Below are 57062 nucleotides of genomic sequence, written 5' to 3'. Positions count from 1 at the left end.
TCGCGCGGGACATCAGCTCGCCGGTCTGCTGGCGGTCGTGGTACGCGAAGCTGAGACGCTGCAGGTGGTCGTAGAGCCGGTTGCGCAGGCGGTAGGAGGCGCCCTGGGCGGCCGCCTCGGTGAAGTAACCCTGGGCAAGCGAGAAGAGGCCCCGCAGCAGGCTCACCACAACCACGGCGCCCGCCAGCGCCGCGATGATCCCCACGTCGCCGCGCGTCACCACCGTGTCAATGGTCGTGCCCAGCAGGCGCGGCACGGCGAGCGCGAAGGCGTTGCCCAGCAGGATGCAGGCCAGGGCTATGGCGGCCTCGCGCCAGTAGGGACGGAGCAGCCCCAGGACGCGGGAAAGAGGACTCGCGCCAGCGCCAGAGCGAGCGTTCATCTTCCCATTATACCTACCGCGGTTACGCCCTTACAAAAGGCCGAGGGCAGCCCACACGGCTGCCCTCGGAAAGGAAGGAGAGTCCGGTCCGCACCACGTCAGGGCGCGGCCGGCACCTGGGAATAGCAGAGTGCTATCGCATGGGAGGCGCGGGCGCGAAGCGGGGTGCGCCCCCGCGCGGGCCGAAGCCGCGCTGGAACTGGCCGCGCGCCTGCGGTTGCCGAGCGCCGCGCAACTGCACCAGGAAGTCCGGCGACATCACGACCATGCGCAGCGCCTCCGACGTTCCCCTGTCGTACACGCCGCTCACGACGATGTCCCCTATCTTCACATCGGCGATCTTGGCCTGCTGGTCGGCGTTGCGGGTCAACTTGGCGCTTTCCGTCACCGTCAACGTAACAGGCAAGCGCGCAAGACGCGCCCGCATGCTGGGCACCCGCTGGTTACGACCCCGCATACCAGGCCCTAGCCGTCCGCGTCCCTGCGGTGCGGCCCGCCGCGCGGAACTCGCCTGCCCCGGCTGGACCGTGATGGCGCCGTTCGCCGCGTCGACGTCCGTCACCGTGCCCCGAATAACGGCCCGCATGGGAGTCGCTATGACGGGCAACTTTTTCAGGGTGTCCTGGACCACGGTCTGGGCCTGCTTCGCCGCGTCCAGCGCCTTCTGCAGGTCGGGCTTGGCCGCGTCCGGCGCCTGGACCAGCTCGCGCTCCAGCGAGCGGACCAGCGCCTGCGCGCTACGCGCGACACTCAGGCGCCGCGCCCGTTCCAACACGTCGCGCCGGGCGGTCTGGACCGGGTTGACCACCAGGCTGATGGCCGTCAGGGCGCTGTCTTTCACCTGCGCGACAACTGACACGCCTGCCCCCACAGCGATGTCGGATAGAGCCGCCTGGGGCTTGCCCGGCGCTCGAATACTCGTATCGCTGGTTATGCCTACCTTGACCTGCTCGCCGGAGCGGGTCGTCAGCGTAACTGTAGTGCCATCAACAGCTTTGACCACGCCCACGACCACGCGGCGCTGCGTATCCGGTGGCGCCTGCAGGGCCGGCGCCGCGTCCGCGGCCCCGCTAGAAACGAATGCTGTAACGACCGCGAGGAACCCCGCCAGAAGTACCTTGACGCGTGTCATGCCAGACCTCCTTGTTGTTTGCGCACCCACCTGATATCTATTAACGACAAGGGGGCGGCGAGGTTAGCACCTCGTCGCCCCCTGTTTTCCCCAGGAGAATCCCTGGTCTATCGGGAGTCGGCTCCGCCCGTCACTTCAATACGGGTAGCCAGGGCGGACCCCTGCGGGGCGGTGCGCCGACAACGCAGTGACGGGCAACTCCATTTGTGCTAGCGTTTTACCTCAATCCTCGCGGCAAGGTAAGCGCGCCGGATACCTGGATACGAAGCGCCGTCAGGCTGCCGTCCGCCTGCGCCCGCGCGTCCACCTCCGCGATAAGCCCGACCTTGCCGTCTCCCGTAACGCGCGTGGTCGAATCCACTTTGACTGTGCGTCCGGCCACTGTCCACGAGTCGGCGGATACGGCCGTAATGAGGCCTCTGATCTGGGTTACGCCCCGCTCGGCATCACGCTTCTCTCCCTTTGCCTGAGACTGTACCTCCAGCTCCGCGGCCAGCAGGGAGGCATCGTAGTAGGCCTTGACTATGCTGTCGCCGGGCTGCACGTCCTTCAGAGTGGCGCTCTGGCCGTCCCGTGTAACGACGGTCTTCGCCGACACCTGCAGGGTGAGGCTGATGCCCGCTCTGGACAGGATGGTAATGGTGCTCTTGGCCGCGTCCACACTCTGCACGTAGCCCTGGAAGCGCTGGGCCACGGGCGCCTTCGCCTGTAGAGTGAGCAAGGTCATGGTTACAACATCGTAGCGGCCCTCCACCCTGTCGTTGACAGTCAGGGCAGCCAGCGTGACCTTGGTATCGTTCCTCTTCAGCTCCGTTTGCGCGGTGACCTTGAGTGTCAGGGTCTCCCACCCCTTGTTCAAGATGGTGACGGTGTTCCCTGCCGCGTCAACGGCGTTGATGTAGCCGCTGAACTCCGCCGGCTTTGGCGAGCGGACGACGATGAGGAAGGCCGCCATCGTCACCGGATTGTAGTGGGCCTCCACCACACGGTCGCCGACGGCTATGTTGGCCAGGCTGTCCTTCTCCTTGTCGTCCCTGTTGACGATGGTGTCCGCAGTGACTTTCAGTGTCACGGCGTTGCCCTCCTCCGGCTTGAGGGTGACGGTGCTCTGCGTGGTGTTAACCGCGGAGACCGTGCCCTTCACTTTCGCAGGGGCGAGGGCCTTCTGCGAGACGCTGAGGGCGTTCATGCTCTGCCGGTCGTAGGTGACGCGGACGCGCTGCCCGGCCTTCAGGTCGGCGATCTTCGCGCCGTCCATATCGGTCGCGCCGGTCACGTTGAGCGTTACCGCGGGGCCGTCGTCCGGCTTGACCGTGACGGTATTCTTGCCCGTATCCACGGCCTGAACAACGCCATTGAGCTGGACACCCACGTGAATCTTGAGCGGATCAAGGCGCTGCTTGAGATCGCCCTCGATACGCTTCAACGCATTCTCCAGACCGCCTTTGGCCTGCTCCGAGGCGCGGTCGCGCGCGCGCTCCAGAAGGGACAGCCCAATGCCGCTGTTGACCTCCACCAGGACACGCAGGCGGGCGGCCTCCTGTTGCTTGTCCTTGTCGCCCTTTTCCTTTGCATCTTTATCCGCCTGCTCCAGCCCCTTGGCCAGGCGTTCCACGACGCGGTCCAGCTTCTCCGCGGCGCGGGCAATTGCCTCGCCGGAAGCGCTGTCCCGGTGGACGATCAGAGTCACTACGTCGCCCTGGGCCAGGGACACGTCCCCGGAAACCGAGACGACCACCGAGTTGCCGTCCTTGTCCGTGATGGTGGCCTTGTCGCCCGCGACGGCGATGACCACGCCGCTGATGTGGACGGTCACGGGCGCGTCCGGCAGGACCATGATGCGCTGGGCGAGCTGAGCGCCCGCCTGCTCCTGGGCCAGGACCGCGATGCGGACCCCCTTCAGGACATCCGTCAGCGCAGCCAAGTCCTTGCCCGGCACCTGCACGACGGTCTTGTCGTCCGTGGTGATTTTGATCGAGCCCTGTGACTTGGTGTCCAGGGTAATAACCTTGCCGTCAACGCTGCTGACCGTGCCGAAGTAGCCATGCAGGGCCGCGGCCTGGGCGGCGGGGGCCGCGTAGGCCGTGCCCACGGAGCCGAGCAGCAGGCTGAGCGCCATTGCCAGGACTGTAAAGATATGGGCTGTTTTCATGGTGAACCCTCCTCTTGCGCGTCGGTGTGTCAAGACACCGTCACGCGAATCTTGTCCTTTGTTCCCGTCTAGCTTGCCATGCGGATGAGATTGATGACCTGTGACTTGCTCTGCCCGTCGAATGTGCTGGCGAGCACCTCAATCCGGTTGGGGCCGGGCTGAAGCGCGACGTCCTGACTGAACGTGCCGTCCGCGGCGATAGTGGCCAGCGCGCCATTGACGCTGACGACCGCGTCAGGGCTGGTGGCGCCCTTGACGGTGACGGTGGGCGCGGACACCACGGACTCGTTCTCCGGCTGGGAAACAACCAGCTTCAGCTCGCTGCGGGCCTCCGCCGCGGACGGCGCTGATGTGGGCGACGCTGTGGGAATAGACGTCGGCGCAGCCGTGGCAGCGGGCAACGGCGTGGCTGCGGGCGCGGGGGGCTGCGTAGCCGCAGCCGTGGGGGCCGGTGGCTGAGTCGCCGGTGGAACTGGTGACGGCGCGGGGGCCGGCTGCGAGCAGGCGGCCGCCAGCACCGTGATTGCGACCAATGCGAAGACCAGGAACACCTTCATGAACATGACCTCCTTCGATAGTTTCTATTGCGATGGTTCGTCTAGTATAACGTCGGCGCGCCGGGAAAGTTGCGCCTCGTGCGCGCTGTCATCCGAGTCCAGCCCCGCCACGCCCGCCAGCAACACTTCCGCGCTCTGTCCACGCGCTCGCGACAGAGGGGACACCAGGGGCAGCCGTCTTCAACCAGGGACTCGCCGAACCTTTGAGACCACAGGCGGCACGGGGTGACAATCATGTGCGTCACGGCTGGGCATTCCCCCCGATTCTGTTCGTGACCCTTTCCGTTAACTTGCATAGACAAGACGCACGGGGGTTAGTAAGCATATCGTAAGACGTCCGCCGCGGCGACTCAAGCCTCGGGCCTCCCGATTCGTGACACAGTGTCCCGCGACATGTGGCACATTCGCAGATCAGAAGGCAGCGAATGGCAAGCAGGAAGTTGGAGAATAGCCCCGCTAATCAGTGGTCGAGGTTGTCCCGCCAGAAAACAGCCCGCGGACCAGGCCGCGTTGAATCGTGCGGCGCCACCGAGTACCGCCCAGCCTACCGACCCTTTTCCTGCGGCCGCTCGCGCTCCCGCTCCCGTTCCCGTTGCTCCATCCGCTCAACGGCCTTGATCGCCTCAGCGTACTTGCGGTTCGCCTTCTCCAGCGCCTTTTCCAGAGCGGGTCTGGCGCTGGGAGGCGCCTCCTGCAGTGCCTTCTCAAGAGTCGCTTTGTGCTGCTCTACGTTGCGCCGGAGAGTAGCCTGCATATCCTGAAGGTTTTGCACAGCGGGGCGCGACGGCGGCCTGACGGGTCGGGCCTGCGGGGGCTTTGCGGCGGGCTGGCGGATGGCCGGCTGCGGCGCTGTGGTCGGGCGCGCCGATGGCGTAGGTGTGGCGGGAGCCGGTATTGGAGTGGGAGACGCCGCGGGCTGCGCGGCCTGGGCTGCGGCGGCGGACGGAACCGCCGTGGGCGTCGCTGCCGGAGCTACCGAAGCGGCAGCCACGGGTGTGGCCGTCGGCGATGGCGTCGGCGTTGCCGCGGGCTGCGTAGCCTGAGCCGCGGCGGCAGTTGGCGTCGAGGTAGCCGTCGGCGAAGGGACGGACTCCGACGAAGGAGCGGGCTCCGGCGAGGCGCGAGACGCCGCGAGGGTAGCGTTGTCCAGGTGCGCCTCCAGTTGAGAGGTAAGCCTGTCCACGTTCTGCACATCCCCCTGGCGGGCCAGGACTGTCATCTCCTCCAGTCGGCGTGCGGCAAGCTCAGTGTAGACCTTGGCCTTCGCGGAACCCTCGGGCGCCAGGGCGATCTGGAATGCCTCGGTCGCCTGCTTGATGGTGTACAGCGGCTGCGTGGGCAGAGACGACTCCGCGGCGGCCACGGTGCCACGGCCAATGACGACGAGCAGCGCGACGCCTGCCGCCACGGCGCTCCACCTTCGCATCCACGACCACGTGAAGAACGACTCTCGCTCACGGGCATGACGGGCCGCCAGGGCATCCAGGAACTGGTGGCGGGCGGCGGTCCGGAACTCCGCTCGCGGGGTAATCTGGACGGTAGCCGCCAGCGTCGCGCGGGCGACGATCAGCAGCGGACGCAGCTCCTGAGCATGCTCCGGATGCCGCGCCAGGCACGCCTCCATCGTCTCGCCCCGGGCCAGCCGGTCGAGGCACTCGTTCAGAATGTCGTCCATGTGTTGCTGTGCGGTCATGGTTCCTTCCGAATGGCCGTGGGCGCCCGAGTCATGTGGCGACGCAGGGCCTGCACGGCGCTGTGCTGGAGGGCCTTGATGGCGCCCTCTTTCTTGCTCATGCTCTGGGCCGTCTCCTCTATGGAGAGGCCGCTGCCGAAGCGCAGGGCCAGGACCTGGCGCTGGGACTCGGTGAGGTGCTGCATGGACGCGAGCATTTGCTCCACGGAAATCTTCAGCTCCACCAAGTCGCTTGGGTTCTGGCGACCGTCCACCAGCGGCATGTCGTCGTCAAGGGCGACTTCCTCATGGCGGCCCTTGCTGCGAAGGCGGTCGGTGAGCAGGTTGTGCGCAATGCGAAAGAGCCAGGCGCTGAAAGGGACGCCGCGCCACTGGAAGGCGCGGACGGAATCCAGCGCCCGCAGGAAAACGTCCTGGGTGATATCCTCCGCCTCGGCGGCGTTGCCCACCCGCACGACCACGTAGCGGAACACCCTGTCGAAGTACGTCTCGTATATCTTGGCGAAGGCGCCAGCGTTACCCTGCTGGGCCTCCCGAACGAGACTCTGTTCGTCTTGCACTGACCAACCCCGCCCGCCGCGCTTGCCGTCCGGCGGGTCTGCGAGAGATATTTCAGTGCACCTATTATAAAGGACATGCGCCACCCTTTACGAGGAGCTTGCCGTGCTTCTCTGGCTCCACCATATATAACGTACGCATGGCCGGAAAGTTAGCTGTTATGAGAATAACGATGACGGGACATTGGCCGTGCTAAAATACACGACGTGGTGTGGTGAAAGGCACAATCGCGATGGCCATCGTCCAGGAGACTGAGGTCCAGCGGGGCAGCCAGATGCCGTTCCTGGTGCGCCCCATGAGCTTCGCCGACATCCCTCAGGTGGAGGAGATTGAACGGGAGGCCTTCCCAACCGTGTGGCCGCCCACGTCCTTCCCGCGCGAGATGGACAACCGGCTGGCCCGCTACCTCGTCGTCTGCGACGCTGTCGAGGCGGCGCCGAACCCCGTGGAGTCCCCACCCCCAGCGCTGGAACGAAAGAACGACGGGCTGCTCCGGCGGCTGTGGCCTTTCGGGCGTCCGCCGGAGGCAGAGGCGGCGCGACCGCATGCGCCGTCCGCCTTTGTCGCGGGCTTCGCGGGCACGTGGTTAATGGTGGACGAAGCCCACCTTGTGGCGATTGCCGTGCGGGAGTCCCACAAACGGCGCGGATTGGGAGAGCTTCTACTCGTCGCCACCATTGAACTGGCGATGCAGCGGGCAGCGCGGGAATTGACCCTTGAGGTGCGGGCGTCCAACAGGCCAGCTCAACTCCTGTACGAGAAGTACGGCTTCCACGTCATGGGCGTCCGCAAGGGGTACTACAGCGACAACCATGAGGACGCCGTCATCATGACCACCGACCCCATCTGGTCGGCGGCATACCAGACGGAGTTTCAGAGGCTCAGGGACGCGTTCATCAGACGTCGGGGAGAAGCGACGCGCGTACTGAGCTAGACCGCACGTATTCGCATCAGTCTCGCCCCAACGGCAATGGCCCTGCTCACAGCTACGCTGGCAGGACCCTTCTTCTTTGCGCTTTGCCCCCCGGGCGTCCGTACCTCTGCGACAGCGCCCAGGACGGCCCCACGCAGTCGCGGCAGGCGCGGAAGCTTCGCCACGGGAGCGGCTGGCCCGCCCAGTGCAGCGTGCCGTGGGGGACGCCCCTGTGCACGAATCGCTGGTGCTGAAGACGGACGCGCGCCAGCACGCCCGAACGGCGAATGGCGTGCTGCGTGATGGGGTGGAACCCGCGCGGCACGGGAAGCTCTATGCGGATCACCTCCGTCATGAAGGGGATGAACGCAGCGATCACGACGACGCGGATGACACCCGACACGGCGAATACACTAAGCAGGTTATTGCCCGCAATGGGTGGCAGGACCTGACTCAGGACTCCGCCCAGGAGCGGTCCCACGAAGGCGCCCAGACTGCCCTGGAACGTGAGCGCATTGAAGTAGGCGATGAAGTGCAGCTTCTTCTCCGGGGGACTGTCTCCGAATACGTGGTTGGAGGCAGTGAGCACGAGGCCCGCCCACGCGGCGCTGGCGAAGGCCTGGATGGCGATGAGATAAACCGGGTTCGTGGAGAGCAGCCACAGGAAGGGGACGATGGTAGTCAGGATGGCGGTGAGGAGGACGACGCGCACGTTGCCGATCTTGTCGGCGAGGCTGCTCCACGAAGGCAGGGAGAAGATGGTCGCCAAGTAGCCCACGCCGATGAAGAACGAGTAGAGAATCGGGCTGAAGTGCAGATCGTCCAGCACGTACACGGCGTAGAAGGGGGCAGCCACGCCCGCGCCCAGGGTCATAAGCGCCCCGAACAGGATGAGCCTTCCCACGGAGCTGGAGCCGACCTCCGAAAGGAAGTGGGTGAAGCCGTAGGAGGGGTCCTCCGGCAGGCGCAGTGCAGGCTCCTTGATTCTAGTCAGGAACCAGAATGAGGTGAGTCGGAAAGTCATGGCCATGAAGAAGATGGCCCCGAACCCGATGAATATCCCGCCGGGAACGGACTCCAGCACATACCCGGCGATGAGCGCGGCGGTCAGCGTCACGGCCCCCTGGAACACACCCCGCATGGAGAAGTAACGGTTGATGCGATTCTTGGGAACGACGTCCGCGAGGATGCTCTCCCAGTTGGCGTCCGCGACGTTGCTTGAGACAGTCAGCAGGACGGCGAAGCCCAGGAGCGCCAGAATCATCTGGTTCGGGAAGAGAAGCGGGATGAGCAGGACCGGCAGCCAGACGATGGCGTGGAGGAACACGACACTCAGCAGCACGGCCTTGCGGCTGCCCAGCTTGCGCACAAGCTGAGGAACCCCCAGCAAGGTGACCGTAGCGGCAAGATTGGGGATGCTGCTGAGCAGACCCACCTGCATGTCCGTGGCGCGCATGGCGACCGCGAACGGCACCAGATACTGGTCCGTGAAGCCGATCGTCGCCGCGCTGGAGCCGCTCTCCAACTTGGACAGGCGAATAGTGGTCTGGGTCTTCACGTACCCCAGGACACGGTGCAGCATCTGCGCCTTCTCCGGACCCCTTCTCTGGATTTGTGCTTCTCCAGGGGACGCCGCCCATCCTACTGCGTTTCTAAACAAATTTCAAGTCCACGTTTGATATCTGGTCTCGAACTTTATTTTATACAGATAGATAAAGCGTCGCAGGGACAGAAGACCAGAAGATGCTACCGGAATAGCGTGCGAACTCCAAGTGGCCGGAGCGGGCCGAGGCGGAGGCGTGGACGCGTCGCGCGGCGCCGACGGGCAGGTCTAGTCCAACATCCTTTCGTCGAATTCCTTGAACGAGGAGAGCACCGCGCTTGCTCGGGAGAGGTCCATGCCGCGGGTGTACGGCGTCAGGATGGCGACGGCGCGCATGCCCGCAGCCTTCGCGGCCTCCAGACCTACCGGCGAGTCCTCAAACACCAGGCACGCGCCGGGCGGGACTCCCAGCTTGCGCGCCGCCAGCAGATAGACGTCCGGCGCGGGCTTTCCGCGCTCCACGTCGCCCGCCGAGACGATGGCGCTGAAGTATTCGCGGACGCGCAGCGTGTCCAGGATGGCGTGCACCCAGGCAAGCTCGGAGGAGGATGCCACGGCCATCTTCAGATCGCGCGCCTTGAGGCGGGGCAGCAGGTCCATCAGCCCGGACGTGGGCGTCACCCGCCCGCGCAGCGTCTCAATGACCGCCACGTCGTAGCGACGGAGCCACTCCGCCACGTCGCCGGGGAGGCGGAAGCGCTCCTTGAGCCAGCGCCACGTCTCTTCCGCCGTCGTGCCGAGAATCTCGCGGTTCTCTTCCTCCGACAGCCGCAGCCCGCGCGTCGTCAGAACGACGTTGATGGCTTCCAGGTACAGGGGCTCGCTGTCGCAGAGCACCCCGTCCATGTCGAAGATAACGGCTTGCAGAAGAGGCCCCCCCCCTTACTTTTTGGCCCGGATGGGGCGCGTGACGGCCCTGGAGTCGCCAAAGGTGCTGAAGAACGCCGTGTGGTAGCCGCCCAGGCCACCCGCCACGAAGATGAGGAACTGCCACGCTTCCCTTGCGTAGCGGATGTAGCCGTTTTCAATCTGCCCCAGGCCCGCGGCCTCCATCATCTTGATGCGCCGGCGGCTCATATAGGTCGAGGGTAGCTTCAGGTGCTCCAGGAAGTATTCCTTGACCTGCTGCTTGGTATATGTCGCGGCGATGAGCTTGGCGTGGCCCGGGCACATCATCAGACCCATCTCGCCGAGTCCGTAGAACGGGAACACGCTGTTGCTCGTAGCGCCGAGCATCCCGCCGGTCATGTTCTCCAGCAATTCGTCCGCGTTCTGGCTCTCCGTATCCAGCAGGTTGAAGGCGGAGGCGGGCGAGAGGAGCGTGACCGTGCTCTCCTCCTTCTTGAATCCGCGCTCCACGTGCAGAGGCTCCCACGGGCTCTCCTCTTCATACTCGCCCGCGCACATGGTAAAGGCGCCCGGCATCTTCCACGTAGCCTTGCAGGTCTGCTCCGGCACGCGGCCCGCCAGGTTGATCATTACAAGGCTGACGGCGCGGCCAATGGTGGCGTTGGCGCGCTTGCGCGGCCCCAGGACACTCCAGGAGCAGTTCACGTCAATCTGATTGCGGACGGGGCCGTTGATGATGACGAAGGGCACCGTGGGATTCGTCGTCGTGTTCATGCCGAAGACCTCGAAGTGCGGGTCGCCCGCGGCCTCCACGGCGGCGACCACCGTGGGGAAGTACTCCGGCTTGCACCCCGCCATCACGGCGCTGACAGCGATCTTCTCGACGGTGGCGTTGGCGCGAAGAGGAGGGAGATGGGTGACCACCTCGTCGGGACGGCGGTCCACCGTGGCCAGCATCCGCTGGACGCGCTCGGGCGTCGGCGGAATGATGGGCAGGCCGTCCGTCCATCCCTTCTCATACGTGTAGTCAAAGATGGCCTCAATATCGTCCTGGACGTCCATGAGCTTGGCGCGACTCGCCATGATGCACCTCTCCGTGTGGATTTCAGTTGAACGCCCCGCAATCGCCCCCGAACGAGCCATCTCCCTATCTGGCGGCGCAGGCCCCTGACACAGGGGTTCCCCCTCCGCACACGCCTGAGAAGGGGGAACCTCTGACACGAAATCTCGAAATGTCTGACGCGAGAGACCCCGTCGTTCGTGTCCCCCGCGCGGCAGCCTAGTGATGGATCGCCTGCTCCTTGGCGTGGCTCACCTTCTGGATGATCTCCTCCACCTTCTCCTCCGCAATCTGGCGAATGCGCTCGCGGGGGAGCGTCTCAAAGGGGTGGGGGACAACGACTATCGGCAGGTCGGGATAGCCCAGGGCCTTGGCGGAGTTCTTCGCGAGGCTGACGAATTGCTCGGTGACGATGGCGACGGTCGGGACGCCGCGCTTCTGCACTTCAACCGTGTCGTGGATACACCACGATGTGCAGGAGCCTCAGGCGGCGAGTCCCAGGATAGCCCAATCGCTCTTCGCCGAGAAGTCATCGAAGACCTTGCCCCAGGTGACGGCGTCCGAGCGGCCGCGAATGGCGCGCTTGCCCGTGGCGCAGCCGTCGCTGCCCGTGTACAGGTAATTCACCTGCTTGACGCCGTACCGCTCCTCCAGCAGCTCCTTGATGCGCTGCATGAAAATGTCGAAGCTGGGCCACTGGACCCGGAAGCCGACGGAGGAGCTCAGGACACTCTGCACCAGCGGGGCCAGGCGCTTCGTTTCCTGGGGGACCTCCCCCGCGGGGTCCAGAATCTGAATCGTATGCAGGCTTGTGGTCATAGGCTCTCCTTCCCGACAGACGCGCTGATGGTGCCCTGTCCAACGGGTGCAGAATACCACGGCGCCTCGCATGCTGGCAAGAGGCGGAGTCCGCGGCGAAGGAAAGCCGTATTCGCGAGGATTTCCACGGTCGGCGCGGGCCATCGTCGAGGGGTGGCGCCAGGACTATAATGGTGTGCGGCCCCACGCGCGTTGGGCAACCTGACCCCCGACCAGTTTGCTCAGCAGACCAACGGCATCATCCGGGTGGAACTCTCATTATGAGTGGACCTAAAACGGGGGGCAGGTCCTTCGTGAGGTGGTATTTATGAGTCATGCCGAATTGCTTGAACAGGGGAAGTTTCATGAACTTAGCGAACTGTTGCTTTTTGAGTACTTAGGAAACAATAAGAGCTTATTCGAAAGAGACGATTTGAATCGGCGGGTGAGAATCCTTGAGACACATATGAGGGATACGTACTCTGATCGGCGTACGAGTGTTGGGGCAAGGAAGGAAGATGCCCAAACTGCCACGCTTACCAGCGCACAAGAATTCCTCTCGACGCTTGTGCCCAACGAGGAAATGCCAGTGGAAGCTGTGCCTTCAGAGGCTGAAGAAGACGTCTCCGTTCCAGTTTTCAAGATACGTGTTTTGAGGTGGACCCCGGATTTCGGACAGGTGGTTAAGCGAGAGTCCTAGCCCTAAACTGAGCAAGCGATTGCAAGGAGGGCAGGACATGGCAGAGCAGCGACGGAAGCACAGCGCAGCGTTCAAGGCGAAGGTGGCCCTGGCAGCAGTGCGGGGTGACGCCACGGTGGCGGAGTTAGCGAGCCGGTTCGGGGTGCACCCCGCGCAAATCCACACGTGGAAGCGGGCCTTGCAGGAGGGGGCAGCCGCCGTCTTCGCGGAGGGCGGAGGGAAGAGGGAGAAGCAGGCGGACGCCCTGGTGGACCGGCTCTACCGGCAGATCGGCCAGCTGAAGGTGGAGCGGGATTTTTTACAGGACAGGTTGGTGCCATGAGCCGGGAGCAGCGGCGGGCGCTGGTGGAACGGTCCCACCGGCGGCTCTCCGTGGTGCGGCAGTGCCGGCTCGTGGGCATCAGCCGCTCCTCGTTCTACTACCAACGCAAGCCCACATCCCCGGGTGACCTGGAGCTGATGGCGGCCATGGACCGGCAGTATCTGGAAACCCTTTATTTCGGCTCGCGTCGGATGTTGGCCTGGTTCCAAGCCCGAGGCCACTGCATCGGCCGCAAGCGGATACGCCGACTGATGCGGGTCATGAGGCTGAAGGCCATCTATCAGCGGCCCCGGACCTCCCCGGGCTCGCCGGCGGCGCAGCGGCACCCCTACCTGCTACGGGGGCTGGCCATCACCCGTCCTGACCAAGTCTGGGCGGCGGACATCACCTACATCCCCATGGCCAAAGGCTTTCTCTACCTGGTGGTGGTCATGGATTGGCACAGCCGGTGCGTCCTGGCCTGGCGGCTCTCCAACACCCTGGACAGCCCCGATAGATCGGGGTGGACGCGTTGGAGGAAGTCCTGAGCAGGGGCACGCCGGAGATATTCAACACGGACCAAGGCGCCCAGTTCACTGGCGAGGCGTTCACGGGGCTTTTGAAGGAGCGGGGGATCCAGATAAGCCACGATGGGAAGGGGCGCTACCTGGACAACATTTTCGTGGAGCGGCTGTGGCGCCGTGCGCGCGCGCTGCGGCGCAGCCTGAAGTACGAGGAGGTTGTACCTGAAGGCTTATACGCAGGTCCCGGAGGCCCGAGTGGACATCGGGCGCTACCTGTGGTTCTATAATGAGCAGCGGCCCCATCAGGCCCTGCGCTACCAGACCCCCGCGGAGGTCTATCGATCAACAGAGGCATCCCAGGAGGCGGGACTCTCGCTTAGCGGAACCCCAAAGTTGTCCAACTAATGGGGTCCCCCTCAGTTTATCCATCTGACCCGACGCTAGAAGTTCTCAACGAACGTTGGAAAAGAGATGAAATCATTGTCACGGAGTTCCAGAGAGGATGGGTATGGAAACTCGCCCAGGCTAGCAGGTTAATCGAATCTTTCCTTAGCGGATTACCGGTGCCTCCCGTTTTCTTCTATAGGGAAGAATCGGGGAAGGAGGTTATCATAGACGGGCAGCAAAGGCTGCGTACGGTAGCCGGGTTCTTCAAGGGCGAACTACCAGACAAGTCCCCGTTCTACTTGAAGGGAGTCAGTAAACAGTGGGAGGACAAAAATTATGAGAAGCTGAATGAGAGCGACAAGAGCCGATTCCGGAATTCGATATTGAGGGTGATTGTTGTGGAACAAATCGACCCTCAGGATACTTCGAGTATGTATGAAGTATTCTCCCGACTGAATACGGGCGGAACAGCACTGTCTCCTCAGGAGGTTCGTAATGCAGCGTGCCACAGTCCTTTCAACGACCTGTTGAAAGACCTCAATAAGCTCGACGCGTGGAGAAGTGTTTTTGGGACTGAGACACCAGAGCCCCGCATGCGGGACATCGAACTGATTGCTCGTTTTCTTGCGCTAGGAGATGCGCAATACGCCAAACCGATGAAGCAGTTCATCACAGACTTCATGTATCGTCGGAAAGGACGGGGTGACAACGACAAATATAGGAAGATTTTCGAGGCTACTGTGAAGTCGGTCTATGACAAGCTAGGCGCAAAGCCATTCCATATATCACGTGGCATAAACGCGGCTGTCTTTGATTCAGTGATGACCGCATTTTCTCGAAATGGTAATCCTCCAGCCGATATAGTGATCAGATTCAATAAGCTCAAAGAAAACAAGGATTATTTGCGGGCTGTCTCAGCTTCGACCACAGACGAGGATACAGTGCGGCAAAGGATTAGCATTGCGGAAGAAGTTCTTTTTAAGTAATGGTCATACGGAATGTGGAGGTCTCAGCAAAGCTGGGTGAGATCAGCTCACTCCTGCAAGATTGCAAGAAGTGGGCGAGTGCTCAACCTAATTCGAGCTTGGGCGCACACTTGGCTACGTACGTCGACGTTTGTTTGCTCGGCGTGCTCGAAGAAAGAATTGAGTTACTGCTGCGCCAACGAGCCTGGAAACCGAACGACAAGTATATAGCAAACTACATTGAGGGTGATCTTAGGCAATCTTTCAAGAATCCAAAACGTGGCAAAATATGTGAAGTACTAGGTAAGTTTGGCCCGGATCTAGCCGATGCTTTTCGTGCGAAATTCTCTCCCACATGTTCCGAGATCAATGCTTTGGAGAGCATAAATAGCATAAAGAACAATCTGGCGCACGTGGGGGCCTATGACTTGAAACTGACGTTGCAAGACGTTGAAGACTACTTCAATCGAGTCGTTCCAATTCTGGAAGTGCTGGAATCAATTTTATCGTAACGTGCTATGGTCTTGTCACTGGCAATTTGTTTTTGCTAACATTTTGCTGGCAGACAGAAACTAATGAGGTAGCGGGTGGCATTGGTGGAGCAGCCGGTCCAGCATGGCGGCGGCCACCACCGCATCGCCATCAGCTTGTGCTATAATCCACGTTTGAACGCACCACGCCGGGAGGCTCTATCTGGTTGTCTCCCTGAACTAGAAGGAGAGCGGCATGAGCTTGCTCCTGTACGTCACATCGCTGGAAGCCCGCGCGGGCAAGACGGCCCTGGGCGCGGCGCTGGGCCGGCGTCTTCTCGAAAACGGCAAGCGGGTCGGCTACTTCAAGCCCGTGCGGGTGGCGCGGGGCGTTAACGAGGGCGAAGACCCTGATGCAGGCTTCATGCGACAGGTATTGGGCCTGCCGGAGCCGGTGAGCGCGCTCGCGCCCGCCATGGCCGCCGATGAGATGGCGGAGGCCCTCTCCGCCCGCAGGGGCGCCGTGGCGAGCCGGGTCAAGGCGGGCCTGGACGCGGTGTCACAGGACAAGGACGTGGTCATCGTCGAGGAGGGCCTTGACGATCAGGGCAGCGGCCTTGCCCTGGCGCAGGCCTCGGGCGCCGCCGCTCAGGCCGTGGGGGCGAAGGCGCTGCTCGTGGTGCGGCCCACCCATCGGATCAAGCCGGAGGTGGTGGTCAGCGCGGCCAGGTCACTGGGGCAGAGCTTCATAGGCGTCGTGCTGAACGCTGTTCCACAGATGCACCAGCGCTGGGTCCGCGACGAGCTGATGCCCGCGCTGTCCAAACAGGGGATAACGGTGCTCGGGGTCATTCCGGAGGAGCGCGCCCTGCTGGCCGTGACGGTGGAGGACATGGTGAAGCGCCTGGAGGCGGACGTGGTGCTGTGCGCGGACCGTCTGGGGCCGCTGGTGGAGCACATCATGGTGGGCTGCCTGACGCTGGACAACGGCGACCTGTACTACCGCCGACACGCCAGCAAGGTGGTCATCAGCCGGGCCGACCGTCCGGACTTCCAGTTCGCCGCGCTGGAGACGCCCACGCACGCCCTCTTTCTCACGGGCAACGCGGACACCAGCTTCTACGTCCTGGAGAAAGCCGAAAATCTGAAGGTGCCCGTCGTCCGCACACGCCGCGACACGCCCGCGACCATCGCCGCGCTGGAGCCGTTGCTGGCCGCGCCTACTTTCTACTATCCGCAAAAGCTGGAGCGCATGGCGCGGTTGGTGGCGCAACACGTGGACGCGGCGGGTATTTTCAAAGCGCTGGGCCTAAACATCGCGCTTCAGGGTGCGTAATACCCGCGGCCTTCAAATGCGTCGGGGCGTCAATCCAGGGCGCAGGGATATACCCCCCTGACAGCCTATTGAACTCCCGTGGGGGAAAGGGTATAATTGGCGATTGTTGAATTTTTTTACAGGAGGGCAGGTGATTGAATGCGTTAGGGACTCACATCCTGATGGAAATGCGGGATTGTAACAGCAAGCTGCTGGACGATCTGCCTTTTGTCCAAGAGTCGCTGCTGACGGCGGCGCGGACCGCGGGCGCGACCATTATCGGGCAGACCTTCCACAAGTTCAGTCCCCAGGGTGTCACCGGCGTGGTGGCCATCGCCGAGTCCCACCTCTGCATCCATACCTGGCCTGAGCACGGGTATGCAGCGGTGGACATCTTCACGTGCGGTGAGGCGTTCCGGCCCGAGATGGCTGCGGACTATCTGGCCCGCGCTTTTCAGTGCCAAAGTCCGGTGAAGACGGTGATCAAGCGGGGTATCCTGGCCGATGGCCGTCCCGTGGTTGCCCCCTCCGAGGCAGCCAAAAAGGGAAACGGGCAGAAGGTCAGGCTGGGCGCCACCGCAACTGTATGAGTACAGACTCCGAAGCCTGCTTAGGAACCAGGCCCTCCGTGGAATGCTCGGCGGAAAGCTAGACCGGCGGGAATAGTCTTCTTTTGTCTTTTTCAGCGCCCTGGGGAGGGCGCTTTTTCTTTTAACGCGGGGTGGCGCGATCCGGAGGGAACACGTATCACGCGGCGGGCTTCTCGGCGGACCGGGCGGGACGCGGCGCCAGGGCGAGCAGGGCGCCGCTCGCCAGCCAGCACGCGGCGAAGAGCAACCACATGCCGTTATAGCTCCCCGTCGCGTCGCGGATGACGCCGCCCAGGAACGGCCCCAGGCCGGTGCCCACGACTATCACGGGATAGACCGCGCCGCGCAGCCTCCCCAACGTGCCCCGTCCGTAGTAGCTGGTCCACACCATGACCTCCGCGACAACCCATCCGCCAACGCCCAGCGGGTACACCAGCACAAAGGCGATGATTCCCGCCGTGGAACCCTGAAAGGCAAGCAGTCCCAGGATGATCAGTCCGCTGCCGCCGAACATCGCCGCCATCGCCCATTTGGCGTTCCATCGCGTCATCCCGAATCCCCACAAAGGCTTGGCGGCGACCAGGGACACGGCGAACACGGTGAATAGCCCGCTGGCCAAGGCCGCTTCGTAACCAATGTCCCGGAAATAGGGATACATGTGCACGAGGACCCCCTGGACGGGGATACGCGCCAGCATGATAGCCACGGTGATGAGCCAGAACGCCCGCGTGCGCGCCGCACCTCGAAACGTCCACACCGGCTCCGCTGGTTGCACAGCGGTCGGAGTGGTCGGCACCACCGTAGCCTCTCGCGCGCCGTCCGGCCTTAGCCCCAAGTCTTCCGGCTGCCTTCGGACCACGATGGCCGTCAGCGGGACGATGAGAACCAGAGCCACAACGCCCAGGATGGCCCACGCGGTCCGCCAGCCCACCGCCTCGATCAGCACGGACACAACAGGGATGAAGATGACATTGCCAACGGACAGGCCCAGGCTGGCGACCGCCAGCGCCAAGCTGCGCCGCCGGACGAACCACTTGGCGACCAGCGTGGAGGTAATCAGTTCCGACGCGATGGACATGCCGAGTCCCCATAGCACACCGTAGCCAAGGTACAGTTGCCACAGCTCGGTGGAGGAACTGAGGAGGAAGAGCGCCGCGCCCCCGGCGAGGCCGCTGCCCACGAGCAGAAGTCGCGCGCCCAGAGGATGGTCGCAGAGCAGGCCCGCGAGAGGCCCGCCGACAGCGCCCGCAAGAATGCGCACCGTGATGGCCGCGCCCATTGCACCGCGACTCCAGCCCAGTTCGGCACCCATCGGAATCAGGAACAGGCCGTAGCTGACGATGCCCGCCCCCGAATGGACCATGCTGGTTATGAAGCTGGCGAAGACCACCCACCAGCCGTAGAAGATGTGGCGAGGGCGCTGGGGAGCTCCCTTCGCCGGGGGTGGCTGCGCGGCCTGCTCGCTGACTGGCGTCATAGTGCGGGACTGGTCGCCATCACGCGCGCTCCCTCCGGACGGTCGTGTGACGCTCCATGTCCAGTAACCGCTCCTTCAGTTCCACGCCCAGGCCGTAGCCGCCCAGCTTGCCGCTGGACGCCACGACGCGGTGGCACGGGATGACCAGGGGCATGGGGTTCGCGGCCATGGCCTGGCCCACGGCGCGCGCGGCCCGCGGGCTGCCCACCTGCGCGGCCAGTCCACCGTAGGTGCGCACCTCGCCGTAGGGGATGGCGCGCGTCGCCTCCAGCACGCGCCGGGTGAACGGCGGCGTCAGCGAGAGGTCCACCGGCTCCTCAAAGCTCACCCGCTCGCCGTCCAAGTAGGCGCGCAGCTTCTGCTCCAGCGCCCAGCCGAGGCCGGAGGAAGGAGCGTCACGCAGGAGCGTGAGCCGTAGGGCGTCCTGCCGCAGCTCGGCCTCCGCGTCGCCAGCATGCGCCCTGGGTCCGGCGACGGCGACGAGGCCGCGCCGCGTCCACGCGATGCCCAGCCACCCGATGCGGGTGAGGAAGACCCGCGCCTGGTGGGACTGAGGCTGCGTCGCCTTGCGCTTCTTCACTGGCACATCTTCCTCCGGTCGTTCAACTTTTTCGTGCGGCGCACCGAGAGGTCTCGACCATCCCACTGTGTCCCCTTTCCTGCCAGGAAGGGGGAACAAGTAAATCTGGGGGACACCCCCAGACCCCCACCTGAGGGGGCTTGCCCTCTCTGCACTCCCCCAATTGTTGTTCCGGCAAAAACATCCAACGCGGCATAGAATCACCGCCTAGTGTAGTGTCCCCGAAGTTTGCCACAACGTCATTGCGAGGCCCGATGGTTCGATTTCCTCACCACAGGCTCCGGAGGGCCGTAGCAATCTGGCGGCGGGGTCCACCCCTCTTCTCCCGATGAAATCGGGACTTCGTCGGCTCGATTTGTCGGGACTCCTCGCAATGACAATTCCGTACGCGTATTTCAGTTATAGGCCCTAGTGCATCACCGTCCCACCGTTAACGTTGAGCGACTGCCCCATCATGTGGCCCGACTCCGAGGCGCACAGGAACGCGATGACCGACGCCACGTCCTCCGCCGTCGCCACGCGCCCCAGCGGAATCTCATGGCCGCGCGTCTCCAGCATCCGCGCGCGCATCTCCTCGGCGGAGAGACCGGAGTCGCCGAGGCGCGTACGCACCGTCCAGTCCAGCCGCGCCGTGTCCACCGTGCCGGGGCAGACGGCGTTCACGCGCACCTGGTGCGGCGCCATCTCCAGCGCGAACGCCTGCGTCAGCCCGATCAGCGCGAACTTGGAGGCGCTGTACGCCGCCATGCGCGGCCTGCCCGTCCGTCCCGCCTCCGACGAGACGACGACCACGCTCCCACCCTTCCCCCGCTCCACCATGCGCCGGCCCACCGCCTTGCAGCAGAGGAACGTCCCCACCACATTCACCGACAGCACGCGCCGCAGCTCCTCCTCCGGCAGGTCCAGCACGGGCACACGGTCGCCGCCCGGGCGCGCGCCCGCGTTCGCGACAAAGATGTCGATGCCGCCGAAGCGGGCCAGCGTCCTCTCGACGGCGGCCTGGACCTGGCGCTCGTTCGAGATGTCCGCCTCAATGGTCATGGCCTTCCGGCCAAGCGCCTCGACCTCCGCGGCGACGCTTGCAAGCCCCTTCCAGTCGGCCTGCTCGTCCGACGGACGCTGGTCGCGCGGCCACGCAACATCCAGAAGCGCCACGTCCGCGCCGTCCCGCGCCAGGCGCAGCGCCGTCGCCCGTCCAATGCCGCGACGTCCGCCCGCGCCCGTCACCAGCGCCACCTTGCCCCGGAAGTCGTATGTCATACCCGCGCCTCTCCTACGCCGCCTGCTATAATCGCAGGGTAAGGATACACCAGAAGGCCACAACACGAAACATGGACATCCTGGCAGGACTCAACCCCGCCCAGCGCGACGCCGTCCAGCACATCGAAGGGCCGCTCCTCATCATCGCGGGGCCGGGCAGCGGCAAGACGCGGGTCATCGTTCACCGCATCGCTTACCTGGTCAAAGTGTGCGGCGTGACGCCGTACCGCATATTGGCGGTCACCTTCACCAACAAGGCGGCGAAGGAGATGCGCGACCGGCTGCTCGCCATTCTGGGGCCCGCCGGAGTGGAAGACCTCACGCTGGGCACATTCCACGCCATCTGCGCGCGCATCCTGCGCCGCGAGGGCAAGCACATCGGCCTGGACCCCGCGTTCAGCATCTACGACGGCGAGGACCAGTTGTCCGTTCTCAAGCGGGCGCTGGACGAAGCGGGCGTGGACAGCAAGCGGCACCCCCCGCGGGCCATCCTGTCAGCCATCTCCGCCGCCAAGAGCCAACTCATAGACGTGGAGGAGTTCGGGAAGCGCAAGGGCAGCTACTACGACGAGATCGTCCTGCGGGTGTACCAGGCCTACGAGGCGCTGCTGGCCCAGCAGAAGGCACTGGACTTCGACGACCTGCTGGTCAGGACGGTGCGCCTGTTCCAGCAGAAGCAGGATGTCCTGGCCCGCTACCAGAGCCGCTACACGCACGTGCTCATAGACGAGTTCCAGGACACGAACATCGTCCAGTATTCCCTGGCGCGGCTCATGGCGGGCAAGTGGCGCAACATCTGCGTCGTCGGCGACCCCGACCAGTCCATCTACTCGTGGCGGCAGGCGGACATCCGCAACATCCTGAACTTCGAGAAGGACTATCCCGAGGCGAAGGTGGTCTATCTGGAGCAGAACTATCGCTCCACCGGCACCATCCTGAAGGCGGCGGACCAGGTCATCGCGGCGAACAAGCAGCGCAAGGCCAAGAACCTGTGGACGGAGAACCCGCCGGGGGCGCGCGTCGCCCTCGTGGAGGCGTACAACGAGCAGGAGGAGGCCCAGTTCGTCGTCGGCGAAGTCGAGCGGCAGGTGAAAGCGGGGCGGCACAAGGCTGGCGACTTCGCGGTGATGTACCGGGTCAACGCCCAGTCGCGCGCGGTGGAGGAGGCGTTCCTGCGCCACGGCCTGCCATACCGGCTGGTGGGCGCGACCAAGTTCTACCAGCGCCGCGAGGTCAAAGACGCGCTTGCCTACCTGCGGCTCATCCACAACCCCTGGGACGACGTGAGCCTGGCCCGCGTGGTGAACGTGCCCAACCGGGGCATCGGCGAGAAGACCCTGGACGATCTTTCACGATGGGCCAAGGGCCAGGGCCTGCCCCTCTACGCCGCCATGCAGGCGGTGGCCGCCTCGCGTAACGCCGAAACGCCCGTGGAGCACCCCTTCCACCCGCGCACGACCGTCGCCATCACCAACTTCGTGGAGCTGATGGACGGGCTTGTCGCGGGCGGCAAGGAGCAGGACGTGGTGCAGCTCCTGGACGAGGTGGCGCGGGCGACGGGCTACCGCAAGCACCTGTTGGAAGAGGATGACGGCGAGGAGCGGTGGGAGAACGTGCGCGAGCTGCGCACGGTGGCCAGCGAATACCAGCACCTCGGCCCGGAAAGGGGGCTGGCCGACTTCCTGGAAGGGGTGGCGCTGGTCTCGGACACGGACAACATGGACGAGAAGCGTGACGCGGTGACGCTCATCACGCTGCACCAGGCCAAGGGGCTGGAGTTCCCCGTCGTGTTCATCGTCGGGACGGAGGAGGGCCTGCTGCCGCACAGCCGCAGCCTGGAGGACCCGTCGGAAATGGAGGAGGAGCGGCGTCTCTTCTACGTCGGCATGACGCGCGCCAAAGAGCAGCTCTTCCTGGTGCGGGCCTACCGGCGCGCGTTCATGGGCGCCGTGGGCGAGAGCGGGCCGTCGCGGTTCCTGCGCGACATCCCGCGGGAGCTGGTGACCACGCGGGAGGGCGTGGCGCGCAGCCTGCTGCCCGAGTCCGGGTGGCGGACCGTCGCCGCGCCGCAGAAGCCCGCGACGAGCAGCGCGCCCGCGGAGACGGCGGGGGCCGCGGCGCCCGCCGCGACGTACCGCGCCGGCGACCACGTGCGCCACGCCACCTTCGGCGAGGGCGTCGTGGTGAGCTGCTCCGCCTTGCGGAGCGGCGACCACGAGGTGACGGTGGTGTTCAAGACGGCGGGGCTGAAGAAGCTGCTGCTGAGCTACGCGCCTCTGGAGCGAGTGGAGGGATAGACGGCTATAATAAAGATGGTGGATGAGAAATGAAGTTCACGCGTATCACAGTCAAGTCCGATCAGATGGACGGCGTGCCGTGCATTCGCGGGCTGCGCATTCCCGTCGCCACGGTCGTTGGCATGGTCGCCGAGGGCATGACCGCGCGGGAGATATTGAAGGCGTACCCTGACCTGAAGCCTGCGGATATTCGGGAAGCCCTGCGCTACGCAGCGGAAGCGGTGCGAGAACGCGAGTTGCCGCTGCTCTCACAGGCGTGAAGTTTCTCATTGACAACGCCCTGTCGCCGCTGATCGCTGGCGGTCTGCGGACAGCGGGTCATGACGCGGTCCACGTCCGCGAGTACAAGATGCAGGCCGCCACAGACGCGGGTATCTTTACCCGGGCGGCGTCTGAACATCGCGCCATAGTCTCAGCGGACACTGACTTCGGCACTCTCCTTGCGCTGCGCCAGGAATCAAACCCCTCCGTAGTCCTTTTTCGTGGACGCTCCACCCGCAGTCCCGTGAAGCAACTGCGCGTGCTCCTTGCCAATTTGCCAAACCTGGAAACGGCGCTCAAGAAGGGCTGCGTTGTGGTGTTTGACGAGACACGGGTCCGCATCCGTCCGCTGCCAATCGGTCCGGGAGCGTAGAGGAAGCCCAAGGTAAGAAAAGACGCCGGACACTCAGTATCCGGCGTCTGGCGTTTCAGGAAGGGTGCGCATCCGCCAGGGACTGACCGGCGACCGCTGACGACCCGTTCGCTTCCACAGCCCTAGGGAAAACCCACCACGATCGGGGACTCTACTCGCGACGTTAGCGCCAATCACATCTTGTCATTTCGCCGCCCTCTTTCTCTCGCCATGCGAATTGATTTGTCGAAGTTCAAACACATCTCAGAGACACGAGACACGTTGTCCGTTTCTGTTACCACTTGCTCATGGACAACCTCGGGTACTTCGTCCAATCGGAACGCGTGCTGATAGCAGTCGAGCACGATGTCTTCGACAATACGCTCTTTCATTCGGACGCGCTCTTCTGCTGTTGTACAGGCCTTCAAGAGATCAACGAGTCGGGGATGCCCAACATTGATGTCAACAATTAGCCAACTTTCTCCTTCGCGCTCGGTCTTCTCACCCCAGTACGCAGATTCGTTATCTGGAATGCTCAGTAATTCGCGGTACTTCTCAAGTGAAGCAGGCAGGGGAGCGATCTTCTTTTCGAATAGCAAGTCCTTCAAGGATTCCTTGTCCGCATCATTTGCTGCGCAGAAAGTGATCTGCGGACGTACAGACTGTTTGCGTTTGCGCTCATGCTCCTTTGGCTTGGGGGCAACTCCAACAGCAAGCTTGGCGCTCAACGTCCGTCCGTCTGTGGTTTGAAGAACTATTTCGATCTCCCCAGCGCTTTCGTTACCCGAGACAGGAACCTTTGGAGACTCAAGGCACGCGAGGGTCACAGAGCCATATCCGCGACCGTCAATGTCCGCTTTCCCCGTGATCGAGAGTTGAGACAGCCGCTGTTCCGCTCCTGTCAGACGGGCGAAACAGCGTGGATTGTCCCCATGAAATGAATACTTCGGAGGTCGTGCGTCGCTCTTGAACTTCAGCATCTTCGCTGTTCCCTCGGGCACAAACACGCCCGCCGGTGATATGAACGCAAAAATTTGGGGTGGATCACGGGGCGGAATCTCCGGGCGAGGATTGCCTCGAACGCCTTTCTTGCCGGGGTCGCCACCGCCCACAGCCTCTGCCGGACCAGCCGCTGCATCGGAGAGAATTGCCGCAAGAAATACTGAAATCTTCCGATTCAAGTCCTCGCTGGATTGTTGCGCTTTTGCTTCCTGACGCCTATGCTCGATCGCCAGCAGCGCCTCATCTTCAGACAATAGTTCCTCGACCCGTTTTTTGAGCGCGCGGGTAAATGGTGAGTTCTTTGGACTTTCCCGAGAATTGGAGATGATGTTTTTGAGAGCCTCCTCATCTAGACCGTCAAGTCTCACTTCGACGATGGCACTTGCGGAGATTTCAGTTAAGTTTGCGTCAACAAGAAGCTTTGGTGTCATTTCGCCGTGATTCTGACCGTTCAGCGTAATGATCACAGGGTGCTGATTGTCGACATAATTACGGACGCGACCGTGGTCGCGTAGCACAAACACGTAAACGCTGAATGATCCATAATCGACACGTTCAACACGCAGTGTTTCCGATTTTTCACCTGAACGGTACTCAACCACATTGACGTCACCATCTCTGTCTTCCAACAAGCGATAGTAAGCGCCTTTAATTGTTCGCACGCCAGTGGGTGTGTCCCCTCTGGCAAGTTCTCCGCGAATCTCAAAAGGAAGGGGATAAGAGAAGAACAGCCTTCCGAGACGACCAGCAGGTGTGTCTTGATGAGTACCTACAGGAGTCTTCAGCCATGAGCCACGATTATAGCCATAGTGCCATGTTGAAGTTCCGGGAAAACAGTGGGCAATCTGCGGGATTGCATCGAGGCTGTCTGCAAGAGGCAAATGGTCGTCTGAACAGAACCATTTTCTCACTGTGGACTGCTTTGACGCTTCGCCCTCTTGCTCGAGGAAAATGAGTGTCCAGTAGAATTCCCGTCTGCTGAATTCAAACCGAGGAGCCGTCAAGATAAGACAAAGCTCACAGAACGCCAATGCGCTGCTGCCTCCATGACCAAACTGGCCAATCGCTTCAAATGTCTTCAGTTTGTCGTCACTATTTAGGTCAAGAATAGTCGTTGCCATCTTGTCCCTAGCGATGCCCAACGATGTGTCTTGAACGAGTACTGTGACCAGTCCCTCGGGTGCGTGATACTTTTGGAAGCGGAGATGTGTGACGCTGTCGTCAGACCAGAATTGCACGGCCGGTTTGCCAAAAGATATCTCAGGTCTTTGTGGTTCCCATATGCAGCTATCCGTGTTCGCATTCAGGAACCTTTGTGCTGCAATGCGAGGAGTAAGTGTAACTTCACTCCGGTCTAGGCCTGCGAGTTTTCGGGCTGCTGTCAAGGATGCATCAAACGAGTTGGCGATGCGCTCTACGATTCCACGGTCACTCTCGGCGGCGGCATCAATTGAAGACTTCTGATTGAGGCGGCCAAAAAGACGAGAGGAGAACCCGGCTGCGCGGAGGGCAGACTCAAGCTGACGGGCCTGTGCCAGAGATGGCGCGGTTATCAATTGCCGCAGGACATCGAGCACATTACTTGGACTGCTCATGCGTGTTTCTCCTTATCGTCTGCGCTAACATTGTTTATATCGACCCGCATGATACTCAAAATACTGTTGTGCGAGCCATATAAGACACCTTTGAAAGCAGAGCCGATTCGGTCGCAACCAAGAGCATTTCAGGCTGTTGCGTCGCGGCGCTGCTCTTATCACGGTGTTTTATACGGATCGACATAATCTCCTCTGCACGCTGCCAATATACACCCGTCGTCCAACGTGTCAAGCGCACCCGTGGGAAAGACAAGGATGTCCCCTCTTCTTCTCTCCTTGCAACTGTCTCCCATGTTTCCGGACGAGATCAAAACGTGTACGGGCCCATCTGAGCGGTTGGGACATGGTGAGAAGACAAGAAGCCCCAGCCGTACGGCTGGGGCTTCTTCCAGCGATTACGAGGGAGGCCCGATGCGCCTTATGCCTTGCGCTCCGCGACCGGCATGAGGTCGCGCCGCAGCACATCACTGGGGCGCGTCTTGGCGACGGGCACGTTGGAGAAGACCTTCCAGAACTTGGGCTGGCAGCGCTGCCAGCCATCCAGAATCTCGGCGGCGCGCTTGCTCCCCGTCAGGACGTGATGCTTGGTCAGGAGCGACTTCAGCATCTCCGCATCCTCCGCGTCTTTCACGCGCTCTATCTGCACCAGCTCCGGGTTGAAGCGCTTCGAAAACTCGCCCGCCTCGTCCAGGACGTAGGCGATGCCGCCCGACATGCCAGCCCCGAAGTTCACGCCCGTCTCGCCGAGGACGACGACTATGCCGCCGGTCATGTACTCGCAGCCGTGGTTGCCCACGCCTTCCACGACCGCTATCGCGCCGCTGTTGCGGACGGCGAAGCGCTCCCCGGCGCGGCCCGCCACGAAGAGCTGGCCCCCGGTGGCGCCGTACAACACGGTGTTGCCGATGATGACGTTCTCGCTGGGCACAAAGGCCGCGTGCTCCGGCGCCACGATCACGATCTCCCCACCGGTCATCCCCTTGCCCACGTAGTCGTTGGCCTCGCCGCGCAGCACCAGGCGCATGCCGTTCGCCAGGAACGCGCCGAAGCTCTGCCCCGCTGTCCCATCGAACTGGATGCTGATGGTGTTCTCCGGCAGGCCCTTATCGCCATGCTTGAGCGCGATGGCTCCCGCCACACGAGCGCCCACGGTGCGGTTCTCGTTGCGAATGCGATAGGCAAGCTGCACAGGAGTCCCGGCCTCCAGGCTGGGCGCGGCGTCCTTCAGGATGCGGTTGTCCAGCGGGACATCGCCGGGCCGGTCGTTCCGCGGCTGCACCCGCTTGCGTGGCCGCGTGCGCGAGGGGTCCGGGTCCGCCAGGAGGCGCTTCAAGTCCAGGGCGTAGGCCTTGGGGTACTCCGCCAGGGGCACCGCCTGAAGCAGGTCAGTCCGGCCGATAACCTCGTCCAGGCTCCGGTAGCCCAGGCGGGCCAGGTGCTCCCGCACCTCCATGGCGACAAATGTGAAGTAATGGATGACCATCTCCGGGGTGCCCCAGAACTTCTTCCGGAGCTCCGGCTTCTGCGTCGCTACCCCAACGGGGCAGGTGTTGAGGTGTCACTGCCGCGCCATCTTACAGCCCGCCGCGATGACCGCCATCGTGCCGAAGCCGTACCCTTCCGCGCCCACGCACGCCGCTATCACCACGTCACGGCCAGTCTTGAGGCCCCCGTCCGTGATGAGGGTGACGCGGCCGCGCAGGTCGTTCATCACCAGCACCTGCTGCGTCTCCGAGAGTCCCAGCTCCCACGGGCTGCCCACGTTCTTGATGGAGCTGAGGGGCGAGGCGCCCGTGCCGCCGTCATGGCCGCTGATGAGGATTTCGTCGGCGTAGGCCTTCGCGACGCCCGCGGCGATGGTGCCCACGCCCGCCTCGGCGACGAGCTTCACGTTCACTCTGGCGCGCGGGTTCACCATCTTCAGGTCGTAGATGAGCTGCGACAGGTCCTCGATGCTGTAGATGTCGTGGTGCGGCGGCGGCGAGATGAGCGGAACGCCGGGCGTGGCGTGGCGCAGCCGGGCGATATGCTCCACCACCTTGTGGCCGGGGAGTTGGCCGCCCTCGCCGGGCTTGGACCCCTGGGCCATCTTGATCTGGAGCGTCTCCGCGTTCACCAGGTACTCCGTCGTGACGCCGAAGCGGGCGGAGGCCACCTGCTTTATCTTGCAGTTCAGGCTGTCGCCGCCGCGGGTCATGTGGTAGCGCGTGGGGTCCTCGCCGCCCTCGCCGGTGTTCGAGCGCGCGCCGATGCGGTTCATGGCGATGGTCAGCGCGTCGTGCGCCTCCGGCGACAGCGCTCCCAGGGACATGGCGGCGGTCTCAAAGCGCCGCATGATGCTGTCCACCGGCTCCACATCGTCCACCGGGACGGGATGCCTGTCTGACTTGAACACCAGCAGGTCCCGCAGCGCGGTGGGCTGGTCCTTCAGCCGCTGCCCGTAGATGATCTGTGTGAAGGCCTGGTAGTCCTCGTACTTGCCCGATATCACCGCCTGGTGCAGCGCCCGGACGACGAACGGGTTGTTCGCGTGGTATTCGCCGTCCTTGCGGAACCGGAAATAGCCGTAGTCGTCCAAGCCGTGGCCGTTGGTGGCCTGATAGGCCCTCTTATGCCGCGCAAGGACATCCTTCGCCAGATCGTCCAGGCTGGCGCCGCCTATCCAGGAGGTGGTGCCGGTGAAGCACTCCTCCACCAGGTCCTGGGACAGGCCGATAGCCTCAAATATCTGCGCGCCGATATAGCCCGACACGGCGGAGATGCCCATTTTGGACATGATCTTCAGGATGCCGGATTCCACCGACTTCCTGTACGTCTTGAGGGCCTGCTCCAGCGTGATGTTCTCATCCTCACCCTTGTTGACCCCATCGTAGATGGTCTCCAGGGCCAGGTAGGGATTGACAGCGCTGGCGCCGTAGCCCAGCAGCACAGCGTAGTGGTGGTACTCGCGCGCTTCCCCCGTCTCCGCGATGATGCTGGCGTGCATGCGCTTGCCCTCGCGGATGAGGTGGTGGTGGACGGCGCCCACGGCCAGCGCCATGGGGACAGGGGCCTGCGCCACATCCACCTTCCGGTCGCTCAGCACAAGAATGCTGTAGCCCGCGTCCACCGCCTCGCTGGCGGCCTTGCACAGGGCGGCCAGCCCCTTGCCCAGGCCGGCGGGGCCGTCCGCCGCCGGGAAGACCGCGTTCAGGGTAGTAAAGCGGAAAGCCGGGTCCCGGATGGCGCGGAGTCTGGCCAGGTCGTCGTTGAACAGGATCGGGCTGGAGAGGTGGATAAGCTTGGCGTGCTGCTCGGACTCCTCCAGCAGCGAGTGGCGCGCGCCCAGGTAGGTGTTCAGAGACATGACGATCTGCTCGCGCAGCGGGTCAATGGGCGGGTTGGTCACCTGGGCGAACTTCTGCTTGAAGTAGTCGTACAGCAGGCGAGGCTTGCGGGACAGGATAGCAAGCGGTGTGTCGTCGCCCATGGAGCCGATAGGCTCCTTGCCCTCCACGAACATGGGTTTGAGGACCAAATTCAGCTCCTCCGTGGTATAGGAGAAGGCGCTCTGCCTGCGCAGCAGATCAGGCTCCTGGCCCAGCATGTGGCCGTCCGTGGCCTCGGGTTGGAAGCCCGCCAGGCGAAACAGGCGGCGGTTGACCCACTCCCCGTAGGGCCGCCGACCAGCCAGGGCGTCCTTAATCTCCCTGTTGGTCAGGAGCACGCCCTTGCGGGTGTCCACCGCGATCATCTCGCCGGGGCCCAGGCGCCCCTTGCGGATGACGTGCCGGTCGTCCATGTCAATGACGCCTACCTCGGAGGCCATGCTGACGATGCCGTCGTCCGCGACCTTGTAGCGGGCGGGCCGCAGCCCGTTCCTGTCCAGGCACGCACCCACGACCACGCCGTCGCTGAAGGCAAGGGCCGCGGGACCGTCCCAAGGCTCGGATATGCACGCATGGTACTCGTAGAAGGCGTGCCAGGCGGGGTCCAGGTTGGGCATATTCTCCCACGCCTCCGGCACCATCATGGTCATGGCGTGGAGGATGTCCCTGTCGGACATGACCAGGGCCTCAAGGGCGTTATCCAGGTTCGCGGAGTCGCTGCCGCCGGGCTGGATGAGGGGCCGCAGGTCGGCGACGCGCTCCTTCCAGACCTGGGACCGCATCTGCGGCTCCCGGGCGCGTATCCAGTTGCGGTTGCCCTGGAGGGTGTTGATCTCTCCGTTGTGGCCCACGAAGCGGAAGGGCTGGGCCAGATACCAGTTAGGGAACGTGTTCGTGCTGTACCGCTGATGGAAGACGGCCAGCGACACGGCAAATGACTTGTCCCGCAGGTCCTCGTAGAACGCCGCAAGCTGGGGCGCTACGAAGAGGCCTTTGTACACCACGGTCTGGTGCGAGAAGGAGGGAGCGTAGAAATCAGGGATGCCCGCGTCCGCCACCTGCCGCTCTATCTGCTTGCGCGCCAGGTACAGAGTCCGCTCGAAGGCCGCGTCGCTCAGCCCGTCCGGGCGCCCCAGGAGCGCCTGCCGGACGACCGGCTGGGTGGCCAGAGCCTGCGCGCCCAGGACGCTGGGGTCAACGGGAACGTCACGCCAGGCCAGAAGGCGCAGGGCGTTCCGCGCGGCCACCTGCTCGACGATCTGCTGGCAGCGCTCGCGGGCGCCGGCGTCGCGGGGGAGGAACAGCATACCCACGGCCAGGTCCGTGGGCCGCGGCAGACGCACGCTCTGCTTCTCCAGGTCCCGTGACAAAAGCTTATGCGGGACCTGGGTCAGGATACCGGCGCCGTCGCCGGTCTTCATGTCGGAGGAGACAGCGCCACGGTGCGTCAGATTAACGACGGACTCGACGGCCTTCTCCAGGATGCCGTGACTCCGGTGACCGGAGATATCCGCGACAAAGCCGACGCCACAGGCGTCGTGCTCCAGGTCAGGATGATAAAGGAGACCTTCCGGTTGAGGTTGCGCAGAGTTCAGCATTGCTCCGTTCCTTAACGCCAAAAGAGGGACCGCCGCCCTCGCCGTTTCCTCCCCTCGGCGCCCGGGCGGTGAAGCCAGAGTCTGAAGACCAGTGCTTGACTGCTACAGGATGGGCAGGTAACGCTTGATCTCGTAGTCCGTCACCTGCTTACGGTACAAGTCCCACTCGATTTTCTTGTTCTCGATGAAGCTGTCGAACACGTGGTCGCCCAGGGCTTCGCGCAGAAGCTGGCTCTTCTCGGCCAGCGCGATGGCCTCGCCAAGGCTGGCGGGCAGGGTGCCTATGCCGCGCCTCTTGCGCTCCTCTTCCGGCATCTTGTAGACGTTTTCCTCCACAGGCTCAGGAGGCTCCCACCCGTTCTTCACCCCGTCAAGACCGGCCGCGAGCATGACGGAGAAGCACAGGTACGGACTGCAGGCCGGGTCCGGCGACCGATACTCGATGCGCGTGGCCTCTTCCTTGCCTGGCTTGTACTCGGGCACGCGGATGAGGTCGGAGCGGTTGCGCCATGCCCAAGAGAGATAGACCGGCGCCTCGTAACCCGGCACCAGGCGCTTGTAGGAGTTGACCCACTGGTTGGTGACCAGGGTAAGCTCCTGCGCGTGGCGCAGCAGCCCTGCGATGAAGGACCGCGCCATCTTGGACAAGTGGTGAGACGCCTTGGCGTCATAGAAGGCGTTGCGCCCGCCCTTGAAGAGCGACTGATGGACATGCATGCCGCTGCCGTTGACGCCGAAGATGGGCTTGGGCATGAAAGTGGCGTACACATCATGCTCCTGGGCTATCTGCTTGACCACCAGCCGGTAGGTCATGACGTTGTCCGCCATGGTCAGAGCATCCGTGTAGCGCAGGTCTATCTCATGCTGGCTGGGCGCGACCTCATGGTGGCTGTACTCCACCGGGATGCCCAGCTCCTCCAGGGTCAGCACCGTCTCGCGCCGCAGGTCTGACGCCATGTCCGGTGGAATCAGGTCAAAGTAGCCGGCCTGGTCAAGAGGCTCGGGGTTATCGGCGGCCTTCAGGTAGAAATATTCCAGCTCGGGGCCGACGTAGTAGGTATAGCCCAACTCCGACGATTTCAAGAGGTTGCGCTTCAGAACGTAGCGCGGGTCGCCCTCAAAGGGCTTCATGTCAGGCGTGAGGATGTCGGCGAACATGCGCGCCACACCCTTCTGCTTGGGCCGCCAGGGCAGGATGCGGAAGGTATTGGGGTCCGGCAAGGCAAGCATGTCGCTCTCGTCAATGCGGACGAACCCCTCAATGGAGGAGCCGTCGAAGCCCTTGCCCTCGGTCAGGGCGGCCTCCAGCTCCTCGACGGTGATGGCGAAGCTCTTCAGGTGGCCCAGGATGTCGGTGAACCACAGGCGAATGAACTTGATGTCATTCTCCTTGGCCATCCGGAGGACGTACTCTTTGGCTTCCTTGTCTTTTTTGAGCATGTCGTCACCCTACAGCGAGAAAATGCCGCCCTTCCGTTCGCGGGGCGAAGTGTACCGATCAGTCTAGCTTATTGTGAGAATTCTGTCAAAGTTTGGCGCAAGGGAGAATAGCTAGGAGTACCTCCAGGCCGCGCGTGACGGGAAACGCCAAGCCACGGAAAAAGGGAAGGGGGCTGGAGTTCCAGCCCCCTTCCGGGACCCCTTATGTCCTGGGCTAGGCGTCAAAGTACATGAAGTACTCGTAGGGGTGAGGCCGCAGGCGGACAGCGTCACACTCCTTGCGCTTTATATTCAGCCAGGTGGAGATGAAGTCCTTGGTGAACACGCCGCCGCGCAGCATGAACTCGTTGTCTTTCTCCAGCGCGTCCAGCACCTCGTCCAGGCTGCCCGGCACCTCCTTGATCTTGGCCGACTCGGCGGCGGACAACTCGTAGAGGTCCTTCTCCGCGGGCTTGCCGGGGTCGATCTTGTTGACGACTCCGTCAATGCCCGCCATCAGCATGGCTGCGAAGGCGAGGTAAGGGTTGCAGGAGGGGTCCGGAGGCCGGAACTCAATGCGTCGCGCCTTGGGCGAGGTGAAGTACATGGGCACGCGGACAGCCGCGCTCCGGTTCCGGGCGGAGTAGGCCAGCTTCACAGGCGCCTCGTAGCCGGGAACCAGGCGGCGATAGGAGTTGGTGGTCGGCGCGCAGATGGACAGCAAGGCGGGCGCATGCTTCAACAGGCCGCCTATGTAGTGAAGGGCCGTGTCGCTCAGCATGGCGTAGCCGGCCTCGTCATAGAAGAGGTTGGTCCCGTTCTTCCAGAGGCTCTGGTGCGTGTGCATGCCCGTCCCGTTGTCGCCAAAGAGGGGCTTGGGCATGAAGGTGACCGTCTTGCCATGCTTCCGTCCGACGTTCTTGAGGATGTACTTGAACATCATCAGGTTGTCGGCCGTCCGGGTCAGAGTGCCGTACCGGAGGCCAATCTCGCCCTGGCCAGCGGTGGATACTTCGTGGTGATGCTTTTCGATGGGAAGGCCCGCATCCAGCATCTTGAGGATGACTTCCGAGCGGAAGTCCTGAAGCATGTCGGCGGGAGGGACGGGGAAGTAGCCCTCCTTGTGGCGTGGCCGGTACCCCAGGTTCTTGTGGCCGTCCTCGTTCTCCGCGCCGGAGTTCCAGATGCCCTCCGCGGAGTCCACGAAGTAGAAGCCGCTATGGTCGGTGTAGTCGAAGCGGACCGAGTCGAACACGAAGAACTCCGCCTCCGGGCCCCAGTAGCTGGTATCCGCCAGGCCGCTCTTCTTCAGGTAGGCCTCAGCCTTCCGAGCGATGTAGCGCGGGTCACGGCTGTACGGCCCCTGGGTGACGGGGTCCTTCACGTCGCATATCATGGTGAGGGTGGGGATTTCCAGGACGGGATCAACGACCGCCGTCTCCGGGTCCGGGATGAGTAGCATGTCGCTCTCCTGGATGTGCTGGAAACCCCGGATACTGGAACCGTCAAACCCGGTGCCTTCCTCGAACAACTCCTCGTTCATCTCCTGCAGAGGAATGGAGAAGTGCTGCATGGTGCCCGGCAGGTCCGGGAACTTCAGGTCAATGATGTTGATTGAGTTCCGCTTGCAGAACTCAATCACCTGCGCGGGCGTTTTCTTTGACGTCGTGGCGGAAGCCTTTGCCATGGGGGTAAACCTCCTGTTTTTGCGCTCTCTATATCGTCCCAGCGGAGGCGATTGAGGACTCCACTGCATTATCGCTCCGCGTTGTTACGCAAATGTTACAAACGTGTAACATCCATGTTACGCACCCGCTCGCTCCGCCGCCCTTCGACGAGTGTTGCGAATGCGCCGAACACCTCCCCCGCCTGCTGCGCCAGGTCCTGCGCGCGCGTGCGCGCCTCCGCGACCAGGCTCTGGCCTCTATCCTCAAGCCCGGCCATGGCCAGGTCATGGGGATACTCACGTACCCAGGAGGCCACCATGCCCGGCGTCACCTCCAGATGGAACTGGAGCCCGTAGGCCGCGCGACCGTAGCGGAAGGCCTGCTGCGGGCAGACCGCAGAGGATGCCAGGCTCACCGCGTCCCTCGGGAGGTCAAATGTATCGCCGTGCCACTGGAACACCGTCATAAAACGTCCCTGCGTCCTGAATAGGGGGTCACGTCCCCCTTCCTCGGTGAGCTGCACCCGCGAGAAGCCGATCTCTCTGGCCCTGGCGGGGAACACCCGCGCCCCCAGGGCCTTCGCCAGGAGTTGAGCGCCCAGGCAAATGCCCAGGACCGGCACACCCGCGCGAAGGGCCTGTTGGAGCACCTTGACCTCGTCCCGAAGAAACGGATGGCGCTCCCCCTCGTCCACGTTCATCGGCCCACCCAGCGTCACCAGCCCCTGGTAAGACGCTATGCTGGGCAGCGATCCGTCCTGCCCCATCCGCACTATGTGGGTCGAAACGCCCCTGGCTTCCAGGGCCGTCGCGAGAAGGCCAGGGCCTTCGCACGCGATGTTCTGCAGGACGAGGACAGCCATTCAGCACCTTTCGTTGACACAGCGAGGGCCGGAGGACTCCAGCTTGCGCCGCGCCCTCCGGCCCACACTGGCGCGTTTCAGTTCTAGTCTAAGCGCCGGACTTCCGCTCACGGATGGGCGCGACGACCCACGTGACGAGCAGGGCGACGAAGGCCAGGAGAGCGATGGCTGTTTCCATATCTGTCCTCCTTCCGGTGCGCTATAGTGAGAATCGGGTCTACTAACCCTATTGTGCGCCCTGTCCTTTTCCGACGCGTTACGGGAATGTTACGTGTTTGTAAAATCTCACCCTTTTTCAATGTGCCCCGGCGGGCCGGACCCCGTCTGGCGCTACTTGAAGGCGACTGCCGGGACAGGCGTCGGCTGGGCCGCGGGGCACGCCTCAATTATTTTGAGCACAAGGCCCATTATGAATCCGAAAGGTTTCACGTCTGTTGCGCCGACGTTACGAGTGGGTTAACAACCGGACGGCGCACAATGTCGGGGCCGACCGTGGCCTTTGACCGGGTACTGCTCACAGGCGCAGGCATCGCGGAGGCATGGACGTCATCGTGCGGGATATATAATTGAGTCGTATGACACACTGGCACGGCTCCCTGGCAGGGGGGGAAGATGACGAACGTCTGGGCAAGGTCTATGACCAGCAGGTGGTCATGCGCCTCCTCCCCTACCTCCAGCCTCACAAGCCGCAGCTTGCGTGGGGCACGGGCTTCATGCTCGTCGCCACCCTTACCGGCGTCGCCACGCCGTGGCTCATCGGCCAAGCGATTGACCGGTTCGTGGCCGCAAAGGACGTCCCCGGCCTGACCGCCATCTCGCTGGCCCTCGTAGTCACCGTTCTGGTGAACGCGGGGACATCCTACGCGCACCAGCTCCTGCTGGCCGACATGGGCCAGAAGGTGCTGTACGCCCTGCGGACCGGCCTGTTCGACCACCTGCAACAGCTTTCCCTCAGCTACTACGACCGCCACGCCGTCGGACGCGTCATGTCCCGCGTGCAGAACGATGTGCAGCAGCTTCAGGAGTTCGTCACCACGGCCATTATGACCGTGGGCGACTTCCTGGGCCTGGTCGGGGTGGTGGTCGCCGTGCTGCTTATGGACTTGCAGTTGGCGTTGCTCATCATGACCGTCATCCCTGTCCTGGTGGCCGTCATGGCCGTATGGCAAGGACACGCCCGCCGCGCCTACACCCGCGTGCGCACCGCCCTGGCCATGGTGAACGCCGCCCTGCAGGAGAACATCTCCGGCGTGCGCGTTGTCCAGAGCCTCCGGCGTGAGGAGGAGAACCTGCGGCGCTTCGATGAGACGAACCGCGGACATCGGGACGCTAACCTCCACTCCGCGCGCGTTTCGTCCGCCCTGTTCCCCCTCGTCGAGCTGCTGGTGGCTGTCGCCACCGCCCTCGTGCTCGTCGTGGGAGGCATGCGTGTGCTCCAGGGCGCGCTGGCCGTGGGCACGCTGGTCGCCTTCGCCCTGTACGTGCAGCGCTTCTTCGACCCCGTCCGCAACCTGACCATGCAGTACTCGGAGTTCCAGCGGGCCATGGTGGCGGGCGAGCGCATCTTCCGCCTGCTGGACACCAGGCCGGAGGTTGTGGACGCGCCGGACGCACGCGACCTACCGCCCATCCGTGGCGATGTCCGCTTTGAGGGCGTGCGCTTCAGCTACGTCCCTGAGGTGGAGGTGCTGCACGGCATCGATCTGACGGTCCGCCCCGGCGAGACGGTGGCCCTGGTGGGCCCCACGGGCGCGGGCAAGACCACCATCGCCGCCCTCATCGCACGCTTCTACGACGCAACTGCCGGCCGCGTCACCGTGGACGGCCACGACGTGCGCGCAGCGACCCGCCGCTCCCTGGCGCGGCAGATGGCCATGGTGCTGCAGGAGCCGTTCCTGTTCTCCGGGTCGGTCAGAGAGAACATCCGCTACGGCCGGTTGAACGCCACGGACGCGGAGGTTGAAGAAGCGGCGAAAGCGGTGGGCGCCCACGACTTTATCTGGCGGTTGGACAGAGGGTATGACACCTCCGTCGGCGAGCGGGGCATCAATCTGAGCACGGGCCAGCGCCAGCTCCTGAGCTTCGCGCGGGCGCTCCTGGCCGACCCGCGCATCCTCATTCTGGACGAGGCCACCGCCAGCGTGGACACGGGCACGGAGCACGCCATCCAGAGGGCGCTCAAGACGCTGCTGCGCGGGCGCACCTCCGTCATCATCGCCCACCGCCTCAGCACCGTCCGCGACGCCGACCGCATCGTGGTCATGGACGAAGGCCACATCGTGCAGGAGGGCCGCCACGCCGACCTGCTGGCCCAGGACGGCCTGTACGCCCGCCTCTGGAGCATGGCCTTCAGCGAAGTCGCGGCGTCCGACGACGACGGCGACGCCCCCGCCGAGCCATTCGCGGCGACCAGCCAGGCGCCGGAGCCTTTTGAGCCGCAGAGCGCATGAACGCCTCGGACGGGCCCGCGGCGGTCTACCACAGCCTGGACATCTCACCGGACGACATGATGTCGCTGCTGAGCTTTGACAGCTACCGGGCGCAGACGGGCTCCCCGCCAGAGGCGCGGCTCAGCTACGCGGGAATGGCGCGCCAGCTACATCTGGCAAGCGGGGCCGCGCCGACGCACGCGACGCGCGAGCAGGTCCAGGGCCTTGTTCAGGCGCTGCTTGGGAGGGCGGGGCCGGACACACGCGAAGGGGTCGTGCTGCTGGCCCTCCATCTGCGGTCGCTGCTTCTCTACCTGGGAAACGAGCCCGCGGCCTGCGCTCTCGACGACATGGCCGCGCCTTCCGAGGACACTCTGGTCCGCCTGCCCGGCTGGCTGGCCGTCGAGGCGCGCGAGCGCCTGTTCTGGACGCCCGCGCGGCTCGACGACGGCGGCCCCGCTATCTTTCGTGGGACGGGCGCGCGGGAGAAGACGCCCCGCCTGCGCGTGGGGCTGGTGGAGCAGGCGCGGATTGTCTGGGTGATGGCCGGAACGACGGGGGCCACCCTCTCCTGGGCGCTCATCACGGAGAGCATAATGGGCAGCCGCGTGCGCATGCGCGGGACGGTGGCTGTCCTGGCGGAGCAGACGCAACAGCACCAGGCCATCACCGGCATGGGCGAGTACGCCCTGCAGTTGGACACTCAGCCCGGCATCCGCTCGTGGTGGGTGGCTGTAGAGGAGTACCGGCCTCCGAAGGGGTCGGCGCCCGCCGGCCTGTAGGGCGACGCTGGCGTGGCGCTACGAGACCATCCCCCAGACCCCCGCCAGAGGGGACTTCGTCTCCTCTGGACTTCCCTACGCGAGACGCTCAGGCAGGGAGCTGCGTTCAAGGGTTAGAGGCGCTGAAGGCGCGACGCTAGCCGCTCGCGGTCTTCCGCGCGGAAGTAGCCGCCTCGTACACCGCCTGCGCCGTCCAGTCAATCTCATCTTCCGTGTTAAAGGCGTGCACGGCGAGGCGTGTGGCCAGAGGGAAGGTCACGCTGCGCCCCACGGCCCGGACGCGCTGCCATATCCCCTCGGTTATCTCCTTCGCCGGGACGCCTTCTACTGCAAAGGCGACGAGGCCGCAGCCGTCCGCGGGGTCGGCGGGACTGGTGAAGGTGAGGCCGGGGACGCGCGCAAGTGAGCTTCGGAGGCGGCGCGCCAGATAGTCAATGCGCTCGTGGATTGCGCCGACGCCTATGTCCTGGACGAGCCGGGCCGCGGCCACCATGCCCGCCCAGAGAGGAATACTCGTCGTGGACACCTCGAACTTGCGGACGCGGGACGTGTCCGGCACAAAACGGCCGCGCGCGTCGTACTCCAGCGCCGCGTGCGGCCCGACGATGGTCGGCAGGACACGCTCCACCAGTTCGCGCCGGATATAGACCGCGCCGACGCCGTCCGGCCCCAGGAGCCACTTCTGCCCGCCCACGGCGTAGAAGTCGCAGCCCAGCGCGTGCACGTCCACCGGCATCTGCCCCAGCGCCTGCACACCGTCCACCAGGACCAGCGCGCCCGCGCGGTGAGCGACGTCGCATATCTCGCGCAGGGGCAGGCGCAGCCCCGTGCAATACACGATGTGGCTGAGCGCCACCAGTCGCGTCGGCTGCCGCAGCGCGGCCTCGAACTTCGACAGGACGGCCGCGGGGCCGTCCGCCGTGTCGAGTTGAATGACCTCCACGTCCACGCCCACGGTGTGGCGCAGGTGGTAGCAGGGCACGAGGATGGACGGGTGCTCCAGGTTGCAGGTGACGATGCGCTCGCCGCGCTGGAGCCGCAGGCCGTTGAGCGCCAGGTTGAGCCCCTCCGTGGTGCACTGGGTCAGCGCGACCTCCTCCGGCGACGCGCCCAGCAGGCCCGCGAACGCGACTGTGCCCTGGGCCTGCACATCGTCCTGCTGCGTGCGGACGTGGGGCGCCGTCGGGCTTTCCTGGGCCTCGAACGCCATCTGGCGCGCGATGGCGTCCAGCACGGGCTGGGGCTTGGCGCCGGACCAGCCCCAGTTCATGTAGATGACCTGCCGGAGGGCGGGAATCTGGCCGCGCAGGGTGTCAACGTCCATGTTGCCCTCTCAGGAAGCGGAAGGATGGGAGTATTGTACTACGGCAGCCGCGGACCGCCCCGTGGAATATGGCATTCGTCGTCCCGGCGGGTGACGTGGCGGAGCGCGCGTCCGCCTCCGAAACCCCGCGCCGAATGCAGATATGCCGCGCATTCACCTGGCGCGGCCCCTTGCGCCTCCGCTTGCATTATCCCTGAAAAGAGAGTATTATAGGAGTCGGTGGTTCTGCGATGGTTCCTCTCCCCGACTCACCTCGGCTTGGATGACCTCCCCGGACCAACTATTGAAAGAAGGAGGTCATCATGAGCTACACTGACAAGACTATCACCTGCGTTGATTGTGGCGCGACGTTTACGTTTAGCGCCAGCGAGCAGGAGACTTTCGCACAGCGCGGCTACACGAACGAGCCCAAGCGTTGCTCGACGTGTCGCGACGCCCGCAAGGCCCAGCAGGGCAGCGGCGGCTACGGCGATCAGTCTCAGAGGCGCGAGATGTTTCCCGCCGTCTGTGCGACGTGCGGCAAGCAGACTCAAGTCCCGTTTCAGCCACGCGGCACCAAGCCCGTGTACTGCAGCGACTGCTTTCGCAAAGTCCCGCAGCAGTCCTACCGGTAAAGCCTAACAGCCCAAATCGGTAAGTGAAACAAGGGGCTATGGTTTTGTCCATAGCCCCTTGTTTTTTTCCGGGCAATAGCCGCTCTACAGAGCCTTGTGTTGACTTGTAAGCCGCTCAGGGTGAGCGGAATGGGGAATCGGTTTACGGATTAGCGCACTGTTGTGTAAAAGTCGCCACGACCCCAGGAAGGGAGTCTCCTTTGGACGTCAAACTTCGCGAGGGCGAGACGCAGGAGAGCTTGCTCAAGCGCTTCACAACCCTGGTCCAGCGCTCCGGCATCCTGCGGGAGGCGAAGAGCAAGCGCTTCTTCGTTTCCAAGGGCGAGGCCGCCCGCGAGAAGCAGCGCCGCGCCGCGCGCCGCCGCAGCCGCGTCCGCCGATTCCGCTAGAAGCGGGCACGTTCCCTTATATATCTCGGCGTATTGAGCCCGCCGTTCTCAATCGTTTGTGACCCATACCAGGTCCGCCAGAGATAGGAGTGCGCAACGTACCGTGGGATCATCTCGTATCCCACATTCGGCAAGCATTTCGGTCAAGGGGGGCAAGCTTATGTTCAACTCCAACGCAAAGCGGGAAAAGGATGCCTACCTGAAGAACGGGAAATGGAAGTGCGCGAAGTCCGGGACGGGTTCCCACCACTGGAAGAGTGATGTTCTCGGGAGTCTCACCCTGCTCTGCGTGCACTGCAAAGATCACAGAGTGTTCTCGCTTGATATCGCCCGGTCCAACCTTGGCTGGCAAAGCAGGAAGAAGAGCAGCATCGCGCCCGCCGCCGGGTAGCGGGGCCGCAAGGCTTCGCCTCGCCATCCCCCGCTCCGCGACCGACGGACGTCGCTAGCCGTCGGAGCCTGGTGTCTTATCTCGTTAATCCTTTGAACAAATCCCGTACTTTGCCGCTCGGAATTCAAGTCCTTGCTTAGATCAGATACCTCATCCGCCTGCGCCCCCCAGTCTCATTCGCTCCCCTCTCCCTTGACGAAGGGAGAGGGGGCACCAGGGGTGAGGGTCGCGCCCCGCCTAGAACAGCGTGTAGATGAACGGCCCCATGCCCGTGGCCTGGCCGAACACCATGAGCAGGCCGAAGAACAACAGCACGAGCACCATCGGGATGAGCCACCAGAGCTTGCGCTTCCAGAGGAACGTCAGAAGCTCGCCGACGACCGTGAACTTGTAAAAGAAGCTACGGATAGCGCGCACGGCTACTTTCCTTTCGTGATCAGGACGCGGTCTATCACCAGGGCGTCCATCTCGCTGCGGGTGAAGGTGCTCATGGCGTTCTGGGGCGTGTTCACTATCGGCTCGCCCCGCAGGTTGAACGAGGTGTTCAGGACCACGGGCACGCCCGTCGCCTGGCCGAACTTCTGAATGAGCCGGTGGTAGCGGGGGTTGGTGTCCTTGTGCACCGTCTGGAGGCGCGCCGTCCCGTCCACGTGCGTTATCGCCGGCAGCACGTCCTTCTTGCCCTCCTTCACGGGCACCACCAGCAGCATGTAGCGCGCGGGGTAGTGAGACGCCGCGTTCGGCAGATCGAAGAAGGTCTCCGCCTCCTCGGCGATGACCGACGGCGCGAAGGGTCGGAACGGCTCGCGGAACTTGATCTTGCGGTTGACGATGTCCTTCATCTCCGCGCGGCGCGGGTCGGCCAGGATGCTGCGATTGCCCAGCGCCCGCGGGCCGAACTCGAAGCGCCCCTGCATCCAGCCCACGACCTTGCCCTGGACCAGCATGTCCGTCACCCTGTCCAGCAGCTTCTCGTCGTCCTCGAAGCGCTCGTGGGCCACGTTGTTGTCACGGAGGAACTGGGCCGTATCGCTCGTCGAATGCTCGGCGCCCCAGTAGGCATGCTCCATGACGAACTGGCGAGGCTTGCCTAGCAGGGTATGGTAGGCGTACAGGGCCGCGCCCACGGCGGCGCCGCCGTCGCCCGCGGAGGGCTGGATGAACAGCTCCTTGATTCCCGTCTCGCGCAGGATGCGTCCGTTGGCGACGCTGTTGAGCGCGACGCCGCCCGCCATGCACAGGCGGTCCAGGCCGGTCTCCCGCTGCGCCTGCCGCGCCAGCTTGAGCATGATCTCCTCGGTGACCTTCTGGATGCTGGCCGCCACGTCCGCGTAGTAGGGGTCAATCGTCTCCTTGGCCTTCGGGTCGCGCGGCGTGCCGAAGAGCTGCTCGAACTTCTTGCCGATGGCCTTGCGCGTCGAGTGGTGGTAGGTGAACCAGCGCATGTCCATCCAGAAGCTGCCGTCCTCGGCCACCTTGATAAGCTCGTACACCTTGTCCATGTACCGGGGCTGGCCGTAGGGGGCCATGCCCATCACCTTGTACTCGCCCTCGTTGACCTCGAAGCCCAAGAAGGCGGTGAATGCGCTGTAGAGCAGGCCGAGGGAGTGCGGGAAGCGTATCTCGTGGAGCTGCCTGATGTCGTTGCCTCTGGCGACGCCCATGGTGGCGGTGGCCCACTCGCCCACGCCGTCCACCGTCAGGATGGCCGCCTCCGGGAACGGCGAGCACAGGAAGGCGCTGGCCGCGTGCGAGAGGTGGTGCTCGGAGAACAGGATGCGGTCGGCGGGGATGTCCAGCTTGTCCTTGATGAGGCCCTTGACCCAGAGCTTGTCCAGTAGCCATGTCAGCATGGACTCGCGGAAGAGGCCCCAGGACTTGGGAAAGGTCTGAAGAGTGGTCAGCAGAATGCGCTCGAACTTCAGGAAGGGCTTCTCGTAGAAGACGACGTAGTCCAGATCGCGGGACGAAATGCCGCCCTGCTTCAGGCAGAACTGGATGGCGTTGATGGGAAAGTTGTAGTCGTGCTTCTTGCGGGAGAAGCGCTCCTCCTCGGCGGCGGCTACAAGCTGGCCGTCCTTGAGGAGCGCGGCGGCGGCGTCGTGGTAAAAAGCGGAGATGCCCAGAATATACATGCTAGTACTGCTGCCGCGCCGCTTCCACGGTGCGCGGCCCGACGTCCTCCTCCCGTGAATGCCAGTTCGAGGCGTTGCGCCGCTTCATGCAAAGAGGGTCAGCGGTGGCCTTGAATATCAGCGCGATCGGGGCCACAGCGACGAAATAGAATACGGTGAAGAAGACCCGCCCCTGAAAGTTGCCAATCTTCTCGGCAACGAACAGCCAGCCGCGCCAGACCTTGAGCAGAAACGACTTCATCAGTCCTCGTTGAAGGTTACACGTCCGAGAAGGCAACAGAGGAATTGTATAGGAAAGGGCGCTGTACGTAAAGGCGCAGTAAAGAAGCTGCTAACGGTGGCTTTGCGCAGTACCGCGAAGGATGTTCTGCTCACTGATTGCTTGCGCTGTGACTGCGTGCCCACGTGGGGTCAGGTGGAAGTCGGGAATGTCGTACAAGCTTTCCCCCTTTTCGGCATGCTCGCGGAATATTGGTAGAAGTGAAAGGTAGTTTATTCCCTCTTGTTTCAGGACACCCTCAACCATTTGGTAGGGAATATCCCAGTCTATCGTTTCTCCTCTGAGGTCAGCGCAGCTTTCGGTTACTCGCGCCCGTTCCTTTGCGTATATTTGCACGTGTTGAGGTATCAGCACGACCGCAAATTGGGAGCCTCTCGCTTTTACCTCGTCACGAAGCGCGGTCAACAAAGCCCTTGTGACCGCTAAAGCTCTCTCTCTCTCTCTCGGAGTGTATCTCGCCGCGTCTGTTGCGAAGTAACGACAATACCACTCAGCCGTCGCGCCGGAAAATGGCGTGCTTGTTGGCCAAATCAATCTCACAAGGGGTAAGTAGACGCGGTCATGAAGAAGGACGTACACCTTGGAATGTTGACGAAGGCTTGTTATAACCTGTGACGCCAGACTTGCTGGACCTTCAGCAGGTTTCTCTGAAGCCTTATTTACAAGAGCCGGGCTGCCGTTCTCCTCCAGCTTGAAATACGGCTTGTGTACAGGCTGGCCAGCCCGTTCGAGAGGCTTAAAGTTGTCTGAAATATCGTTGCCGATAAAAAAGGCTAGCAAAACGAGGTCAGGTTGATACTTGTAGCCTTCTTGCAGGAAGTATAGGAATTCCTGGTCTGTACCCCAACCGGGAACAGCCGCTTGGACAATCTCTGACTTGTCTCCGAGCTCGCGTTGCAGGAGGGAAGTGAATAACTGTTGGTCACGTACCGGCTGTCCGGCAGTTCCTGACACCATCGAGTCGCCGAGCACAAGAATGCGAAAGGTATCAGGCCGTTTCTCCATGCTGTGTTCAGCGTCTCTGAACCCCGCGCTGTTTATGTGCACCCTGACTGATTCGCTACCTTGCGCGGGTAACAACGCATTCGTATTCGGTACGTACTTCCAGCCCAGTAATGAGTCTGGCTGAACAATTGCGTCTGGAGAGGAGGGTGGAATGAGGCGCAAGAAGGCCTCGCCGAGGAAAACCGCAAGGGTTGTCCCTATCATGGCGAGAGCGACTTTGCTCAGCACGTTTGTCTTTATCGCCAGTCCTCTCTGAACGTCACTTCAGTAGACGTTTGAAAAGACTTCTTCTCGCAACTATCGTCCGAGAAGACAGAGCGATTGTATAGGAACGGCCGTGGTACGTAAAGGCGCTCGTGTTGCAGCGGCGTGCCGGACATGGAGGATTGTGCGGAGACGCAGGCGGAACGCGGCGGCGGTCGCTGCGGGGCCTACCACCATATCTTGCCCTGGGTGGTCTCCTTGATCTGGCTGTAGTCCCTGCTCCACAGGCCCGTGCTCAGGTACTTCCACCCGCCGTCGGCCAGCAGACACACGATGTTGCCGCTCTCCATCCGCTGCGCCACGCGCTGGGCGGCGTGCACCACGGAGCCGGACGAAATGCCGGCGAAGATGGCCTCCCGCTCCATCAGGTCGCGCGTGGTCTGGAAGGCATCCTTGCTCTCCACCATCATGCGCCCGTCCAGCAGCGACAGGTCCAGGATGGGCGGGATGAACCCGTCCTCCAGCCGTCGCAGCCCCTGGATGGCGTCGTCCGGCGGCGGTACGACGGCGATGACCCGGGTGGCGCGGTTCTTCTCCTTGAGGCGGCGGGCCACCCCCATGAGCGTGCCGCCGGTGCCCAGGCCGGCTATGAACACGTCCACATTGGACAGGTCCTGAAGGATTTCGACGCCCGTGGTCTCGTAGTGGGCCAGCGGATTGGCCTTGTTGCCGTATTGGTACGGCATGAAGTAGAGGTCATCCTTGGCCAGCTCCTGGGCCACCTCGATAGCCCCGTTGGTCCCTTTGCCGCCGTCGGTGAGGATGACCTCCGCGCCAAACGCGGCGAGCAGTTGCCGCCGCTCCGCGCTGACGTTTTCGGGCATGGTGACCTTGACTTTGTAGCCTTTGTAGCGGGCGACCATCGCCAGGGCGATGCCCGTGTTGCCGCTGGTAGGCTCCAAGACGATGCGGTCCTTCGTGAGAACGCCCTCGGACTCGGCCTTCTCGATCATGTACTTGGCGATGCGGTCCTTGACGCTGCCCGAGGGGTTCTGGCCTTCCAACTTGGCGTAGATGCGGACGGATTCCTTCGGGCTCATGCGCTGGAGTTCCACCAGCGGCGTGCGCCCGATGGCTTCAATGATGCTGTTAAACCGCATAGCGCATATCACTTTGTGTCCCGCCGCGACGCCGCGGCGGGACACTGGTCAGTTCTGTGAGCACGACGACTGCTGTCTAACGGGAGGTCGCCCGGGTGACCTGCGGCGCCTCCAGATGCTGGGACGTCGGCAGGCCGCAGAACTCCTGATAGTCAATGAGCTGGTGAATTGTCGGATGGTCGCCGCATATGGGGCAGTTCTTGTCCCTGCGGATCTTCAGCGTGCGGAACTCCATGGTCAGGGCGTCAAAGAGCAGCAGGCGATTGACCAGCGGCTCACCGATGCCCACGACAAGCTTGATGGCCTCGATGGCCTGGATGGTCCCTACGATGCCGGGCAGCACGCCCAGGACGCCCGCTTCGGCGCAGCTCGGCACGGTGCCGGGCGGCGGCGGGTTCGGGTAGAGGCAGCGGTAGCAGCCCTTGCCGGGGACGAACGTCGTCGCCTGGCCTTCGAAGAGGAAGATGCTGCCGTGGACGTTGGGCTTCTCGCCCATCACGCAGGCGTCGTTGATGAGGTAGCGCGTGGGGAAGTTGTCCGTCCCGTCCAGCACCACGTCGTAGTCCTTGATGATGTCCATGATGTTCTCCGAGGTGAGCTGGGTGCGGTACGGGACAACCTTCACGTCGGGGTTGATGTCCCGAATGGTGTCCTGCGCGGAGTCCACCTTGGGCCGGCCCACGTCATGCACGTGATGCAGTATTTGGCGTTGCAGGTTGGAGAGGTCCACGGTATCGAAGTCCACGATGCCCAGCCTGCCCACGCCGGCGGCCGCCAGGTACAGGGCGGCGGGCGAGCCCAGGCCGCCCGCGCCGACCAGCAGGACGCTGGACTCCAGCAGCTTGCGCTGGCCCTTCCCGCCGACCTGCGGCAGGATGATGTGCCGGCTGTATCGCTTGATCTGATCTTCAGTGAACCTTGTCGTTGTTGTCGTCATTGCGCCGTCCTCGCTTTGCGCTGGAGCCGCATGGAGCGGCTACCATACTAAGTTAGATGCGGGTCGCTATTCGGTTACCCAAACTTGGAGTATAGATAGAGAGAACGCCCATGTCAAACCCGGGATTCTCTCCCGGAGACCTGGGCGTTCCTGTGATGTCCGTTGCTCAGGTTATGAAACGTAGGAGAGGGGTTGAGCTTCTCGCTCCGCCTGCCGCCGGGCTAGCTGCCCTATGCTGGTGGCTGCCAGCACCTGCTGGACTTTCTCCTCAACGGTCCGCCAGATCTCCTGCTGTGTACAGCGGTCCGACTTGGGACACTCCCGTGTCCCGTGAATACAATCAACGGGCGCCGCCGACTCCTCCAGGATGGACATCACCATGGACAGGGTGATCTGGTCCGGCTCCCTGGCAAGGATATACCCGCCGTGCGGCCCTCGCCGGCTGGCGACAATGCCCGCCTTGCGCAGGATGAGAAGGATCTGGTCAAGGTACGGTTCAGGAATGCTCTGGCGCGCGGCGATCTCCGCGGTCCGCACAGGCCCGCGCCCGTAGCGCTGGGAGAGGTCAACCAGCGCCCGCACGCCGTAGTCCACTTTCATCAGGACTTTCATGATGTCCGCCCCTTGAACCGTTAGCAACACACGAATTATAACACGCGAAGGTCAACAATTCAACGAGAACGCCTAGGGGGACGAGATACGGGGCGATGCGGCCGGAGCAGGCTTGCTTCCGGGGAGGTCGAAGTAGCACGTGTCGAAGTCGCAGACCTCGTCGGTCAGACCGAGCTCCAGGCACTCGCGCGGCGCGAGGAACCGGTCGCGGCCGGAATAGATAAACCGCTTCCACCAGGCGGCGCTGTGCTTGCCGGAGCGCCTGTACAGAAGCTCGCTCAGGACGTGCCGGTAGTTGGTGGCCAGCTTGTCCAGGTCCTTGAAAATCTTGTGCTCCTCCCCGCTGACGAACCAGGACGGGCTGTGCAGCATGAGAGTGGACAGGTAGCCCATGGAGCGCTTGTCGCCCGCCTGGAAGACGATGGCGCCCATCGAGTAGGCGTAGCCCGTGACCACGGTGTTGACGCGGATGCCGAAGTCCCGTTTGATTTTGAATATCATCTCCATCATGGCCAGGCCGGCGCCCACGGAGCCGCCGCCGGAGTTGATGAAGACGGTGATGGCGGAGTCTGGAAAGCCTCTGCGCTGGCCTCCCATGAGGAATATGGTCTTGGAGAAAGCCTCCGCCTCCTCGTCCGTAATGTCCCGGATGAAGTAGATGCCGAAGCGGTCCAGGGCCGCGCGTCGCTCCATGTACTCGTTGAGCATCGCGCCAAGGTCCGGCACTTGCATTTGCATGTCGGTTCCTCCTTACGTCAGCACATTCTATCAGGGAAGGCCCTTCCTGCACACGGCCTTTGACGGCGCAACCTTGCGGCCTCAGGGAGTACGCGAGGCCAGCGGCCTATACCTTTTGCGCGACCGACGACATCCGCGGGCTGAGCGCTGCCGGAATTGTGAGAGCGAAAACGACCACGAACATAAGCAGGGCTAGGACGTAGCTGTGCGTGGCGTCGTAAATAAGGGCGGTCGCTATGGGCGCGGGAATGCCGACCACTGTGTCCGCGATGCGCAGCATCCCCTGCACCTTTCCGAAGTTCTGGGTCCCGAACAGGTACCCCTGCACCACGTGCCGCACGGGCACGCAGCCGCCAAAGCCTATGCCGTAGAAGACGACCATCGCAATCATGCCCAGATCGCCGGGGACCAGGGCAAGCGCCAGGACGCCGACCAGCATGAGAGCAAACGTCAGTGCTAAGATGTAGCCCGGTTTGATGGTGTCGGCGAGGGTGCCCAACACAAGGCGGCCGGGCAGGCTGACCAGTGCAATCAGCGCGCTCACCGCTGCGGCGGTGGACCGGGAGACGCCGGAACTCTTTTCCAGGATGGGAATCAACTGCGAGAACAACCCTGTATGAACGAAGGAGAAGCTGCCGTAGGACACCATCAGGAGCCAGAAAGCCGGGTGCCGGAGCACGTCGCGCAGGGACAGGGACACCTCCGGGCCGCGCACCGCGTGCTGCGGCTTCGGTGCGGCATCAGAGACTCCATCCGGCTTCAGCCCGTACTCCTCCGGGCTCCTCCGATACAGAAAGCTGAACGGGACGATGATCGCCACGGAGATGATGCCCAGACCCCACATGGTGGCGCGCCAGCCAAAGGTGTCTATGGCAAGCACTACGAGAGGGATGGACAGTGACCACACGGGAGTCCCCATGCTGATGACGGCGAACGCCTTCCCCCGGTAGCGGTCGAACCACCGTGCGACGGCGATATTCGCCACGATGGGGCCGGAGACGCTGACGCCGAACGCCAGAATGAAGAAGCCTATGTAGAAAACAAACAACGACTGGGACAGCGCGACAATAACGGCGCCCAGCCCGAGGACGATGCCGCCCCCCAGCATGACGGGCTTGGGGCCGTACGCATCCACGAGGAAGCCCGCTATGGGCGTGCCGATGCCCGCCTCCGCCCGCAGGAAGACGAAGGCGACGGATATGGCGGCGGCGGAGGCGGCAAAGGAGACCTGAAGCGGCTCCAGGAACCCGCTGAACCCTGTGAAAAGGATGGTGTTGGGCAGGGCCGTGATGACCGCGAAGACGGTCATCCACCACCCGTAGTACAGCTTGGGGCGTGCACGCGCGAGCTGCGCGAAGATACTCATACGAGGGACAGCACCCCAGGCAGACGATCTCCTCCGCGGGCCGGTGTCATGCCGCCAGTGTACACCAAAGACGGTTGCCGCAAAGCCGGCGGGCGGTATACTATCAGCGTGCGCTGTGTGTCTTACATGCCTTCCGATGTGTCGTTTAGGTCTTTTCAAGAGTCGTTGTCCTGCTCTGTCATTCCGAGCGCAGCGAGGAATCTCCCCTTAGAACCTCTGTGAGGGAGACCCCTCGTCCTTCTCCGGAAGGACTCGGGGTGACAGGGAAGCCTTCGTCCATCTCGCTAGCCTCCTTTGCTAAGGTAGCGAGGCATTTTTGAAAAAGAGTTCGCCATGACGTGGGACCCATTCCGGCCTGACATCGAGTCGCTGCTGCGCCGCGCGCGTGTCAGCCGCTGCGACATGCTGCCCGAGGGGTCCAACTACGCCTTCCTTCTGACTCTCGTGGACCAGGAGCAGGGCGAAAGCCAGGCCGTGTACAAGCCCCGCGACGGCGAGACCCCCCTGATGGACTTCCCCTCCGGCACGCTGTACCAGCGCGAGTGCGCCGCTTACGTGCTGAGCAAAGCCCTGGGCTGGCCCTCCATCCCGCCCACAGTCGTTCGCGAGGGGCCGTACGGCATCGGCTCCGTCCAGCTCTACATTGACGCCGATTCCGAGGGCCACTACTTCACCTTCCGGGAGCGGCGCCTGCCGGAGCTCCGGCGCGTCGCCCTTTTCGACGTGCTGGCCAACAACGCCGACCGCAAGGGGGGCCACTGTCTGGAGGGCAAAGACGGAAGGGTGTGGTGCATTGACCACGGGCTGACGTTTCATGCTAGCTACAAGCTGCGCACGGTCATCTGGGACTTCTGCGACGAGCCTGTTCCTCCGGGTCTTCTGGCCGACCTGCGCACGCTCCGGCCCCGGCTCGAATCCCCGGATAGTCTGGCGAGCGCCCTGATGGAGCTTCTGACGCCGGAGGAGGTCCGCGCCCTGCGCCGCAGGCTGGACTTCTTGCTGGAAAAGGGCGCCTATCCGTCGCCGGGCCCCGAACGGCACTTCCCCTGGCCGCTGGTCTAACGCCGCTCCGGGCCAGTCGGGGGCGGCGGCCTGCGACCGCGCAACCATCCCGATGCAGTCGTCCACCAAGAGGGACGCCGCAGGCCCTCCAGCAGGAGCTTGATGGCGTCGGGTTCGCCCACCAGAAGAGGCGCGGACCACTTTTGAAGCGGGCCCAGGGCTTCGGGGCCTTCCATCGCGGGGAACTGCTCCATCGGACGCCATTGACGAGCGCCGCGTGCCGCCGAGCCGCCCCCGGCCGGGGGCATCGTCATGGCGCTGCGTCCGGCCTCCCGCACAAGGACCAGCCCCGCCGCCACGTCCCACGCGCGCGGCGAGCGGAAGTAGGCGTACTGGAAGACCCCGCACGCCACGTACGCCATCTCCGCGGCGATGCTCCCCAGGGTGCGCGCCTCCCAGGCGAGGCCGTCGGGACTCCGCAAGGCGGAGCGTCGCACGCGAAGAGGCACGACAGCCAGGCGGCTGCCGTCGGGAGGCGGGACTTGCGTCAGAGGCTGGCCGTCCACACGCATGCCGCCGCCCTCGCGGGCGTGGTACACCGCGGGCACGCCCCGATGTCCCACGGATGCGTAGATGGCCCCGGCCACGGGCTTTCCGTGCCGCAGCACGCCCACGGACACGGCGAAGAAGGGCAGGCCGTTAATAAAGTTGGCCGTGCCGTCCAGAGGGTCCAGCACCCACACAAAAGCGCCGGGCCGCTGCGTCGGGGACTGCTCCTCGCCCACCACGCTGTGGCCGGGGAAGCGCGCCGCTATGCCCTGGCGCAGGTGCTCCTCCGCCATGCGATCCAGCTCAGTGACGGGGTCCCGCTTGCCCTTCCCTTTGAAGTCAACGGCGGTCGGCTGGCCGAAGCGGTCCATCAGCATCCGCCCGGCCTCGCCGGCCAGGCGGGCGGCCACGGACTCGATTTCCGGCAGCAGGGGTTCGTCAGTTATTGGTCCCGCCACGCCTCACCTCTGCGCCTATGCTAGCAGGTTCTGGAGCGCCGGGGAACGACCTTGCCTTGACCATCTTTTGCGAGAAGCATAAAATGGACGGTCGAAAGGTCGTGGAAGTAATGGCGTCACCCAGCACCTCACCCCAGTCGGCGTCCTATATTGAGCGGCTGGTCTCCGCCGGCGGCGTCATCTACCGGATAGTGGATGGCCGCATGGAGGTGGCCCTGTGCGGACGGGGGGAGGGTGCTCTGTGGGCCCTGCCCAAAGGGACGCCGGAGCTTGACGAGACCATCGAGCAGACGGCGCTGCGCGAGGCGCGCGAGGAGACCGGCCTGCAAGTCGAGATAGAGGCGCCGTTGGGCAACATCACCTACTGGTTCCAGCACGACGGCACCCGGTGCTTCAAGACGGTCCACTTCCACCTGATGCGCCCCGTGGGCGGCGCGCTGGACAAGCACGACCCGGAGTTCGACGTCGTCCAGTGGTTCCCCGTGGACGAGGCCTTGCGCGTCATGACGTACGCGAACGAGACGACGGTAGTGCGCGCCGCCGTGGAACGGGTGCGGGGGAGCGCTCCGGTATGACCACTGTATCCGGCGAGAAGGTCGTGCTGCGGGAGAAGTCCATCACGGACGCCGCCCGCGACTTCGCGTGGCGCGCCGACGAGGAGCTGGCCGAACTGGACGCGGCGACGCCCCTTCGCATGGCGTTCCCCGAGTACCTGATGTTCTACGCGGAGGAGCTGGACTTTCCCACGCCTCGACGGTGCCGCTTCGCGATAGACACACTGGACGGCGCGCACATCGGCAACTGCATGTACTACGACCTCAACGAGGTGCAGGGCGAGTGCGAGATGGGAATCATGGTGGGCGACCGGAACTACTGGAACAAGGGCTATGGGACGGAGGCGGTCAACGCCCTCCTGACCCACATCTTCTCCACCACACGCATGCGGCGCGTGTACCTGCACACCCTGGACTGGAACCTCCGCGCCCAGAAGGCCTTCGAGAAGTCGGGGTTCGCACCCGTGGGCAAGCTGGCACGGGGCGGCAGGACATTCGTCCGCATGGAGATTACGCGCGCCCAGTGGGAGAGCAGGAAGCAAACGGCCCAGGCGCGGGCGGGGACGTCAGCGCGGGCTGAAGCACGCAAGTAAACGCGGCGTTCCGGCACGTGTGGCGCGCGTGTCGCCACGCCTGAAGGCCCCAATCAGAGAAGTACACAGGGTGACAGAGCGCGGTCGAGGCCGGAGGGGGCCACGGGGTAAGGTCACCGCCCCCGCAGGCGCGGGTCCAGCACGTCCCGCAGCGCGTCGCCGAGGAGATTGAACCCGAACACCGCCAGCGTGATGGCTGCGCCGGGATAGACCACCAGCCACGGCGCGCGCTCCGCGTACTGCCGCGCCGCGCCGGACAGCATGTTCCCCCACGTGGCGGTCGGCGGCGGCGGCCCCGCGCCCACGAAGCTGATGGACGCCTCCACGATGATGGCGTTGCCCACCGCGGCGGTCGCGACGATCAGGTACGGCGCAACGCACTGCGGCAGAATGTGCAGCGCCATGATACGCAGCGGAGACGCCCCCAGCGCGCGCGCGGCCTCCACGAACTGCGCCTCCTTCACCCCCAGACCCGCCGAGCGGACGATGCGGCTCGCCTGCGGGACAAGCACAATCGCAATCGCCAGCAGCACGTTGTTGACCGACGGCCCCAGCACGGAGGCGATCACCAGCGCCAGCACGAGGATGGGGAACGCCATGACGGCGTCAATGACGCGCTGCACCAGGGCGTCGAACACCCCGCCCACGTACGAGCTCACCAGCCCCACCACCGCGCCAAGCGTCGTGCCCACGGCCACCGCGCCGATGCCCACGTACAGCGACACCTGCGCGCCCCACAAGATGCGGCTGAGCTGGTCGCGGCCCAGGTTGTCCGTGCCCAGGATGTTCCCCGCCTGCGGCGGGAGGAACATCCGCCCGCGCAGGATGGCGATGGGGTCGTACGGGGCGATGACCGACGCGAGCGCCGCCACCGCGACCAGCGCCACGATCATCGCCGCGCCGATGGCCCCCAGCGGCTTGGCCCGCATGAAGCGTCCCAGGCCGCGCCAGACGCCGCCGCGTCGCCCCGCATGGCGGGGAAAGACAGACGCACTCAGGTCGGTGGATATCGCCATCGCCGTTCAGCCCTATTGATACCGGATGCGCGGGTCAAGCAGCCCGTACAGCAGGTCCACGAGCAGGTTGATCGAGAGGAACGCCATAGCGATGAGCACCACCGTCGTCTGCACGAACGGATAGTCCCGGTTCGACAGGCTGGTGATGAGTCCGCTGCCTATGCCCGGCAACGTGAACAGCCACTCCATGATCACCGTCCCGCCGAGCAGGTTGCCGAACTGGAAGGCGCTGACCGTGACGACGGGCAGCAGCGCATTGCGCAGCGCGTGCCTGACGACGACGGCCCGCTCCCGCAGGCCCTTGGCCCATGCCGTGCGGACGTAGTCCTGCCGCAGCACCTCCAGCATCTGCGACCGCGTCATCCGCGCCACGAGCGCCGCGTAAAAGTAGCCCATCGTCAGCGACGGGAACACCACAATCTGCGCGTTGCGCCAAAGGTCCTCCCACGGAGCACTCCAGCCCACGGGAGGCGTCCAGCGGAAGACGAGCACCAACGCCAGAATGATGAGGCTGCCCGTCCAGAACGGAGGGAAGGTCAGCCCTCCAATGCTCACCATGCGCAGGATGTAGTCCGGCGCGGAGTCCTGCCGCAGCGCCATCAGCACGCCCAGCGGCAGCGCCACGATGAGCGACACGACCAGCGCCACGAGGGCAAGCTCCAGCGTGACGGGCGCCCGCTGGACCAGCTCCTCGGCCACCGGCACATCGTTGTACAGCGACTTCCCCAGGTCGAGACGCGCGAGCTGCAGAAGCCACTGGCCGTACTGAATGTGGAGCGGCTCGTTCAGCCCCAACTCAACGCGCACCCGCGCCAGCTCTTCCTGCGTGTAGTGCCCTTCGCCGCTCGAACCCGCCAGGATGAGCACCGCGACGTCGCCGGGCAGCACGCGCAGCAGGCCGAACACCAGGAGCGAGACGAGGACAATGGTCGGAATGAACAGAAGGAGCCTGCGGATGATGTACCGATGCATGCGCTGCCGCTCCGGGGAGAAACTTGGTCAAGAAGGAGTGGGCCGCGCGGCCCACTCCTTCCCACGACCTACTGCTTGAACCAGATGGTCTCCAGCATGTAGTTGTCCCGCAGGACGCCGGGGTGCGTCCAGCCCTGCACCTCGGGACGGAGGGCGAGGAAGTACTTGGCGATAGAGATGGGAACGGAGGGCGCCAGTTCCCACAGGCGCAACTGCGCCTGGTCCATCAGCTTCTTCCGCTCCACGGGGTCCGTGATGGATCCCTGCTTGTCGAACAGCTCGGCGATCTTGGCGTCCTCAAATCCGGAGCGGTTTTCCAGCCCGCCCTTCATCCACGGGTCCAGCAGTGCGCTCGGGTCGTACATGGCGGCCACCGCAGCGCTGTCCGACATGTCGAACTTGCCTTCGCGCAGCGCGGGGACATACTCGCTGGGATAGGCGGCAGTCTTCGTCGTCGTCTTGATGCCTATCTTGCTCAACTGGTCGGACAGTACCGCGTAACGAGACACGTACACGGGCCGGTCCGCGACCAGCCAGTTGACCGTCAGGCCGTTGCCGTAGCCCGCATCCTTCATCAACGCCTTCGCTTCGGCGATGTCCTTATCGCTGGGACCGCGGATGGCCGGTATCTTGTCCTGCTCCGCCTTGGGAAGCGCCCAGGCCAGAGAGATGTCACCGGAGAAGTCGGATTGGAAGCCGGCGCCTTCCAGCGCGATGTCAATGACTTCCTTCTGGTTGACCGCCTTGGCGACGGCCTGCCGCACACGCGCATCCTTGAACGGGCCACTCTTGTTGTTCATCCACAAAATCCAGATGGAGGTGCTGGAATACTCGCTGATACGCGCGTCCGGCATCTCCTTCTTCAGCGTCCTGATCTCGGACACTTCCAGGCCACGCGTGGCGAAGCCGGTGAAATGCACGCGGCCCGTGCGGAACGCGGCGAACTGAGTGGACGCCTCCTTGATCTCAACCCATTTCACGCCGTCCAAATAGGGATACGGCTTGTTCCAGTAGTTGTCGTTGCGCGTCCACTCCACGGAGACGCCTTTGCGCCAGTCCTTGAACATGAAGGCGCCGGTGCCCACGGGCTTGTTCTCCAGCGCCTTCTGGTCAGCCGCAACGATGTGCGCCGGCACGATGGACGCCGGCGGTTGCATCAGCACCTCGCCCAGCCACGGCGCGGGTTTGCTCGTCTTGATGATAACCGTGCGCGCGTCCGGGACATCGACAGCGGTTATGATTTTCAAAACGCTCGTGAAGTTCGGTTGTATGCCACCCGTGGGCTTCATAATCCTGTCCAGGGTGGCCTTCACATCGGCGGACGTGAACGGCTTCCCGTCGCTCCAGGTGACGCCGTCGCGCAGCTTGAACTGCCACTCCGTGCCGCCCGCCTTCGCCTCCCAGCTCTCCGCCAGGTCGCCGATGAGCACGCGCTCCTTGGGCAGGCGGCTGGCGTCAATGCGCGTCAGTCGGTTGAACGCGGAGGCAAAGACCGGCTGGTTGACGGCGCTGCTCTCCTGCGCGGGGTCCAGCGTGCGCCCCAGGTCTGCGGTGTAGGCGACCAGGACGCCGCCGCGCCGTGCCGCGGAACTGGGAGTCGGTGTCGCCGGAGCCGCCGCGGGCGCGGGCGTCGGCGCGATAGGCACGGGGCGCAGGATTGCCGGCGTCGGCGTGGGCACCGCGACGGGCGCGGCGGGAGCAACAGGGGCTGCGGGAGCCGGAGCAGGGCTTGCCGCGGGCGCGCAAGCCGCCAGGAGAAGCGTCAGGGCTGCGATGGATGCGACAACAGGAGATTGGGGCCAGTGGACGTGCATGAGTCGAACCTCCATCTGTCTGTACGACGTGCGTGAGTCTGCCGACGAAAAGAGACCTGGCGCCATGTCCGCAAAGGCCTGCTCGCGTGGCTATGGTACGCGCGCCGACCCGCCTATGTCAATCTGCGTGCTCCTTTGCGTCGCCGCCGCGCAGGGCATATCATGAGGACATGAGCACTACACTACGACGCTTCGGGGTGGCCTCCGCCATGCTTGCCGCGCTCCTCCTCGCGGCCCTGCTGCCGATGGCAGCGCTTGCCCAGGGCTTACCGAACCCCACAGGCTATGTCAATGACTTCGCGAACGTGCTGTCGCCGCAGGCACGGCAGGGGCTGGAGCAGACGCTGCGACAAATACAGCAGGACACCACGGCGGAGGTCGTCGTGGTCACGGCGCCCTCCCTGGACGGGACCACTGTGGACGACTACGCGGTGCGGCTCTTCGAGCAGTGGAGGATCGGCAAGAAGGGCACGGACAACGGCGTCCTGCTGCTGGTCGCGCCGAACGAACGCGACGTGCGCATTGAGGTCGGCTACGGCCTGGAGCCGGTCATCACCGACGCCCGCGCCAGCCAGATCATTCGCAATCAGGTCCTCCCTCGCTTCCGAGAGGGCGACTACGACGGAGGCGTCACGGCGGCGGTCGCGTCCCTGGAGGGCTACGTCCGCTCCGGCGCACCTCCCGCGCCGCTGGAGGAGAACCCTGTCAAGAGCGGACTCGGCGACTGGCTATGGGTGTTCTGGCCCATCGCCCTCGTAACAGTGTACATGGCGGGGTTCATGGCCCGCAGCAAGACCGTGTGGCTGGGAACGATCTGGGGCGGAGCCGTCGGCGCGCTCGTCGGGCTGCTCATCGGCGGCGTTCTGGCCCTGGGCATGGCGGTCGTGGCGACGGCGCTCTTGGGCGCGGCCTTCGACTGGGTGCTCACCAAGACATACAAGACGCAGGTCCAGAGCGGGCGCCCCACGGGCTTCTGGGGCAGCCGCGGAGGCTTCCGGGGCGGCCCGTGGATGGGGGGCGGCTTCGGCGGTGGTGGCGGCGGGTTCGGGGG

54 protein-coding genes and 1 pseudogene (1 of these 55 running past the window's edge) are annotated in these 57062 nt (G+C 64.0%); 21 read left to right on the top strand and 34 right to left on the bottom strand.

From position 1 onward, the window contains the following. The 6 genes from Q7T26_06715 to Q7T26_06690 all read right to left on the bottom strand — a co-directional run. A protein-coding gene (locus Q7T26_06715; protein ID MDO8531844.1) for an ABC transporter ATP-binding protein crosses the window boundary here: on the bottom strand, positions 1-382 show its start. The gene continues 1400 nt to the left of window position 1, outside the view; the window shows 382 of its 1782 coding nt (coding positions 1-382); its start codon is at positions 380-382; the stop codon falls past the left edge of the window. Positions 383-515: 133 nt separating this feature from the next. Beyond that, the gene (locus tag Q7T26_06710; protein MDO8531843.1) at positions 516-1514 is read right to left on the bottom strand and encodes a hypothetical protein; all 999 of its coding nucleotides are present in this window, start codon (positions 1512-1514) and stop codon (positions 516-518) included. 217 nt (positions 1515-1731) lie between these two features. After that, the gene (locus tag Q7T26_06705; protein ID MDO8531842.1) at positions 1732-3666 is read right to left on the bottom strand and encodes a DUF5666 domain-containing protein; all 1935 of its coding nucleotides are present in this window, start codon (positions 3664-3666) and stop codon (positions 1732-1734) included. Between the two features lie 68 nt (positions 3667-3734). Beyond that, positions 3735-4223 carry a hypothetical protein gene (locus Q7T26_06700; protein MDO8531841.1) on the bottom strand — a complete coding sequence of 163 codons (489 nt, stop codon included), beginning with the start codon at positions 4221-4223 and terminating at the stop codon, positions 3735-3737. Between the two features lie 544 nt (positions 4224-4767). Then, positions 4768-5916 (bottom strand): DUF5667 domain-containing protein, encoded by a 1149-nt coding sequence (locus Q7T26_06695; protein MDO8531840.1) that lies wholly within the window; start codon positions 5914-5916, stop codon positions 4768-4770. Further along, positions 5913-6476, bottom strand: coding sequence for a sigma-70 family RNA polymerase sigma factor (locus Q7T26_06690; protein MDO8531839.1), 564 nt, complete (start codon positions 6474-6476; stop codon positions 5913-5915). The genes Q7T26_06695 and Q7T26_06690 overlap by 4 nt, the downstream gene beginning before the upstream one ends. A gap of 209 nt (positions 6477-6685) precedes the next feature. On the opposite strand from Q7T26_06690, the gene rimI reads away from it, so the two are divergent. Continuing rightward, positions 6686-7408, top strand: coding sequence for a ribosomal protein S18-alanine N-acetyltransferase (gene rimI, locus Q7T26_06685; GenBank protein ID MDO8531838.1), 723 nt, complete (start codon positions 6686-6688; stop codon positions 7406-7408). A 52-nt stretch (positions 7409-7460) separates the two neighbouring features. On the opposite strand, the gene Q7T26_06680 is transcribed toward rimI, so the two are convergent. From Q7T26_06680 to Q7T26_06660, 5 genes are all read right to left on the bottom strand, one after another. Then, positions 7461-8969 carry an MFS transporter gene (locus Q7T26_06680; GenBank protein MDO8531837.1) on the bottom strand — a complete coding sequence of 503 codons (1509 nt, stop codon included), beginning with the start codon at positions 8967-8969 and terminating at the stop codon, positions 7461-7463. A 249-nt stretch (positions 8970-9218) separates the two neighbouring features. Beyond that, the gene (locus Q7T26_06675; GenBank protein ID MDO8531836.1) at positions 9219-9845 is read right to left on the bottom strand and encodes an HAD family phosphatase; all 627 of its coding nucleotides are present in this window, start codon (positions 9843-9845) and stop codon (positions 9219-9221) included. A gap of 27 nt (positions 9846-9872) precedes the next feature. Beyond that, positions 9873-10922 (bottom strand): hypothetical protein, encoded by a 1050-nt coding sequence (locus tag Q7T26_06670; GenBank protein ID MDO8531835.1) that lies wholly within the window; start codon positions 10920-10922, stop codon positions 9873-9875. A 196-nt stretch (positions 10923-11118) separates the two neighbouring features. Next, positions 11119-11343, bottom strand: coding sequence for a hypothetical protein (locus tag Q7T26_06665; protein ID MDO8531834.1), 225 nt, complete (start codon positions 11341-11343; stop codon positions 11119-11121). 39 nt (positions 11344-11382) lie between these two features. After that, a complete protein-coding gene (locus Q7T26_06660) occupies positions 11383-11718 on the bottom strand; it encodes a hypothetical protein (protein ID MDO8531833.1) in 336 nt (111 codons plus the stop codon). A gap of 307 nt (positions 11719-12025) precedes the next feature. On the opposite strand from Q7T26_06660, the gene Q7T26_06655 reads away from it, so the two are divergent. From Q7T26_06655 to speD, 8 genes are all read left to right on the top strand, one after another. Further along, complete coding sequence (locus Q7T26_06655) at positions 12026-12397, top strand: hypothetical protein (protein ID MDO8531832.1); 372 nt, start codon at positions 12026-12028, stop codon at positions 12395-12397. Between the two features lie 37 nt (positions 12398-12434). Beyond that, entirely contained in the window at positions 12435-12719 is a 285-nt protein-coding gene (locus tag Q7T26_06650) for a transposase (protein ID MDO8531831.1), read from the top strand. Next, positions 12716-13246 carry an IS3 family transposase gene (locus tag Q7T26_06645; protein ID MDO8531830.1) on the top strand — a complete coding sequence of 177 codons (531 nt, stop codon included), beginning with the start codon at positions 12716-12718 and terminating at the stop codon, positions 13244-13246. The genes Q7T26_06650 and Q7T26_06645 overlap by 4 nt, the downstream gene beginning before the upstream one ends. Further along, the gene (locus Q7T26_06640) at positions 13231-13509 is read left to right on the top strand and encodes a hypothetical protein (GenBank protein ID MDO8531829.1); all 279 of its coding nucleotides are present in this window, start codon (positions 13231-13233) and stop codon (positions 13507-13509) included. Before Q7T26_06645 ends, Q7T26_06640 begins: the two co-directional genes overlap by 16 nt. Positions 13510-13626: 117 nt before the next feature. Further along, complete coding sequence (locus Q7T26_06635) at positions 13627-14595, top strand: DUF262 domain-containing protein (GenBank protein ID MDO8531828.1); 969 nt, start codon at positions 13627-13629, stop codon at positions 14593-14595. 110 nt (positions 14596-14705) lie between these two features. Beyond that, positions 14706-15086 (top strand): hypothetical protein, encoded by a 381-nt coding sequence (locus tag Q7T26_06630; GenBank protein ID MDO8531827.1) that lies wholly within the window; start codon positions 14706-14708, stop codon positions 15084-15086. Positions 15087-15300: 214 nt separating this feature from the next. After that, positions 15301-16380 carry an AAA family ATPase gene (locus tag Q7T26_06625; GenBank protein ID MDO8531826.1) on the top strand — a complete coding sequence of 360 codons (1080 nt, stop codon included), beginning with the start codon at positions 15301-15303 and terminating at the stop codon, positions 16378-16380. A 134-nt stretch (positions 16381-16514) separates the two neighbouring features. Continuing rightward, the gene (gene speD, locus Q7T26_06620) at positions 16515-16949 is read left to right on the top strand and encodes an adenosylmethionine decarboxylase (protein ID MDO8531825.1); all 435 of its coding nucleotides are present in this window, start codon (positions 16515-16517) and stop codon (positions 16947-16949) included. A 157-nt stretch (positions 16950-17106) separates the two neighbouring features. Here the strand turns inward: speD and Q7T26_06615 are convergent, their stop codons facing one another. The 3 genes from Q7T26_06615 to Q7T26_06605 all read right to left on the bottom strand — a co-directional run bounded on the left by Q7T26_06615 (position 17107) and on the right by Q7T26_06605 (position 20266). After that, a complete protein-coding gene (locus Q7T26_06615; GenBank protein ID MDO8531824.1) occupies positions 17107-18426 on the bottom strand; it encodes an MFS transporter in 1320 nt (439 codons plus the stop codon). A gap of 19 nt (positions 18427-18445) precedes the next feature. Then, positions 18446-19012 (bottom strand): methylated-DNA--[protein]-cysteine S-methyltransferase, encoded by a 567-nt coding sequence (locus Q7T26_06610; GenBank protein ID MDO8531823.1) that lies wholly within the window; start codon positions 19010-19012, stop codon positions 18446-18448. A 402-nt stretch (positions 19013-19414) separates the two neighbouring features. Then, the gene (locus Q7T26_06605) at positions 19415-20266 is read right to left on the bottom strand and encodes an SDR family NAD(P)-dependent oxidoreductase (protein MDO8531822.1); all 852 of its coding nucleotides are present in this window, start codon (positions 20264-20266) and stop codon (positions 19415-19417) included. A gap of 71 nt (positions 20267-20337) precedes the next feature. On the opposite strand from Q7T26_06605, the gene Q7T26_06600 reads away from it, so the two are divergent. From Q7T26_06600 to Q7T26_06590, 3 genes are read left to right on the top strand one after another with little or no spacing between them, the layout of a single operon-like run. After that, positions 20338-22563 (top strand): UvrD-helicase domain-containing protein, encoded by a 2226-nt coding sequence (locus Q7T26_06600; GenBank protein MDO8531821.1) that lies wholly within the window; start codon positions 20338-20340, stop codon positions 22561-22563. Positions 22564-22592: 29 nt separating this feature from the next. Continuing rightward, a complete protein-coding gene (locus tag Q7T26_06595; GenBank protein MDO8531820.1) occupies positions 22593-22823 on the top strand; it encodes a DUF433 domain-containing protein in 231 nt (76 codons plus the stop codon). Then, positions 22820-23197 (top strand): DUF5615 family PIN-like protein, encoded by a 378-nt coding sequence (locus Q7T26_06590; protein MDO8531819.1) that lies wholly within the window; start codon positions 22820-22822, stop codon positions 23195-23197. Before Q7T26_06595 ends, Q7T26_06590 begins: the two co-directional genes overlap by 4 nt. A gap of 173 nt (positions 23198-23370) precedes the next feature. Here the strand turns inward: Q7T26_06590 and Q7T26_06585 are convergent, their stop codons facing one another. The 6 genes and pseudogenes from Q7T26_06585 to Q7T26_06560 form a co-directional block, all read right to left on the bottom strand. Next, positions 23371-25773, bottom strand: a complete 2403-nt coding sequence (locus tag Q7T26_06585) for a hypothetical protein (protein MDO8531818.1) — start codon at positions 25771-25773, stop codon at positions 23371-23373. Between the two features lie 418 nt (positions 25774-26191). Beyond that, positions 26192-27226: a hypothetical protein gene (locus tag Q7T26_06580; GenBank protein ID MDO8531817.1), complete on the bottom strand. Its 1035-nt coding sequence runs from the start codon at positions 27224-27226 to the stop codon at positions 26192-26194. Further along, a pseudogene (gltB, locus tag Q7T26_06575) lies at positions 27200-30739 on the bottom strand (glutamate synthase large subunit). Before gltB ends, Q7T26_06580 begins: the two are co-directional and overlap by 27 nt. Positions 30740-30841: 102 nt before the next feature. Next, entirely contained in the window at positions 30842-32179 is a 1338-nt protein-coding gene (locus Q7T26_06570) for a glutamine synthetase family protein (protein ID MDO8531816.1), read from the bottom strand. Positions 32180-32393: 214 nt separating this feature from the next. Beyond that, complete coding sequence (gene glnA / locus Q7T26_06565) at positions 32394-33845, bottom strand: type I glutamate--ammonia ligase (GenBank protein ID MDO8531815.1); 1452 nt, start codon at positions 33843-33845, stop codon at positions 32394-32396. 95 nt (positions 33846-33940) lie between these two features. Further along, the gene (locus tag Q7T26_06560) at positions 33941-34687 is read right to left on the bottom strand and encodes a type 1 glutamine amidotransferase (GenBank protein ID MDO8531814.1); all 747 of its coding nucleotides are present in this window, start codon (positions 34685-34687) and stop codon (positions 33941-33943) included. A gap of 575 nt (positions 34688-35262) precedes the next feature. Between Q7T26_06560 and Q7T26_06555 the strand changes: the two genes are divergently transcribed. Together Q7T26_06555 and Q7T26_06550 are read left to right on the top strand one after the other, a co-directional pair. Further along, on the top strand, positions 35263-37137 hold the full coding sequence (locus tag Q7T26_06555) for an ABC transporter ATP-binding protein (GenBank protein ID MDO8531813.1): 1875 nt from the start codon (positions 35263-35265) through the stop codon (positions 37135-37137). Then, positions 37134-37898, top strand: coding sequence for a hypothetical protein (locus Q7T26_06550; protein ID MDO8531812.1), 765 nt, complete (start codon positions 37134-37136; stop codon positions 37896-37898). The genes Q7T26_06555 and Q7T26_06550 overlap by 4 nt, the downstream gene beginning before the upstream one ends. 136 nt (positions 37899-38034) lie before the next feature. Here Q7T26_06550 and Q7T26_06545 read toward each other — a convergent pair whose 3' ends face one another. Beyond that, positions 38035-39222, bottom strand: coding sequence for an aminotransferase class V-fold PLP-dependent enzyme (locus tag Q7T26_06545; protein ID MDO8531811.1), 1188 nt, complete (start codon positions 39220-39222; stop codon positions 38035-38037). 302 nt (positions 39223-39524) lie between these two features. Here Q7T26_06545 and Q7T26_06540 point away from each other — a divergent pair, with 302 nt between their 5' ends. From Q7T26_06540 to Q7T26_06530, 3 genes are all read left to right on the top strand, one after another. Then, positions 39525-39836, top strand: coding sequence for a zinc-ribbon domain containing protein (locus tag Q7T26_06540; GenBank protein MDO8531810.1), 312 nt, complete (start codon positions 39525-39527; stop codon positions 39834-39836). Between the two features lie 200 nt (positions 39837-40036). Beyond that, a complete protein-coding gene (rpsU, locus tag Q7T26_06535) occupies positions 40037-40225 on the top strand; it encodes a 30S ribosomal protein S21 (protein MDO8531809.1) in 189 nt (62 codons plus the stop codon). Positions 40226-40385: 160 nt separating this feature from the next. After that, a complete protein-coding gene (locus Q7T26_06530) occupies positions 40386-40616 on the top strand; it encodes a hypothetical protein (protein MDO8531808.1) in 231 nt (76 codons plus the stop codon). A 237-nt stretch (positions 40617-40853) separates the two neighbouring features. Here Q7T26_06530 and Q7T26_06525 read toward each other — a convergent pair whose 3' ends face one another. The 9 genes from Q7T26_06525 to Q7T26_06485 all read right to left on the bottom strand — a co-directional run bounded on the left by Q7T26_06525 (position 40854) and on the right by Q7T26_06485 (position 49053). Continuing rightward, positions 40854-41033 (bottom strand): DUF5989 family protein, encoded by a 180-nt coding sequence (locus tag Q7T26_06525; GenBank protein ID MDO8531807.1) that lies wholly within the window; start codon positions 41031-41033, stop codon positions 40854-40856. Between the two features lie 2 nt (positions 41034-41035). Next, positions 41036-42751: a carbamoyltransferase gene (locus Q7T26_06520; protein MDO8531806.1), complete on the bottom strand. Its 1716-nt coding sequence runs from the start codon at positions 42749-42751 to the stop codon at positions 41036-41038. A gap of 1 nt (position 42752) precedes the next feature. Then, complete coding sequence (locus tag Q7T26_06515) at positions 42753-42992, bottom strand: hypothetical protein (GenBank protein MDO8531805.1); 240 nt, start codon at positions 42990-42992, stop codon at positions 42753-42755. A 90-nt stretch (positions 42993-43082) separates the two neighbouring features. Continuing rightward, complete coding sequence (locus tag Q7T26_06510; protein MDO8531804.1) at positions 43083-44264, bottom strand: SGNH/GDSL hydrolase family protein; 1182 nt, start codon at positions 44262-44264, stop codon at positions 43083-43085. Between the two features lie 203 nt (positions 44265-44467). Further along, complete coding sequence (locus Q7T26_06505; protein MDO8531803.1) at positions 44468-45400, bottom strand: cysteine synthase family protein; 933 nt, start codon at positions 45398-45400, stop codon at positions 44468-44470. A gap of 76 nt (positions 45401-45476) precedes the next feature. Next, complete coding sequence (gene moeB / locus Q7T26_06500; GenBank protein MDO8531802.1) at positions 45477-46337, bottom strand: molybdopterin-synthase adenylyltransferase MoeB; 861 nt, start codon at positions 46335-46337, stop codon at positions 45477-45479. Between the two features lie 171 nt (positions 46338-46508). Further along, entirely contained in the window at positions 46509-46949 is a 441-nt protein-coding gene (locus Q7T26_06495; protein MDO8531801.1) for an Rrf2 family transcriptional regulator, read from the bottom strand. A gap of 72 nt (positions 46950-47021) precedes the next feature. Continuing rightward, positions 47022-47687: an ATP-dependent Clp protease proteolytic subunit gene (locus Q7T26_06490; protein MDO8531800.1), complete on the bottom strand. Its 666-nt coding sequence runs from the start codon at positions 47685-47687 to the stop codon at positions 47022-47024. Between the two features lie 106 nt (positions 47688-47793). Beyond that, entirely contained in the window at positions 47794-49053 is a 1260-nt protein-coding gene (locus Q7T26_06485; protein ID MDO8531799.1) for an MFS transporter, read from the bottom strand. A 333-nt stretch (positions 49054-49386) separates the two neighbouring features. On the opposite strand from Q7T26_06485, the gene Q7T26_06480 reads away from it, so the two are divergent. After that, a complete protein-coding gene (locus Q7T26_06480) occupies positions 49387-50115 on the top strand; it encodes an SCO1664 family protein (GenBank protein MDO8531798.1) in 729 nt (242 codons plus the stop codon). On the opposite strand, the gene Q7T26_06475 is transcribed toward Q7T26_06480, so the two are convergent. After that, positions 50112-51062: an inositol monophosphatase gene (locus Q7T26_06475; protein ID MDO8531797.1), complete on the bottom strand. Its 951-nt coding sequence runs from the start codon at positions 51060-51062 to the stop codon at positions 50112-50114. The two genes, Q7T26_06480 and Q7T26_06475, sit on opposite strands and share 4 nt — an antisense overlap. 83 nt (positions 51063-51145) lie before the next feature. Between Q7T26_06475 and Q7T26_06470 the strand changes: the two genes are divergently transcribed. Then, positions 51146-51637 carry an NUDIX hydrolase gene (locus Q7T26_06470; protein ID MDO8531796.1) on the top strand — a complete coding sequence of 164 codons (492 nt, stop codon included), beginning with the start codon at positions 51146-51148 and terminating at the stop codon, positions 51635-51637. Next, positions 51634-52209: a GNAT family N-acetyltransferase gene (locus Q7T26_06465; protein MDO8531795.1), complete on the top strand. Its 576-nt coding sequence runs from the start codon at positions 51634-51636 to the stop codon at positions 52207-52209. Before Q7T26_06470 ends, Q7T26_06465 begins: the two co-directional genes overlap by 4 nt. Before the next feature lie 113 nt (positions 52210-52322). Here Q7T26_06465 and Q7T26_06460 read toward each other — a convergent pair whose 3' ends face one another. The 3 genes from Q7T26_06460 to Q7T26_06450 all read right to left on the bottom strand — a co-directional run bounded on the left by Q7T26_06460 (position 52323) and on the right by Q7T26_06450 (position 56011). Beyond that, positions 52323-53225 carry an ABC transporter permease gene (locus tag Q7T26_06460; GenBank protein ID MDO8531794.1) on the bottom strand — a complete coding sequence of 301 codons (903 nt, stop codon included), beginning with the start codon at positions 53223-53225 and terminating at the stop codon, positions 52323-52325. Between the two features lie 12 nt (positions 53226-53237). Continuing rightward, positions 53238-54197 carry an ABC transporter permease gene (locus Q7T26_06455; protein ID MDO8531793.1) on the bottom strand — a complete coding sequence of 320 codons (960 nt, stop codon included), beginning with the start codon at positions 54195-54197 and terminating at the stop codon, positions 53238-53240. Between the two features lie 68 nt (positions 54198-54265). Continuing rightward, positions 54266-56011, bottom strand: a complete 1746-nt coding sequence (locus Q7T26_06450) for an ABC transporter substrate-binding protein (GenBank protein MDO8531792.1) — start codon at positions 56009-56011, stop codon at positions 54266-54268. Between the two features lie 170 nt (positions 56012-56181). On the opposite strand from Q7T26_06450, the gene Q7T26_06445 reads away from it, so the two are divergent. Further along, on the top strand, positions 56182-57062 hold an 881-nt coding region (locus Q7T26_06445; GenBank protein ID MDO8531791.1), incomplete at its 3' end, for a TPM domain-containing protein.

The organism is Dehalococcoidia bacterium, from assembly GCA_030648205.1.
Lineage (GTDB): Bacteria > Chloroflexota > Dehalococcoidia > JAUSIH01 > JAUSIH01 > JAUSIH01.
This window is presented reverse-complemented; position numbering and strand designations above follow the sequence as displayed.

Coding starts and splice junctions, on each gene's coding strand:
- moeB (MDO8531802.1), bottom strand. CDS start 46,337: ATGACGACAACAACGACAAGGTTCACTGAAGATCAGATCAAGCGATAC.
- Q7T26_06625 (MDO8531826.1), top strand. CDS start 15,301: ATGAGCTTGCTCCTGTACGTCACATCGCTGGAAGCCCGCGCGGGCAAG.
- Q7T26_06490 (MDO8531800.1), bottom strand. CDS start 47,687: ATGCAAATGCAAGTGCCGGACCTTGGCGCGATGCTCAACGAGTACATG.
- Q7T26_06460 (MDO8531794.1), bottom strand. CDS start 53,225: ATGGCGATATCCACCGACCTGAGTGCGTCTGTCTTTCCCCGCCATGCG.
- Q7T26_06455 (MDO8531793.1), bottom strand. CDS start 54,197: ATGCATCGGTACATCATCCGCAGGCTCCTTCTGTTCATTCCGACCATT.
- Q7T26_06580 (MDO8531817.1), bottom strand. CDS start 27,226: ATGGAGGTGCGGGAGCACCTGGCCCGCCTGGGCTACCGGAGCCTGGAC.
- Q7T26_06605 (MDO8531822.1), bottom strand. CDS start 20,266: ATGACATACGACTTCCGGGGCAAGGTGGCGCTGGTGACGGGCGCGGGC.
- Q7T26_06560 (MDO8531814.1), bottom strand. CDS start 34,687: ATGGCTGTCCTCGTCCTGCAGAACATCGCGTGCGAAGGCCCTGGCCTT.
- Q7T26_06480 (MDO8531798.1), top strand. CDS start 49,387: ATGACGTGGGACCCATTCCGGCCTGACATCGAGTCGCTGCTGCGCCGC.
- Q7T26_06550 (MDO8531812.1), top strand. CDS start 37,134: ATGAACGCCTCGGACGGGCCCGCGGCGGTCTACCACAGCCTGGACATC.
- Q7T26_06540 (MDO8531810.1), top strand. CDS start 39,525: ATGAGCTACACTGACAAGACTATCACCTGCGTTGATTGTGGCGCGACG.
- Q7T26_06465 (MDO8531795.1), top strand. CDS start 51,634: ATGACCACTGTATCCGGCGAGAAGGTCGTGCTGCGGGAGAAGTCCATC.
- Q7T26_06705 (MDO8531842.1), bottom strand. CDS start 3,666: ATGAAAACAGCCCATATCTTTACAGTCCTGGCAATGGCGCTCAGCCTG.
- Q7T26_06655 (MDO8531832.1), top strand. CDS start 12,026: ATGAGTCATGCCGAATTGCTTGAACAGGGGAAGTTTCATGAACTTAGC.
- Q7T26_06505 (MDO8531803.1), bottom strand. CDS start 45,400: ATGCGGTTTAACAGCATCATTGAAGCCATCGGGCGCACGCCGCTGGTG.
- Q7T26_06645 (MDO8531830.1), top strand. CDS start 12,716: ATGAGCCGGGAGCAGCGGCGGGCGCTGGTGGAACGGTCCCACCGGCGG.
- Q7T26_06635 (MDO8531828.1), top strand. CDS start 13,627: ATGGGGTCCCCCTCAGTTTATCCATCTGACCCGACGCTAGAAGTTCTC.
- Q7T26_06660 (MDO8531833.1), bottom strand. CDS start 11,718: ATGACCACAAGCCTGCATACGATTCAGATTCTGGACCCCGCGGGGGAG.
- Q7T26_06515 (MDO8531805.1), bottom strand. CDS start 42,992: ATGAAGTCGTTTCTGCTCAAGGTCTGGCGCGGCTGGCTGTTCGTTGCC.
- Q7T26_06700 (MDO8531841.1), bottom strand. CDS start 4,223: ATGAAGGTGTTCCTGGTCTTCGCATTGGTCGCAATCACGGTGCTGGCG.
- Q7T26_06600 (MDO8531821.1), top strand. CDS start 20,338: ATGGACATCCTGGCAGGACTCAACCCCGCCCAGCGCGACGCCGTCCAG.
- Q7T26_06670 (MDO8531835.1), bottom strand. CDS start 10,922: ATGGCGAGTCGCGCCAAGCTCATGGACGTCCAGGACGATATTGAGGCC.
- Q7T26_06520 (MDO8531806.1), bottom strand. CDS start 42,751: ATGTATATTCTGGGCATCTCCGCTTTTTACCACGACGCCGCCGCCGCG.
- Q7T26_06555 (MDO8531813.1), top strand. CDS start 35,263: ATGACACACTGGCACGGCTCCCTGGCAGGGGGGGAAGATGACGAACGT.
- Q7T26_06485 (MDO8531799.1), bottom strand. CDS start 49,053: ATGAGTATCTTCGCGCAGCTCGCGCGTGCACGCCCCAAGCTGTACTAC.
- Q7T26_06545 (MDO8531811.1), bottom strand. CDS start 39,222: ATGGACGTTGACACCCTGCGCGGCCAGATTCCCGCCCTCCGGCAGGTC.
- Q7T26_06695 (MDO8531840.1), bottom strand. CDS start 5,916: ATGACCGCACAGCAACACATGGACGACATTCTGAACGAGTGCCTCGAC.
- Q7T26_06615 (MDO8531824.1), bottom strand. CDS start 18,426: ATGACGCCAGTCAGCGAGCAGGCCGCGCAGCCACCCCCGGCGAAGGGA.
- Q7T26_06650 (MDO8531831.1), top strand. CDS start 12,435: ATGGCAGAGCAGCGACGGAAGCACAGCGCAGCGTTCAAGGCGAAGGTG.
- Q7T26_06680 (MDO8531837.1), bottom strand. CDS start 8,969: ATGCTGCACCGTGTCCTGGGGTACGTGAAGACCCAGACCACTATTCGC.
- Q7T26_06470 (MDO8531796.1), top strand. CDS start 51,146: ATGGACGGTCGAAAGGTCGTGGAAGTAATGGCGTCACCCAGCACCTCA.
- Q7T26_06530 (MDO8531808.1), top strand. CDS start 40,386: ATGTTCAACTCCAACGCAAAGCGGGAAAAGGATGCCTACCTGAAGAAC.
- Q7T26_06570 (MDO8531816.1), bottom strand. CDS start 32,179: ATGCTCAAAAAAGACAAGGAAGCCAAAGAGTACGTCCTCCGGATGGCC.
- Q7T26_06710 (MDO8531843.1), bottom strand. CDS start 1,514: ATGACACGCGTCAAGGTACTTCTGGCGGGGTTCCTCGCGGTCGTTACA.
- Q7T26_06595 (MDO8531820.1), top strand. CDS start 22,593: ATGAAGTTCACGCGTATCACAGTCAAGTCCGATCAGATGGACGGCGTG.
- Q7T26_06585 (MDO8531818.1), bottom strand. CDS start 25,773: ATGAGCAGTCCAAGTAATGTGCTCGATGTCCTGCGGCAATTGATAACC.
- Q7T26_06495 (MDO8531801.1), bottom strand. CDS start 46,949: ATGAAAGTCCTGATGAAAGTGGACTACGGCGTGCGGGCGCTGGTTGAC.
- Q7T26_06450 (MDO8531792.1), bottom strand. CDS start 56,011: ATGCACGTCCACTGGCCCCAATCTCCTGTTGTCGCATCCATCGCAGCC.
- glnA (MDO8531815.1), bottom strand. CDS start 33,845: ATGGCAAAGGCTTCCGCCACGACGTCAAAGAAAACGCCCGCGCAGGTG.